Here is a 57,671-nt window from a genome sequence, read left to right on the forward strand (position 1 = left end):
ATTTCTCATAATTCTTCCTTTTTTTCATTGGTGATAATCACTGTGTTACAACTTGGGTAATACATACTGAAAACCATCAAAGCCAGTTGCCTGTTTATATTGGTATGTGGCAACCGGCTGATACGACATTACAACATCAATCCATCAATCTTGTACATACCAAATTGTCTTGGTTTGTACATATTGTTGTAAAGCTTCTAAACCTTTGTCGCGACCACCAAAACCCGATTGCTTAAAGCCGCCAAATGGGGTAGTGATGTCGCCTTCGGAGAAGCCATTGATGGACACGGTACCGGCACGAATGGCACGGCTAACACGTTGGGCACGCTTCAAATTCTCAGTATACAAAGACGCTGCCAAACCATAAGAACTGTCGTTGGCCAAAGCCACTGCTTGTTCTTCTGATTCAAACGTGGTCACGGCCAAAATCGGGCCAAACACCTCTTGTTGGAACAAAGTCATGTCAGCAGTGACATTGTCGAAGATGGTCGGCTCGATGTACCAGCCGCTGCCCAATTCGCTGTGAATTTTGCCGCCTTGTACCAACACGCCGCCTTCTTTTTCGGTGGTGGCGATAAAGCCTTTCACCTTCTCAAAATGCGGGCCTTCAACCATAGGACCTATCACCACATCTTCGTCACGCGGATCGCCCAATTTCCAAGTCGAAATACCGGCTTTGACTTTCTCCAGCAAGGCGTCTTTGACGCTGGCGTCAACGATTAAGCGTGAACCGCAAGAGCAGTTTTCCGACATGTTCCAGAACGCTGCGTTCAAGATGTGCGGTACGGCTGCGTCCAAATCGGCATCGGCAAACACCACTTGTGGGCTCTTACCGCCACACTCCAACACGATTTCTTTCAAATTGCTTTCGGCAGCGTATTTCAAGAAGTAGCGACCCACTTCGGTAGAACCGGTGAACGACACCATGTCCACGTCCATGTGGCGACCCAAGGCTTCACCGACTTTTTCGCCCAAGCCACACACCAAGCTCAACGCGCCTTGTGGTACGCCCGCTTCGTAAGCCAACTCGACCAAACGGTAAGCCGACAAAGACGTCAATTCCGCTGGTTTAACTACCACTGAGTTACCCATGATCAACGCTGGCGCGACTTTCCACGCAAACATTTGCGCAGGGAAATTCCAAGGCAAGACCACACCAACCACGCCTATCGCTTCTTCTACCACCAAGCCCAAGGCAGATGAACCTGTCGGTGCCACTTTGCCAAACACTTTGTCGGCCGCTTCGGCATACCAATGGAAGGTTTCGATGGTAGCAGGCAAGTCGGTGTTCAAACATTCTGAAATCGGTTTGCCGGCATCGATGCAATCCAAAGCCGCCAATTCTTCGATGTTCTCTTGCATCAACACCGCCCAACGTTGCATCACTGCCTTGCGCTCAGCCGGTGACAAATCTGACCATTCACCGCTGTTAAAAGTGCTGCGTGCCACGGCCACGGCGGCATCAATGTCAGCCGCTTCGCCATCGGCAATATAGCCAATCAATGAATTGTCGATAGGCGTGCGGTTTTCCAATTTATTGCCACTGTCAGTGCGGCCTGTAATCAAGTTACCGGCCCACAATTCAGCTTTAGCAGCTTTGGCAAACACGTCTTGAATTTGACCCATGTTTCGCTCCTTACGCTTGTGCCAACAAATTCAAGAATTCGGCTTTGTCAGCGTCGTTCAAGTTCGCCAATGGCGTGCGCACACCGCCGACTTTTACCGTGCCTTTAACACAGCCCAATTTGGCTTTTTGGTTGTAATCGCCCGATTCCATAGAATGAATCACAGGGTAAATTTTGCTCATCAAGGCTTTGGCTTGCGTCCAGTCACCTGCTTGGGTGGCATCGTAAATCGCCACTTGTTCGGCTGGGAACACGTTGGCCGCGCCAGCAATCCACGCACCCGCACCCCAGAAGAAGTAATCTACAGGTTGGTCATCACAACCGCACACCACGGTAAAGTCAGCAAAGTCGGCCTGTAACATAGACAAGGCGCGGCTGAAGTCGCCACTGCTTTCTTTGATGCCGACGATTTTCGGGTGTTTCGCCAATTCGGCCACGGTATCAAATTCGATGCTGATGCCGGTGCGTGCTGGGAAGTTGTACATCACGATAGGCAAATCGGTGGCTTCAGCGACCTTGTTGTAATGCGCAATCACGCCTTCTTGGCTAGGCAAGCTGTATGGCGGCGGTGCCAACATCAGGCTTTCGTAACCCAACTCAGCGGCGCGTTGCGCTTTTTTGGCCGAGCCTTCGGTAGACAAATCGTTGATGCCGGCCATCAAAGCCACTTTGCCTTTGGCAACGTCAGCCACGGTAGACAACACCAACTCACGTTCTGCATCGCTGAATGTGTAATACTCGCCTGTGGTGCCACACACCACCAAGCCGTGCACGCCGCTGTCGATTAAGGTTTGGGTCAAGGTTTTCAAAGTGGCCACATCGATTTGGTTGTCAGCGTCAAACGGTGTCACCATAGGCACGTAAATACCGCGAATACTCATAATTTTATCCTTTATTGGTTTGTGTGTTGTTTTAGAAACGGTTTAATCGGTATGGACGCAAGTCCATGCTCGGCGCGGCATTGGCAAACAATGAGCGCATCAATTCTGCGGTGATGGCAGCATGGGTCAAGCCCAAGTGTTGGTGGCCAAAGGCCAAAAACACGCTGCCAAAGCGGTCTATTACTGGCAAAGAATCGGCGATGGTCGGTCTGAAACCCATCCACTCGCCGGCCTCTGCCGCATTCAAATGGTGTTTTAACATCGGATTGGCCAATTGCAACAAATTGCGCGCACGTTCCATATTTGGAGCGGCCTGTAAACCGGCATATTCCACCGTACCGGCCAAACGCAAGCCGCCATCCATGGGCGTCATGATAAAGCGGCGGTCGGCGCTGGAAACCGGTATGCTCAAGCGCCCTTGTTCTTGCGGCAACATATAGTGGTAGCCGCGCTCGGTATCCAAAGGCACGCTCACACCGGTCAATTCTTCCACCAAGGCTTTGGCATGCGCACCCATCGCCACCACCACTTTGTCGGCGTGTTTTTCACCTTGGCTGGTGTGCAATACCACTTGCGTGCCTTGTTGTTTGGCATGCAACACGGCGCAGTTTTCAATGATTTCGCCACCGGCCGCTTGAAACTCGGCCGCCAGCTTGTTCATTACCGCCATCAAATCGGTCACATGGCCGGTGTCTGGGAAAAACAGCCCACCAATTTGATTGTTGGCCAAAGCCGGCTCACGCTCTTGTAACGCCGCGCCATCCAATAGCGTATTTTCGACACCCAAGCCATTGAGCTTGAGACCATGGTTTTGCAAGGCTTGCAAACTGGCGTCCTTCTCGCACACCAATAAAGAGCCTTGCACATGCACCCATTGCTGCAAACCAAAGCCGTCAACCAGATTGGCCCATGCTGGCAAACAAGCACGGTTCAATTGCATCAAGGCTTGGTGGATGCGCTCAAACGCGGCTGGGCGCATGTTCAGCGCCATGCGGCCCATCCACGGCAATAATTTCGGCAAATAATGCCAGTCTATGCGCAGCGGCCCCAATGGGTCGAGCAACATGCGCGGCAAGTGTTTGAATACCGCAGGGTCGGCCACCGGATACACTTGCTCAGTGGCCAAGTGGCCAGCATTGCCATACGATGCGCCCGCGCCTAGGTGCTTGGCTTCAAGCAAGGTCACTTGCAAGCCATCGCGCTGCAATACCGCCGCAATGCTCAAACCGATGATGCCACCGCCGATGACGGTAATGCGGCCTGTACTCATGCGGAAATGCCCCATTGGAATGGGTCTTGGTTGTCCAAAATCACCGTGGTTTCGGCGCTGATGTAAGCGCTGCCGCGGATGGTAGGACGCACGGTATTCTCGTCCAAGCGTTTGAACGAGCCGGTGAATTGGCTGCCTATCACGCTGGCTTGTTGCCATGTGTCGCCTTCTTGCAGCTTGCCATCGGCGGCCAAACACGCCAGTTTGGCGCTGGTGCCGGTGCCGCAAGGCGAACGGTCGTATTGCTTGCCTGGGCAGAGCACAAAGCTTTGGCTGTCGGCAAAATCACAGTCTTGGAACAATTCGATGTGGTCGATGTCACCACCGTTTTCGCCAGTGATGTTTTGCGCAATCAAGGCCTGACGGATGCGCCAAGTGATGTCGGTCAAGGCTTCAACATTGGCCACATTGATGTCGACAAAGTGTTGGCTGACCAAGAAGAACCAGTTACCGCCCCAAGCGATGTCGCCCACCACCGTGCCCAAACCGTCGACTTGCACCGCTACTTTTTCACGGTAACGGTAAGCCGGCACATTGTCTATGCTGACACTGCCGTCTTCGTGCAGCGTGCACACCACGTCGCCCACCGGCGTTTCAATGCGGTGCACGCCGGCGCCGATTTTGCCTTGGTAAGCCAAAGAGGCAATCAAACCGATGGTGCCATGGCCGCACATGTTCAAATAGCCGGTATTGTTAAAGAAAATCACCCCAGCAGCGGCAGTGGCGCTGACCGGTTCACACAACAGCGCGCCCACCAACACATCATTGCCACGCGGCTCCAAAATCACGCCACGACGGTAATGGTCGTATTGGTTTTTGAGGACGTCCAAACGCGCCGCCATATCGCCCGTACCCAAATCTGGGAAACCGGCATAAACCATGCGCGTTGGCTCACCGCCAGTGTGTGAGTCGATGATGTGAATTTTTTGGTAGCGTTCTGACATGATGAAGTGCTTTCTTAAAGATAGGCATAGCTTGAATCATATTGACTGCGCTGTCTTGATGAGTTTTGGCAAAGTGATGCAGAAAACGGCATAATGGCCGCACAAAGTGTTTTTTATGCGGATGGCACCATGTCGGAATTGAAACCGTTGTATGACGGATTGCTGCAACAGCGGCCTGTAAACCTCGCTACCTTGGTGGCGAATCTGGCCGTGGTTTTGCCAGTTTTGGATGTGATGGACAAAGTGGTGTTTTTTATCAAAGACACCGATGCGCGCTATGTGTTGGTCAATCACAGCTTGGTACAGCGTTTGGGCTGCAAACGCGCCGAAGACTTGCTCGGCCAAACCTCGGCGCAAATGTTTGCCGCCGCGCAAGGCAATGTTTACATCGAACAAGACTTGCAGGTCTTGCAACAAGGCGTGAGCATTACCGACAAACTGGAATTGCACGTGTATAACCACGGCGAACTTGGTTGGTGTTTGACTTACAAACACCCGATTTATGATGTTACAGGCCGCATCATCGGCTTGATGGGCGTGTCGCTGGACTTGGCTTCAGACGAATTGAACCAAACCAAGGCCAGCCACAAATTTGGCAAAATCGAAACCCACATCCGTGAGCATTTGAGCGAAGACATCCGCGTGCAAACCTTGGCCGATTTAATCGGCATGAGCGTGTCGCAATTGGAACGGCGTCTGAAAAAAAACTTCCACATGACACCAAAGCAATTGATACAAAAAATCCGCCTCGAGCAAGCGGTGCAATTATTACAGGCCGACCACGCCATCGCCGACATCGCGCTGGCCTGCGGCTATACCGACCACAGCGCCTTCACGCGCCAATTCAAGCAAATGACTGGCATTTCACCAAGCCAGTTTAAACAAACACTGCAAGCGCGTTCGGTTTGAACACTGTGCAAGACCCTGCGGCATATTCACTTGCCGCTTACAGCTCAGCTTGCAGCGCAGAACTTAACCTAATGGTTCACCCAACAGCCACTGGGCAAGGTATTCAGTTTAAGGCACGGCGTTTGGCTTAGCTCTGCCCTCATCCATCCGCTTGCACAAATCCGTTTAGTTTGCAGCGCGGTATTTGACCTAACAGCACATTCTACAGCCGCATAACAGTATGCTTGGCTTAAGGCACAGCATTTAACCTAACGACACCCTCATCCCGCTTGTACCAATCCGCTTAGTTTGCAACGCAGTACTTAACCGAACGACACAGCCAACCGCTATTTTCCAGTGTGTTCGGTTTAAGCTATGGCTAAGTCTCGCGATACATGCACCAACGTTTGCAAGTGCTCTCTATTTGCAGCGTACAATAGCAAAGGTGAGTGACGGCTAAGTCTGTCATCACCCACACAGCCACGGATGGTTCCGACGCAAGACTGACCCAAGGAGCGCCCTATGCACCACAGCATAAAAGTATTGCTGGCATTGCCATTGATTCTAAGCCTCAACGCCTGCGTGTTTGACCTCGCCGCTGCCAAAGCCATTTGGCGCAACCCCGATGGCAGCGCCATCACCGATTGCCAAGGCGAACCGATACACATGCAGCGCCGCAAACACTACCAAGGCTACGCTCACACCGACAGCCACGGCATGACCCACATCCAATGCCCTGAAGCCAATCAGGTCAAAATCAAGTTTCAACAGCAAAGTTAAATGCTTACAGGCCACATTAAGCGGCCTGTAAGTCTGTACCTGCGCTCAAAGCCACCGCAAAATTGTTAATAATCAATTAGGAATTACATTGCCATTTTCTTGCGATTTATGGGGTAATCTGCTTCTTTCTAAGTGCTTAATCCATATTCTTAATAACATCTCTCCAATAAATGTCCAATTGCCAATATTTGATTCAAATGAATCCATATGAATCAGCTGAAATTCCTTATTTTGGATATTCCATTACAGCTCAAAATCAGTTATCTTTCAAAAATAAATCAATTAAAACCAACAAACTGGAGCCAAAATGCCAAATACGGAATCAAGAGGTTATTATCCTGGATTTGGGCAGGAAACATTACCCAACAGCTCTGATTACAATATTTTCTTTGAACATGAATATTATGAAGGTCAAATCTCAATTAAGGAGAGATTTGATTTAAAAGATGTGACTTTTGCCAAGGTCAATCAAGACTTGGTCATCACTCGTACTGATTCCTACAATGGCAACACCGACACTTTAACCATTACCGACTATTGGACTATCAATGGCAGTGTCAGCGCAGGTAAATTATTGTCTTTAACTGTCGGGCAACAAGACATCAATTATGATCCCAGACGCACCATTACTTTTAATGAATTCATTTTCTTAGCCACTGGACAAAACACCTACCAAGGCGGTGATGCAAATGAAGTCATCATTGGCAATACTGGCAACGATACCATTTATGGCAATATCGGCATTGATGCTTTATTTGGCGGGGATGGAGATGATGTGCTGTACGGCGGCTACGGTAATGACAATCTGTTTGGTGGTGCTGGAAACGACATTTTATACGGAGGCTATGGTCAAGATTTTATGTATGGTGGTACTGGCAATGACACCATTTATATGGGACCTGATGCCGACAAAATTGTTTATGGCGATGAAGGTGATGACATTATTTATGGTAATGCCAATGGTACTGGGAAAATTTTCTTCGCACAGAACCATGGTAATGACACCGTTTATAATGCATTACAAAGCACCTCAAACACAAATAAAAATACCTTAATGCTAAAAACATTCAATTTGGGATGAAGCCAAATTCACCAAAGCAGGTGATGATTTGATCATCAACTCTTATGGCAGTAATGGCGAACAAGTGACCATCAAGGCATTTTTCAGTGATACTGCTGCAGGTAAAACTGTAATGCTACAATTTAACAATCGCCTCTATAATACCTACTCAGCAATGAATGCGGGCTATATCAAACTCAGCTTAGATGGAACCTCTGGGGCTGAGATTTTGACTGGTACATCGTACGCAGACATCATTCATGCTGGTGCAGGTAATGATACGGTCTCTGCGGGCGCGAGAAACGATATTGTCTATGGTGAAGCAGGAAACGATGTTATTAATGGACAAGATGGTAATGATGAGTTGTATGGCGGTGAAGGCAACGACACCTTAAACGGTCAAAATGGCACTGACTTACTTTATGGTGAAGCTGGCAATGATGTCTTAGATGGTGGTACCGGTGCTGACAGCCTGTACGGTGGTGAAGGCAACGATACCTACGTATTCAACGCAAGTAACGGTGCAGATACGGTGATAGACACAGATGATACCATCGCCATTGATACCTTAAAGTTCACCAATATCGCCAGCAGCAGTGTCACTTTAAGCCGTTCTGGTTCTGATTTGCTCATTTCAGGTTATGGCAGCAGTACCGATACTGTATTGGTAACAGGTTTCTTTGATTACAATTTGTCTGCACACCGTAAGCAGTTTCAATTCAGTGACAAAACCATTACTTTGACCGACTTACAATCCAATCCTAGCTTTTTCCCATCCATAGAAGGCAGAAATGATCAGCCAGATGTATTACATGGCAGTAAATTGGCCGACACCCTCAATGGCTACGGAGGCGATGACACCATTTATGCTTATGATGGCAATGACGTACTTAATGGCGGCATAGGCAATGATACCTTGTTTGGTGGCAACGGCAACGATACTTTGAATGGCAATGCCGGCAATGACACCTTCAATGGTGGCGCGGGTAACGATATATTGTATGGTGGCACGGTAGATGACGCGGATACTTACCTGTTTTATACCGGCTTCGGTACCGATACCGTAATAGACAGCGATGATGTGAACAATATTGATACCTTACGATTCGTCAATATTGCTTACAATAGCAATTATTTTTCTCGCTCAGGCAATGATTTAATCATAGCGGGTTATGGCAGCAGCACTGACAAGGTCATCGTCAAAGATTATTTCAACATCAACACCTCCAGCTCCAATAAACGCTTTCAATTCAGCGACCAAACCATCAACGCAGCCGACTTACAAACAGGTAATATTGCCTTTAACTTAACTGGCGATGCCAATGCCAATACCCTCTATGGCAGCAAACTGGCCGATCATATTGACGGTTTGGCAGGCAATGATACTTTGTATGGCTACAATGGCAATGACACCTTACAAGGTGGTTTAGGTAATGATTTGCTCAATGGTGGAGTAGGCAATGATACACTGTATGGCGGAACGGGTAACGATGCTGACACTTATGTATTGGGCTTAGGTCATGGTCACGACACCATTATAGATACCGATGACACCTCTGCTGCCGACACCTTGAAAATCACCAATATCGCAAGCACTTCTGCCGTGTTTACACGCATAGGAAATGATTTACAAATTACTGGCTATGGCAGTACCGACTCCGTCACCATCCAACAATATTTCGATAAAAATGTCTTTGCTTATAATAAGCAATTCCAATTCAGCGATAAAACCTTGGATTTAAGCCATATGCAATCTGGTAGCTTGCGCTTTACATTAAATGGCACTGACTTGGCTGACACACTTCATGGCAGCCAAGTAGCTGATACTATTAATGGTATTACTGGAAATGATACTTTATATGGCTACGATGGCAATGATGTACTTGCTGGTGGCGCCGGCAATGACACATTATTAGGTGGCAATGGTAATGATGGCTTAAATGGCAATGCCGGCAATGATGTGTTAAACGGCGGTATGGGTAACGATATCCTTTACGGTGGAACTGGAGATGATGCCGATACCTATCTGTTCTACAAAGGTTTCGGCGCTGATACTGTAATTGATACAGATGACATCAATGCTGCCGATACCTTACGCTTCATTAACATCAGCTCATCCTCTGTGACCTACACAAAAGTGGGCAATGATTTGGTGGTTTCAGGTTATGGTAGTAGTGCAGATAAAGTCACAGTAAAACAGTTTTACGATGCTACTGTGAATCAAAACAAATTGTTTCAGTTTAGCGATAAAACCATGACCTCCACTGAAATTGATGCCGCATTACAAACACAAGCAACTGCATTGATTAACTCTATCAGTACTTTAACGACAACTACCAGTGTCCAAAGTGCTAATAGCCTAAATAACAATCCTTCAAGCATCAATCTGGCTGCTGCTGCCTGATTGTAAATAAAGCTCATCTTACAGGCCGCATCAAGCGGCCTGTAAGTTAAAAAACCATCCCCATCAAATCACAGCCATGCCACACCGCTGCAAAAACTCAAATATGCCATCGTAGCTTTGCTGAGGCCGTGTGGCATCGCTGCCATCCACTTCCGGCACATAAATCACCATGCCTTGTCTAGCCCGGGTTAACAATACCCGATATGCATTGATGAGGTATTTTTGTTTCCACTCATCGTGTATGTGTTGCCAAGCCGTGCCACTGAATTGCTGATATTGCCAACCTTGTCGATAACACAAATTGATGTCCCAAGCCACGCAGCAATAATCAATTTCCAAGCCTTGCACATCAAATTCAGTCGCCACATCTTCTATGTAAAAACACGAGCGCACATCATCGGCAGCATTCAAAAACCAACTTAAGGTATCGAGCTTGTTTTTAACATCTATGGCCTCCGGCCTTAAACGTCGCCCACCCGAACTGGCCACCAAACCATAGCGCTCCGAACCCCGTGCTTGCTCACGCAACCACTGTTTCGCTGTGGCCAAATTGCGGGTCAGATACAGTTGAAACCCAGCGGCCACAATGTCCCTAGCCAAACGGCTGGCCGCCACATGATCGGCATCTAATACCTTCTGTACATACTCAGACACTGCCTCGCTGCGAAACGAACGCACCGATACGGCCAGGTGCAAATCGGTTTCTTGATGGGCATGGTGTTGTAACCACCTCTTTTGCGCCAAGTCTTGCAAATACACGGCTTGCTCGGCGATTTGATCGGAATAATACACTTGCCAATCTGGAAAATGTGTTTGTAAGGCCGACAACCATTCAGAAATGCCCGCCTCACCTTTATTGATTTCCTGCCCGCCACCGATTAAACACACCACCACACACCAATCTTTGTGTCGGTTCATCACCTCAATCAAAAACTCAGGTTCAGATTGATTGAAATCGGTTTTGCCTTTTTTCTTACTCATAAACGCCGAGGCTTGTTCTTGATTCCAGGCACGCTGTGCCTCATCAAACACCACCACTTTTTCCAACGGCATGGCCGCATTGTCCACATATTTATCGTGAAAATGGTGGATGTTTTGGATAAAAGCCTGGGTGCGCGGTTTGACCTTGGTTTTGGTCAACACGATTCCTTGCTCTTTGGCCGTGGCCACCGTGTCTCTGACCAAAGCCTCGCGCAACACCTCTACCAATGGCCCATTGCCCGATAAAAATACCGCATGTTCATCGGCATCGGCCTGTAAACGCTCATTGGCAATGTTCAAACCCGCCAGCGTTTTCCCAGCGCCTGGCACACCGGTTAAAAAGCAAATCGCTTTGTGGTGTAGTCGTTTGGCTTGCTCGATGATTAGGCTGATTTTGGCGCTGGTAACAGCCAAATTGATCGCCCCAGCATCATGGCGGGTAATGTCGGCAACCTGATGCGCTCGATACAAAGCGCGCCGCTTCGATAATGGTCGGCGTCGGTTTGTAAGCCGATTCAGCCCAAGCATGGCTCTCAAATGCGGCCTCTGCCTCACAGTGTGCCGCCACTTGTTGCAACACCGCCCCCAAATTGTCTTGGTTACAGCAAACACAGTCGTGCAATTGCGCCACACTGCCCCAATTCAGCTCTTGCGCCGGCGCTTGGCTGCACACCAAAACCGGTACCACCCGCTTGCCATGACTGCCCGCATGAAAATTGAGCAAATCCAAACAGTAATCGATGACTTGGGTTTTGGCATGTTGTGGGTAGTTTTGGGCGCCAATCTTAAATTCCAACACCACAATCGCATTGGGCAATAACACGATATTGTCCACCCGCTTGCCCATTCTTGGGATGGCAAATTCGAAATACAGCTGCGCATCTGGCAATGCCTGCAATTGTTGTTGCAAGATGTTGATTTGCGCCACCCAAGCATTGCGCTGTAATTCATTCAAATCAAAGCCATGTTTTTGCACCAACTCGCCCAATACGGCCTGTGGTTTCGTGCTTAAAAATGTGGCCACACCATCGTGATAATAACTGCGTTGCATTGTTGCCTCTGATTCACAGTCTAACTGTATCTGAAAAATCCTTACAGGCCGCATTAAGCGGCCTGTAAACCTCATGTAAATGGCTTACTTTAATGACATACACTGATTGTAACCCACCATGCTATTGATGCTTCAAAAAGCAAATTATAATGACGGCACTGTTTTTTAAGCCCAACCTGCACCATGAATAGCTTATTTCCTCGTTGCAAACGGTGGGCATTTGCCCTCAAACGCGATGCGGTGACTTTGTACTTGTGTGCCCGCCATAAGCGCACACCCGCATTGGCAAGGCTGCTGGCCATGTTAGTGGCGGCCTATGCCTTATCGCCCATTGATTTGATACCCGATTTCATCCCAATACTCGGTTTTGTCGATGATGTGATTTTGATTCCATTGGGTGTGTGGCTGGTGTTGCGCCTCATTCCGGCCGAACTCATCGCCGAACAGCGCTTGCGCGCCAGCCAACTGTTACAGCGCCCGCGCAGCAAGCTGGCTGCCGGCATCATCATAGCCATTTGGCTGTGTTTCGGTGTGACATTGATGGTGTGTCTGTTCCAATAGGCGCGCTGACAATTGCCGATAATTTTTACTCTGAATGCTTATCCACTGTCATTTAGTCCACCGTTGATAACACAAACCTATATAAACTTACAGGCCGCATATAGCGGCCTGTAAACTTTTAAAACACGGTCACAATCACATCTCGCGTTGTGGTACCAATAAGCTGCGGTTGCCATTGTGCTCAGGTGCGGACAGCACGCCGGCGGCTTCCATTTGATCGACCAAACGCGCGGCGCGGTTGTAGCCGATGCGCATTTGCCGTTGCACTGCTGAAATCGAGGTTTTGCCGCTGGAGACGACAAATTTCACCGCTTGGTCGTACAAGGCATCTTGTTCGTCGCCGCTGTTGCCGCCACCCATGCCGCTGCCAGCATCGTCCAAGCCACCGTGGCTTAAGATGTCATCGACATAGTCTGGCTCGCCGAATTGTTTCAAATACTCAACCACATTGTGCACTTCATCATCGGCAACAAACGCACCATGAATGCGGCGCGGATAGCCTGTGCCCGGTGGCAAGAACAGCATATCGCCTTGACCCAGCAAGTTCTCAGCACCCATTTGATCCAAAATGGTGCGCGAATCGATTTTGCTCGACACTTGGAAAGCGATGCGCGTTGGGATATTGGCCTTAATCAAACCAGTAATCACGTCTACCGATGGGCGTTGCGTCGCCAAAATCAAATGGATGCCGGCAGCACGCGCTTTTTGTGCCAAACGCGCAATCAATTCTTCGATTTTCTTGCCTGCCGTCATCATCAAATCGGCAAACTCGTCCACCACCACCACAATAAACGGCAATTTTTCCAACAAATCAGGCTCTTCTGGAGTGATGCTGAATGGGTTAACAATGCTTTGGCCACGTGCCTTGGCTTCGGCGATTTTTTGGTTATAGCCAGCCAAATTGCGCACACCCATGTGGCTCATCAAGCGGTAGCGTTTTTCCATCTCATTCACGCACCAATTGAGCGCATTGGCGGCGAGTTTCATGTCAGTCACCACAGGCGCGAGCAGATGCGGAATGCCTTCATAAATCGACAATTCCAACATCTTCGGATCAATCATGATCATGCGCACTTCTTCAGGCGTGGCTTTGAACAGCATGGACAGAATCATCGCGTTCACACCGACCGATTTGCCCGAGCCAGTCGTACCGGCCACGAGCAAATGCGGCGCCTTGGCCAAATCGGTGACGACAGGGTTGCCGGAAATGTCTTGACCCAAGGCCAAGGTCAGTTTTGATTTGGATTCTTGGAATACCGGAGCTTGGAACACGGACGACAAGCGTATCATTTGGCGCTTCGGATTCGGCAATTCCAAGCCCATGCAAGTCTTGCCAGGGATGGTTTCGACCACGCGGATGGAAGCGAAGCCGAGCGAGCGCGCCAAGTCTTTTTCCAAATTCACCACTTGCGAGCCGCGCACACCAGTGGCCGGCTCGATTTCATAACGGGTAATCACTGGGCCAGCGTAAGCATCGGTGACTTTGACATTGACCTTAAACTCGGCCAACTTTTCCTCGATGATGATGCCATTGTTAATCAATACCTCATCATCAGGACGCAAATCGGTATCGTCTATCGGCGCTTGCAACAATTGCAAATTCGGCAATACCACGCTGTCAAAATCTGGGCTAGACAAGCGCACTGGTGCTGCTGTCGCCAGAATCGGCGCTGTGGTTGGCGCAGGCGTGGCGACTACCGCTGGTTGAACCGGCGCAGACACTGCAGACACTGTTGCTGCAACGGCAACTTGGTCTGCGGGCAGACTTACCGGTTCGGGCAGCGGCGTTTCCATATCAAAAAAATCGAAATCGTTTTCGACTTCAGGGAAAACCGGCAATTCAGCATCCATGGTAATCGGTTGCGACCAACCACGGCTGCTGTACACATTGTTGGTGGGTGCGGTCTCTGCTTCAGGCTCCAACTCCAAATGCACGGCTTCCGGTTCTAGCTGTAACTCCACTGGCTCGACCAGTTCCAAATGGGTACTGGCAACTGGGGCAGTCATGCTGGCAGAAGATTGCAAAGCAGCGGCAGCAGTAGCGGCCTGTAAGGCATTCAAAGTCGGTGAAACGGGGGTATTGCTGCTGGCGTCAACCACTGCGGCAGTGGCCGCGGCGGCTTGTGCCAATTCCGGATGTTGGAATGGGGTGAAACGGGTAGAAATCGGCTGTGCTGGCGGCAAACTCTCAGGTTTGACCTTAAAACCGTGCTCGCTGCCGATGCGCGCCGTTGGTGGTATCACGCTTTCGCGTACCACGGGACGCGGTTTGAGCTGGCGCTGATTGCGGTTCACTGGCGAATCGGTTTTGGCCAAATTGGCCAAAACTTCGTCTTCGGCGATGACATCATTGCCCGCTGCCATTTCGGCGGCGCTGGCAACGCCACTGCGGCGTCTGGCCAAACGTTGGCGCAACAAATTGGCGCGGATGTCTTCGTCTTCTATCAAACGCTCTTGGCTTTGTTGGCCTACCATCGCTTTTAATAAGGCATCGTCATCGGCATGGCGGCTGGTCACTGCGGGCAAACTCGCCACTGCTTCACCAAACTCATTGACGGTTTCCAAGCCATTGTCGGTCAAGACGATGGTTTGGCGAGTGGGTTTGGCTTTGGGCAAGACTTGTTTGGTGGCGACACTGGGCAACTCTATCACTTCCAATACCGCTTTGTTCGCAGGCACACGCGGTACGTAGCTGCCGGTATCCAATTGAATGGTTTCCAGTTCAGGCCGCTCTAGGGTAATGCCAGATACTTTATTGGGCACCGGCGCATCTGAACCCGTCGACAAAGCCTCTTTGTTGGCATGAATGCCCACACGGCGCGCATACTCAGATTGGCGCGGTGCCCAATTCAATTCGATGACTTCCAAATGCTCAGGCGGCTGCTCATGACGCACGGGCTGCTCGGGCAGCTCTATCACTTCCAAATCGTCGTCATGGCCGTGTTGGTGCGCGTATGCATGCGCACTGCCCTCGTTTTTAATCGCCTTAATCACATGCGCCACATCGTCTGCATCGATGATTTGGCTTTCGAGTACCGGTGTTTGGCTGTCTTCTTTAATCGCGCGTATCACATGGGCCACATCGCCCAATTCTATCGTTTTCTTAGCCACAACCGGTGCAGCTGACTCATCGGCATAAGCATCGTCTTGCAACACGGTTTCTTGGCGACGCAATGGGCGCAAGCGTTCGCGTCTGTGCTCGATTTCCGCCAAGGTGATTTCTTGTGGCAAGTGTTCGTCGTCATCCCAATTGGGTAAACGCTCGTCTTCTTCCCATTCGCGCTCGTCGACGCTGTCTGGCATTAAGGCATAACCTTGTTGCACCGCCTCGTTTCGGGTTTCGATGTGCCATTTGCCTTGTTGCTGTTGCAATTGGCGCTCTAAGTTGGCTTCTACCGACTGGCTGTCAGCACTGGGTTCAAGAGACAATTTACTGGCATTGGCTTGCTCTTGCTGTTGAATTGCGGCCAAGACCTCACTGCGTTTGTTCGGTTTCGGTGCCATTTCGCGCACACGGCTGCTCACTTGCTGCCATTTTTGGCGCAAAGACACCGTCGGTTTGCTGGTGGTTTCGACTGGCTCGGTAGTGATTGGCTCAGGAGCAGATGAATCGTTTGTCGCTTCTAGCGCGGTTGCAGTGGCTCTGGCGACAGCCGCTTCGGCTTCTTCTAAAGCCAATTGCTCAGCGGCGGCTTTTTTGGCCGCTTGTTGACTTAAGGTAGCGATGGGTTCAGTAAGTGTGGGTGTGGCATCAATGTGTGACTCGGCCATGGCTTTTACAGGCCGCTTTTGACGCCCGAATAAATTGGCGCTGACGTTTTTAGTTGTCATGGCAGTGTCATCGACAGACAGTGTCGATTCAGCGACACTTATCTCGCTATCGGGTACCGAAACAGACTTGCTGTCAGCATTTTTTTTATCGCTGTGCTGTTCATGACGGGACAAATAACGGTATTCCAATTGCCACTCAGCACGGCGTTTGCTCTCCCTTACCAGCAAAAACGCAATGAAAACAAGCAATATTAATAAGACGAACCAAAACATATGCAATATAAGTGTTATTTTTGTAAGTAAGTAAGCTCATTGTACCTGTTTTCAACGCACATGCTACAAAAAAGCCCCATCGTTTGATGGGGCTGGATGTAAAAATCAGCAGGCTGACTAAATGTTCACTTGTTCAGCAACGGTTTCATATTTTTCAATTTGATTGAAATTCATGTAGCGGTACACTTCTGCACCTTTTTCGTTGATGATGGCCACGTTTTGGAAATACTCTTCTACGGTTGGGATGTGACCCAATTTAGAAGCAATCGCTGCCAATTCAGCCGAGCTCAAGTACACATAAGTGTTTTTGCCCAAACGGTTCGGGAAGTTACGGGTTGAGGTAGACACCACAGTCGCACCTTCGCGCACTTGTGCTTGGTTACCCATGCACAATGAGCAACCTGGCATTTCCATGCGCGCACCAGCGCGACCCAAAATACCGTAGTAGCCTTCGTCAGACAATTGTTCCGCGTCCATTTTGGTTGGAGGAGCCACCCACAAACGCACTGGAATATCGGCTTTACCTTCTAACAATTTACCGGCAGCACGGAAGTGACCGATGTTGGTCATGCAAGAACCGATGAACACTTCATCAATTTTGGTGCCGGCAACGTCTGACAAGATTTTCACGTCATCAGGGTCGTTAGGGCAAGCCAAGATCGGCTCTTTCACATCGTCCATGTTGATTTCGATGACTGCAGCGTATTCAGCATCGGCATCGGCTTCCAACAATTGTGGATTGGCCAACCATTTTTCCATGCTTTCGATACGACGCGCCAAAGTACGGGCATCGGCGTAACCGTCGGCAATCATGTTTTTCATCAACACGACGTTAGATTGCATGTATTCAATAATCGGTTCTTTGTTCAATTTCACCGTACAACCTGCGGCAGAACGCTCAGCAGAAGCATCGGTCAATTCAAACGCTTGTTCCACTTTCAAATCAGGCAAGCCTTCGATTTCCAAAATGCGGCCTGAGAAAATGTTTTTCTTACCGGCTTTGGCCACAGTCAACAAACCTGCTTTGATGGCATACAAAGGAATCGCATTCACCAAGTCACGCAAAGTCACGCCTGGTTGCAACGTACCAGAGAAACGCACCAATACAGATTCAGGCATGTCCAAAGGCATCACACCAGTGGCAGCAGCAAACGCTACCAAACCAGAACCGGCTGGGAAGGAAATACCGATAGGGAAACGGGTGTGCGAGTCGCCACCAGTACCAACAGTATCAGGCATCAACAAACGGTTTAACCATGAGTGAATCACGCCATCACCTGGACGCAAAGCCACACCGCCACGAGTAGAAATGAACTCAGGCAATTCTTTGTGGGTTTTCACGTCAACCGGTTTAGGGTAAGCGGCGGTGTGACAGAATGATTGCATCACCAAGTCAGCCGAGAAGCCCAAGCAAGCCAAGTCTTTCAATTCGTCACGGGTCATAGGACCAGTGGTGTCTTGCGAGCCAACAGTGGTCATCTTAGGTTCACAGTAAGTACCAGGGCGCACGCCTTGACCTTCTTGTAAGCCACAAGCGCGACCGACCATTTTTTGCGCCAAAGTGAAACCAGCATTGGTAGCAGCAGGTGCTTGTGGCAAGCGGAACGCTTCAGAAGCAGGCAAGCCCAAGGCTTCGCGTGCTTTACCAGTCAAACCACGACCAATAATCAAGTTAATACGGCCACCGGCTTGTACTTCATCAAACAAAACTTGAGATTTCAATTCGAAGTTGGCAATGGTTTCGCCGTTTTTAACGATTTTGCCTTCGTATGGGAAGATGTCTACCACATCGCCCATGTTCAAGTTAGACACGTCTACTTCGATAGGCAAAGCGCCTGAGTCTTCTTGAGTATTGAAGAAAATTGGTGCAATTTTGCCACCCAAGCACACGCCACCAAAGCGTTTGTTAGGAACAAAAGGAATGTCTTCACCTGTGTGCCAAATCACTGAGTTGGTCGCAGATTTACGGCTAGAACCGGTACCTACCACGTCACCGACGTAAGCCACCAAATTGCCTTTGGCTTTCAATTCTTCCAACAATTTGATTGGGCCCACAGAACCTGGTTGATCAGGGGTGATGCCATCGCGTGGGTTTTTCAACATCGCCAATGCGTGCAATGGAATGTCAGGACGGCTCCAAGCATCAGGTGCTGGAGACAAATCGTCGGTATTGGTTTCACCGGTCACTTTGAACACGGTCACGGTGATTTTGTCTTGTACTTTAGGACGTGAAGTGAACCATTCGGCATTGGCCCAAGATTCCATCACTTCTTTGGCATAAGCATTGCCATTGTCCATTTTGGTTTTTACATCATGGAAAGCATCAAACATCAACAAAGTGTGTTTCAGGCCTTCGGCTGCAGTGGCAGCCAATTTGTCGTCATCCAACAATTCAACCAAAGCGGAAATATTGTAACCACCCAACATGGTACCCAATAATTTGGTTGCCAATTCAGCGCTTACCAATGGGCTTTGAGCAGTGCCTTCAGCGACAGCAGCCAAGAAAGACGCTTTGACTTTCGCAGCATCATCAACGCCAGGAGGAACGCGGTGGGTCAACAAGTCCACCAAAAATTCACCCTCACCAGCTGGTGGGTTTTTTAAGAGTTCAACCAATTCAGCAGTTTGCTGAGCTGACAAAGGCAGAGGAACGGTTCCTAAAGCGGCGCGCTCCGCCACGTGGGCACGGTAGCTATCCAAAAAAGACATCAGAAGTTTCCTTTTGTTTAAATATAAACGGTTCTTATTCGTATTCTATGCTGTTGCGTAACAACACATAGATTTTAAATCAATTTCACCGGATAATAAACCGCTTTTCGCGCATAACAGCCTCAGGCTATGAGCCCGGTTTAAATAGATTAAAACCAATGGCTTTATCTTGCTGATTTTTGGTGGATTCTGCAGATATTCACCTCACACCTTAAAATGCGGCCTGTAAATGAAATCATATGATTTGTAGCAGTGCAAAACATGGCACCACCTTTATCCTCCTCGCTTATACCCTCCCATCTAGGACAAACAACTCACCTTTACCCACTTGTTGTCGCCCTCTTGTTTCAGCGCCATTTGCCTCCATGTGTACACTGTCCGATAATAGCCATCCACGCAATGAGCCTCGCAGCATGAACCCTCCTGAACAAATGTGGCAGCAAGCCGAAAAAGTCACCCAAGTGTACAAACTCTTGGCCAACACCCACCGCCTGATGATTTTGTGTGTGTTATTGGAACAAGAGGAATTGTGTGTGGGCGCTTTGAACCAACACATCCCGTTGAATGCCTCCCCCTTGTCGCAACATTTGAAATTGCTGCGCGACGAAGGTTGGCTGGCCACGCGCAAACAAGGCCAAACCGTGTATTACCGCATCGCCGACGACAATATCGCGCAAATGATTGCCTTGGCCAAAAAACTCTATTGCGATTTACCGGCTTAAAGCCATAGTCCACGCTTATCTCTGTTTATCCCTGATAGCGCCTTGTTTACAGGCCGCTTAATCCCTCGTTCACTGCGGCAAATGCGGCCTGTAAAGCGCCGTCCCAGCAGATAATTTGTGAATAAATCCGCGAAAAGATTGCTAAATCATGCAATTGATATGACAATTGACGTAAGTTAACACACCACGCCGTTAGCTTTTGTTCAGGTTTACTTAGGATCTTACTCACATGCAAAAAATCTTGACCTCTTTGATGACTCTTTCCGTTTCAGCCGTTTTGTTAAGCGCTTGTGGCGGCAATTCTAACCAAGCGCCAGCCGGTGACAAACCAGCTGAAGGCAGCGCCCCTGCTGCTGCTAACCAAACTGTGCCAAGCAAAATCGTCATTGGTTTGGACGATAACTTCCCTCCTATGGGCTTTCGCGATGACAAAAACGAATTGGTGGGTTTTGACATCGACATGGCCAAAGCCGCTGCCAAACACATGGGCGTAGAAGTGGAATTCAAACCGATAGACTGGGCAGCCAAAGAATCAGAATTGAAATCAAAACGCGTCGACTTGTTGTGGAACGGCTTGACCATCACCGAAGAGCGCAAACAAAACATCTTGTTCTCTAACCCATACATGGAAAACCACCAAATCATCGTGGTGTCTGCCGGCTCACCAATCAAAGTGAAAACCGACTTGAATGGCAAAATCGTCGGTGTACAAGATGGCAGCAGCGCCATCCCTGCCGTTGAAGCCGATGCGGTATCAAAATCGTTTAAAGAAATGAAAAAATACGGTGACAACGTCACTGCATTGATGGATTTGAGCACCAAACGCATAGACGCGGTGGTGGTAGACGAAGTGGTGGGTCGCTATTATGTGGCGAAAAAACCGACCGAATACGTTGTTTTGGAAGACAATTTCGGCACTGAAGAATACGGCGTGGGCATGCGCAAAGAAGACCAAGCCTTGCACGACAAATTGCAAGGCGCATTGGTAGCGATGAAAGCTGACGGTACTTCTGCTAAAATCGCCAACCAATGGTTTGGTAAAGACATCATCAAATAAGGCGATGTCGCGTTTTTGATTCAATAAACGCTGTCTGAAACATCCTTCAGACAGCGTTGTTGTTTTACAGGACGCTTTTAATTAGGTACACACATGGATTATTTAATACAAATGCTTCCGCCCCTGTGGGAAGGCGCACAAATGACTTTGAAGTTGTTTGTGATTACCTTGCTGCTGTCGATTCCACTGGGGCTGATTTTGGCGCTGTTGCGTCTGTCTGGCATCAAGGCTTTTGATGTCTTGGTCAATGGCTATATTTGGCTGATGCGCGGCACGCCGCTGATGCTGCAAATGCTGTTCGTTTATTTCGCCCTGCCCGCTGTCGGCATTTACTTTGAAGACTTCACCGCGGCGGTGGTGGCGTTTGCCTTGAATTATGCCGCCTACTTTGCCGAAATTTTCCGCGGTGGCATCTTGGCCATCGGCCGCGGCCAATACGAAGCGGCCAAGACTTTGGGCATGTCGTATCCACAAACCATGCGCCGCATCGTGCTGCCGCAAATGTGGAAAAAAATTCTGCCGCCCTTATCGAATGAAACCATCACCTTGGTCAAAGACACCTCGTTGGTGTATGTGTTGGCCTTGAATGACTTGCTGCGCGCCACCCGCAATATTGTGCAACGCGACTTCAATGTCACCCCGTTTATTACTGCCGCTGCATTCTACTTAATCATGACTTTGATTTTGACGTGGATGTTCCAATACATGGAGAAACGCTATGCCGTCTATGAAGACTGATTTGATGATAGACGCCCAGCACATCCGCAAATCGTTTGGCGCGTTGGAAGTGTTGAAAGACGTGAGTTTGCAAGTGCGTCCATCAGAAGTGGTGGCGATTATTGGTTCGTCAGGCTCAGGCAAATCAACACTGCTGCGCTGCTTGAATCATTTGGAAACCGTCAATGGCGGCAGCATCACCATCGAAGGCCAAACCTTGGTCAGCAGCGATGACGCTGGCCATGCGCATTACCCCAGCGACAAAGAAGTGAAAGCCATTTGCAGCAAAATGGGCATGGTGTTCCAGCAATTCAATTTGTTCCCGCACATGACGGTGATACAGAACATCATTGAAGCGCCGATGACGGTGAAAAAAATGCGCAAAGAGCAAATCCTGCCTTTAGCGCACGAATTGCTCGCCAAAGTAGGCTTGGCCGAGAAACACGATTTTTACCCCTCGCAATTGTCCGGCGGTCAAAAACAGCGTGTCGCCATTGCCCGCGCCTTGGCAATGCAACCGGACATCATGTTGTTTGACGAACCGACCTCGGCGCTCGACCCTGAGCTCACCGGCGAAGTGTTGAAAACCATGCAAAAACTGGCCGAAGACAATATGACCATGGTGGTGGTCACACATGAAATGGGTTTTGCGCGCGAAGTGGCCGACAAAGTCTATTTCATGGACGGCGGGGTGATGGTAGAAGGCGGCGAGGCCAAAGCCTTCTTCGACAATCCGCAACACCCACGCACCAAGGCGTTTTTAAGCAATATGTTGAAGTAAGTCAACACCCACATCTTGCGGTTTTCCTAAGCTACAAGCGGCCTGTAAGCATTTACAGGCCGCTTATGTTATCTTCACAGCATTACCTACCACATCATTGCTAAGGGGACGGCATTGGATACGCTGTTGGATTTTGTCTTGAGCCGCTGGCTGGGCGTGCCCTTATTGTTCGCCATCGGTTTTTGGCTGCGCCGCGAAGGCTTATACCGCATCGGCTATGAACGTTTGCACGATGAACGCCCGCATTACATCAAAGACCGCGACATTTGGCTGTTGTGGCGCAGGCTTGGGCGTTTCAACCACAACATCGGTTGGTGGTACAGCCGCGTATTGGGCCCTTATTTTATGCTGATGGCGCTGGTGGCGTTTGTGTTATTGTGGATATTGCGCTGGGAATTAACCTCTTGGTTTGACGAGCAAAGACAGCAACTGTTTCCGATTGCCTTACTGGTGGTATTGGCATGGGTGTTATGCCACTGCGCCACCCCGATACAAGAGCCATTTAGCGGCCAGCGCATACCGGCCATGGGCTTAGACATCGAGCATTACAAAGACACGGTGTATACGCTGTACCAGCGCATAGAAGTACAACACGATTATTGGCAACTCGGTGATAAGGCCAACGACCAGTTTCATTTGGACTGGCTGCGTTTCGCGCCCCGTTTGATGGTAGTAGGCGCCATCATCTGGTACAGCATCATGGTGTCGTGGGCAGCGATGGCGCTGCTTCTCACCTTACAAACCAACCTTTTCGGCTAAGCCTTTGCTGTACACAACAAGCGGCCTGTAAACCCAAGCAAGTGTTTACAGGCCGCATGATTTACTGCTTCATGTCGTTTATTTCAATTGCTTTATGTCCCTCGCTTTGGCATCACTTGCCTGATTGCCCAGAGCCCACACCTTGCACCACCGCACCGCCAATGATTTGTACCGGCAAAGTCACCACATCGACCACCAGAGCCAAGGGCTGCAACAGCTGTTGTTGCCATGAAGCGGCGCTGGCATTGGGATTTTTTTCACTGCGCAACACCACTTTGAACGTATGCGGCTGTGGCAAGCGGTGCACGGTTTTGCCACTGAATTTGGCGGCGCTAATGGGCAAGTATTCAACATTGATGCCGACCGAGCAATCGTAAACACCGGCGCTGACCAGTTCATTGCAATAAAAGCCCAAGTCTTGCAATGACTGGCGCTCTCGCGGCGTGACTTGCGACAAGGGTTTGCGGTAGTTCAAACGCACTTGCTCAAACCATTGCTGTTGCTGCGGCCGCGCTGCCATCAACACCGCGCCCAAACCATCGCGTGAGTATTGTCCATTGAGGCGCACATAGCGCATGTCGACGCTTTGCCAGAGCTGATTCAGAAAACCGGCGGGCTTGCCTTGCGGCAGCATCAAATAACTGTGCGCCTTGCCCACCAATACCCATGCATCGGCATATTCGGGCAGCGGCGTTTTTGGGCGAGCCACTGCCAGCAAGGTGCCTTCTAACAACACTTGGTATTGGTAATCGGCAGCGACATCACCGCCATTCATGTCATGCCGTACATATAGACTGGCGCAGCCGCTCAAGGCGCAGGCCAGCAAGATAAGCAGCAGCTTCGCGGTGTGTTTCATCGCCTTCCTTTGCGGCTTGTGGCTCAGTGACGACCAGCCTACCCACGGGTTTAAATACACAGATTAAACCACAAACCCTGTAACACAAGCGGCCTGTAAATGGTTTGTCGCATTTATAGGCCGCATTTCACAACATTATTTTACCAACATCAGAAGTTGTTCGGGTCTTCCAAGCGTCTGACTTTGGCGGCCAATTCGGCATCGTTGATTTCCACCACGCCATCGCCGTCAACATCGGTGACTTCCTCAGGCTCGGTTGCCAAACACTCAGGGTTGTAGACAATGATGTTTTCCTTGCCATTGGCGTCTTCAGTCACCACGTATTGCAAGCCGCTGCGGTTCATTTTGTGGCACAGCCGTTGGTACCAACCGGAAAAGCCGGTCTTAGGCTCGTCTGGGTTGTAGTAAAACGCGTTCATCACCCCTGGCAAACCCAAGCCACACACCAAGCCCGACAGCAGCACGCAAATAAAGGTGTAACCAATCAAGATGTCGCTGTGGTGCGCCAATTGCGGCATGTTCGCCACCGCCAAAATCAAGGCCAGCGAGATGCCGCCACGCACCCCGCCCCATGACAAGATGGTCAAACTGCCGTGATAGCTTTTGCTTTTGACATTGCGAAATGGGATAAACGCCAAGAAGTTGGCGGCAAAGCGGCAAATGTGCAAAATCACAAACGCCACCACGCCACCGATGAGCAAGCTGGCGTGAAAATCAATGATGAACAATTCCATGCCAATTAAGGTGAACAAGAAGGAGTTGATGATGCCTTCCACCGTGTGCCAAAAGTGATTGACCTCGCTCACCTCTTGCTCGGACAATATCTCTTGCCAACGGTTGCCCACCATCAAGCCACCGATGACACAGGCAATCGGGCCAGACGCATGCGCATACAAAGCGACCAAATACGAGCCTGTGGCCAAGAACGCGGTCGATAAAATCAGCGATTCCATCTCGTGTTTGCCCTTGAGCATGCGCAATACCAACCAGCCAAATGCCCAACCAATCAACACCGCCACCGCAATTTCATAGCCCAAATTGGCCAAAGCCGCGCCAACGGTAAAGTCTTTGCCCTTAATCACCCCCAAAATTGCCATGAATAAGGCGATACACACCGCATCGTTGAACAGCGATTCGCCTTCGAGCTTCACCATCAAATGGTGCGGCGCTTTCACCGAGCTGAGCACGCCTTTGATGCCGATGGGGTCGGTCGCACCCAAAGCCGCGCCAAGCAACAACAACACCAAGATGCCCACTTTGTGACCCGTGGCAACTTGGTAGCCATACAAGGCCAAACCAAAGAAAATGGCGCACAAAATCAAGGCGATGCTGGCCAAAATGGCGATTGGTTTGAAATACGCTCTTAAATCGGTGATTTTGAATTTGAGTGCCGATGAGGTCAGAATGAAACAAATCACCCCATTGATCAGAAAATCATAGAAATTGAAGGTGCGCACCGCTTTTTCAATTTCATCAATATTGATGTGGATGTAATCGTTGTGGCCAAACAGACTCACTGCCCATTGCAACAAGAACACGAAAATGGCCGACACGATGGGCACACCGATGGCCGCAGGCAGACCCAAGGCCCGTTTATTGAACAAGGTGGTGGCAATCGACAAGGCGAATACCACCGTAAAGACTTGTAAGAAGGAATAACTTCCCATGTGTTTGGCCCCTTATTGTGTATTTTTTGTGACGATGTTATCAGGCATATTCTGATCAACAGCGTGAGTATTTTACTCGAAACTGCGCCTAACAATCATTACCATCTAACCAATTAATGTGTCAGTTTAGGTTATTTTGGCTGTTTTATGCTGCAATTTTACGGTTTTTATCGGTATGCACATCTAAAATCCATTTAACTGCAACAAACTGTCCAACACTGTACACCAAGTCACCACAACAATGCGGCCTGTAAACTCTTACAGGCCGCATCTTCATGCCAAACCAGCTGTTTAACGCTCAAATTTCTGCATGTAGAGGCCGCAACAAGCCACACTCAACGCCGCCAAGAACAACACATAATACATCGCACCGATGTCGCTGTAGCGGCTGAGCCACTGCACCACCGGTAAGGTCAAACCACCGATGATGGCGTAAGAGACATTGTAAGAAAACGAGATGCCGGTAAAACGCACCGGCGCAGGATACATGCGCACCATCAACATCGGCACCACCCCAACCGCACCGGCAGCCAAACCCAAACTCGCATAGGCAATGAAGATGGCATTGGCACTCCACGCGCCTAAGGCGTTGTAATACACCAGCGCGCACACAAACACGGCGATGCTGCCAAAAATCATGGTTTTGCCACCGCCCCATTTGTCGGCCAACCAGCCAAACAACACGCAGCCTACCACTTGCATCACGATGCCTGTTGATTGCAACACAAACGCATCGGCACGGTCATAGCCAAAAGTGCCGATCAGCAATTGCGGCATCGACAGCAATACCACCACCACGCACGCGGTCAAAAACCAAGTGAACAACATGCCCAATACCACCGCCACACGGTGCTCTTGCAATACCGCCTTCACGGGCAAGCCTTGGTACAACTGCTTGCGCTCTTGCATCGCCTTGAACACCGGCGTTTCTTTCAAATACGAGCGCAAATACATGGTGATAAAGCCCAAGAAGCCGCCGATGACAAATGGAATGCGCCACGCCCAATCGTGGATTTCGGCTTCGCTGAACATTTTGGCGATGGCCAAAGACATCAGCGCCCCCAATAAAATCCCGAACGACAAACCGGCCGTCAGCGTGCCATTGGCAAAGCCAACGTGTTTGGGTGGCACGTGTTCAGACACAAACGTCCATGCCGCCGGGATTTCACCGCCGATGGCGATGCCTTGGATAATGCGCATCAATAATAGTAATAAGGGCGCAGCATAACCTATGGTGGCGAATGTCGGCATCAAGCCTATGCACAAAGTCGGCACCGCCATTAAGAAGATGGACAAGGCAAACAAGCGTTTGCGGCCTATCAAATCACCAAAATGCGCCATCACCAAACCACCCAAGGGACGGAAGAAATAGCCAGCGGCAAAAATGCCATAAGTATTGAGCATGGCCCAAAATGGACTCAAATCGCTGGGGAAGAACATTTCGGAAATGATTTTGGCGTAAAACACATAAATCACAAAATCGTAAAATTCCAGTGCACCGCCAAGTGAAGAGAGCGATAAAGTGCGGTAATCGTCGCGATTGAGCCAGCGATTGCCATGCACATCATCGTATTGTTGGATTTTTGGTTCTGTCATATTCTGCTTTTTATATTATGGATAAACACTGATTGCACTATGAACATGCGCATCATTCATTTATTCGGTTAGATTTATGAATAACACAGCAATATTATTTCAATAAATTAATTTATAATTAAAAAATTGAAATAATATATTAATACAATCAAAAAATATGTCAATCCATGATACAGCCAGCATTTACTAGAATACATGCACTTAGATATTGACATTTAGTTACGATAGAAACAAAATACCAATTACATAGATGGACGAGCTTATCCACATTGCCCATAAATTAAGCATGGACGTAAGTGACTGAAAGCTAAGCCATATCAAATGTTATCAACACCCTTATGCACATATTCTGTGTATGAATCCTTGTCGCTGTTATTTACAGGCCGCCTCAAACCATTTGCGATACGCACTGCCCAGTAATGCAAACAGCGCACACAAAGCACTCAAATACAGCCACGCCCCCCAGCTGATGTGAGCATTCAGCCATGCCACCAAAGGCAAAGACAGCCCGCCGAGCAAAGCCGACGACAAATTGTAAGTGGCGGCCATGCCGCTTAAGCGTATCGGCGCCGGAAAGCGCACCACCATCTTGCCCAAACACGCGCCACTGCCAGCACACAGCGCCATCAGCGCATAGGCCAGCGCCAACACCGCCACAGGCAATGCGTGCAAACCAAAATAAAACACCGCCGCCGCCAACACCATCACGCTAGCCCCGACCCAAGCACTGCGGCTGATGCCGTATTTGTCCGCCAAACGCCCAAAGGCGATGCAACCAAATGCTTGCAAGGCAATGCCAGCCACTTGCCAAGCCGTTGCTTGCACCGGGCTCAAACCCAATTGTTGTTGCAACAATTTCGGCATCGCCAACAACACCACCGCCACACTGGCGAGCAAAAACCAATTGATGCCCATGCCGATGATGAGCAAGCGCTTGTGCGAGCGCCACACTTCGGCCAAAGGCAAACCTTGGTAGAGCAAACGGCGCTGTTTGATGGCCATGAATATCGGCGTTTCCTGCAGGTGTTTGCGCATCCACACCGCCAGCAAACCCAATACCCCGCCCAACACAAATGGCAAACGCCATGCGCCCGCTTGCACAGTGTCGCTGCTGAATGCGGCCTGTAAACCCATCACCGACAGCGAGCCCAATAAAATGCCCATGGACAAGCCCGCAGTGAGCAAGCCATTGGCCAAACCGACTTGGTTGACCGGCACTTGCTCAGACACATACGTCCACGCCGCCGGCACTTCGCCGCCTATGGCCACCGCTTGTACCACCCGACACAACAACAGCAACAAGGGCGCGGCGATGCCGATTTGCGCATATGTCGGCAACAATCCCATGGCCAGCGTCGGCAAGGCCATCAACAACAGCGACCACGTGAACATGCGTTTGCGCCCCAACCTGTCGCCCAAATGTGCCATGACCAAGCCGCCTACAGGCCGCATCACATAACCGATGGCAAAAATGGCATAGGTATAGACCAAGGCCCAAGCCTCGCCCAAACTGGCAGGAAAAAACAAATGGCTCAATATCGGCGCCATCAAGGCAAAAATCATGAAATCGTAAAATTCCAAGGCACCGCCCAAAGACGACAGCGCCAAAACCTTGCTGTCTTGCCAAGCCAAGCCGCGCCGTACCGGCAAAACATCGGCAGTCATGCTGTGTTGCTTCATTGTGGTTTCCATGTGTGATGTGTGTGGATAAAAAAATGGCTGCCTGCAGGTGCAGACAGCCAGAGGGAAAAATGAATTATTTTTTGCGCATCGGCGGCAAATCGGTACAAACGCCCAAAGCCACTTCCGCTGCCATGCCTATGGATTCGCCCAAGGTCGGGTGCGGATGGATGGTTTTGCCGATGTCTTCGGCATCACAACCCATTTCGATGGCCAAGCAGATTTCGCCTATCATGTCGCCTGCGTGTGTGCCGACGATGCCACCACCGATAATCAAGCCGGTTTCGGCATCGAAGATCAACTTGGTAAAGCCTTCATCGCGGCCATTGGCAATGGCACGGCCTGAAGCAGCCCATGGGAACACCGATTTGGTGATTTTGATGCCATCGCGTTTGGCGATTTCTTCGGTCACGCCCACCCAAGCCACTTCAGGATCGGTGTAAGCCACGCCCGGAATCACGCGCGCATCAAAGAAGGCTTTGTGACCGGCACAGTTTTCTGCCGCCACATGGCCTTCGTGCACGGCTTTGTGCGCGAGCATTGGTTGACCGACGATGTCGCCGATGGCATAAATATGCGGCACATTGGTGCGCTGTTGTTTGTCGACTTCGATAAAGCCGCGCTCAGTCACCGCCACACCGGCTTTGTCCGCGCCGATTAACAAACCATTCGGTTGACGGCCAGCCGCCACCAACACCAAATCATAGCGTTGTGGTTCGGTCGGTGCTTTTGCGCCTTCAAACGTCACATAAATGCCGTCTTCTTTCGCTTCCACGCCCACGGTTTTGGTGTTCAGCATGATGTTGTCAAAGCGGTATTCATTCATTTTTTGCCACACTTTGACCAAATCACGGTCGGCGCCTTGCATCAAGCCGTCCATCATTTCCACCACATCCAAGCGTGCGCCCAAAGTGCTGTATACCGTGCCCATTTCCAAACCGATGATGCCACCGCCGATGATCAGCATTTTTTCTGGCACGCCTTTGAGTTCCAAAGCACCGGTCGAATCGACGATGCGTGGGTCTTCAGGAATGAACGGCAATTTGGTCACGCGGCTACCGGCAGCGATGATGGCATTTTTGAAGGCCACGGTTTTTTTGTTGCCAGTTTCTTCTGAACCTGTGCCCGTGGTTTCGGCCACTTCAAAGTGGTTGGCCGACACAAATTGCGCATTGCCACGAATCACGTCCACTTTGCGCGCCTTGGCCATGCCGGCCAAACCACCAGTAAGCTTGCCTATGACTTTTTCTTTGTAGCCACGCAACATGTCGATGTCGATTTCAGGCTCGGCAAACTTGATGCCATTGGCAGCCAAGTGTTTCACTTCATCTATCACCGCCGCATTGTGCAGCAAGGCTTTCGATGGGATACAGCCGACGTTCAAACACACACCGCCCAAAGTGGCGTAGCGCTCAATAATCGCCGTTTTCAAACCTTGGTCGGCCGCAGCAAACGCCGCCGAATAGCCACCAGGGCCACCGCCCAATACCACCACATCGTACTCAGCATCGGCCGAACCAGCGAAACTCGCCGCTTGCGGCGCTGCTGCAGCGGCTTTAGGCGCTTCGGTCGTGGCAGGCGCAGCAACGGGTGCTGCTTCAGCTTTAGGCGCATCGCCGGCAGCGGCTTCCACCACCACAATCACGCCGCCTTCAGAAATCTTGTCGCCCACAGCCACTTTCACTTCTTTGACCACGCCGGCGCTTTCCGCTGGCACATCCATGGTGGCTTTGTCGGTTTCTAAGGTGATTAAGGTGTCGTCTACCGCCACGGTATCGCCCACTTTCACCGCCACATCAATGATGTCTACATTGTCATGTCCACCGATATCGGGAACTTTTAATTCGATTAGAGCCATAATTACCTCTATTAATTTTTATTCAATCGTTTGGCACTCAAATACAATTCGACTGCTCTTACCACGCTTGTAATAAGTGTGTAGCAACTGTTCAAATTGCGGCTTACTGAATTCTTTCATGCGATTGGTTAGCAATTGCTTGCTGGTTTGCCGATACTTTTTATTCAACAAACGTTGCGATTCATTTGTCTTATAAGTTTGTGTAAGGTAATAATATTTGTAACCAGTGTAAAAATGCAAAGTCACTGAAGCATAGGCTTCTTTATTGATTTCAGTGACATCATCCCACAACAAACAATAGGAACAGGGACGATGCAGCGTTTCAACCCACATTCCCTCTCGGGTCAGGCAAAGACGTTTAGGGGCAGTTAAAATCAGAGTAAAGACCGCCCACAACATTCCATATAAAAACGTTCCCCAAAATAACAGAAAGCAGAATGCCAACAAACCTATCCAATTGGCTTTCATGATACTTTGAGTAACAGTCCAAATATGAAAAATGGTCATCACCAAAGGAATCATCGCCCCTGACATCAAAAATACAAAGCCAAATCCCAAACCCCAATAATGTGTCTGAGAATATTCAATAATGGTTGCTTGGCTTGTATCAAGATTCATGTCGATTCTTCATCCCTATGCCATGTTCACTGTGTGACATGCAGTTATATACTGTTTACAACCTCATTTTCTTAATGTTTGATTTAGCAACTCTAAGCGGCCTGTAAACATTTACAGGCCGCTTTTGAGTCTTACAAAATCACGCGACGGAAATCGGCCAATAACTGCGCCAAGTACACAGTAAAGCGCATGCCTGCGGCACCGTCGATGACGCGGTGGTCAAACGACAATGACAATGGACACATCAAGCGCGGCGTGAACTCTTTGCCGTTCCACACCGGTTTGATTTGTGATTTGCACACGCCCAAGATGGCCACTTCTGGTGCGTTCACAATCGGTGTGAAGCCAGTGCCACCGATGCCGCCCAATGAAGAAATGGTAAAGCAAGCGCCTTGCATTTCTTGTGGTTTGAGCTTGCCATCGCGGGCTTTTTTCGACAATTCGGCCAATTCCAAGGAAATTTCTTTCAAGCCTTTTTTGTCGGCGTCTTTAATCACTGGCACCACCAAACCATTCGGCGTGTCGGCGGCAAAACCGATGTTGAAGTATTTTTTCAACACCAAATTGTCGCCGTCCAAAGACGAATTGAATTCAGGGAATTTCTTCAAAGCCACCACAGAGGCTTTGATGATGAAGGCCAACGGCGATACTTTCACGCCCTCGCGTTCCCATTCTTTGTTAATGGTTTTGCGGAATTCTTCCAATTCGGTCATGTCCGCGTCTTCGTTGACGGTCACATGCGGAATCATCACCCAGTTGCGCGACAGATTTTGGCCCGAAATTTTCTTGATGCGGCTCAATGGCTGTACTTCGATTTCACCAAATTTGCTGAAATCGACTTTTGGCCATGGCAACAAGTCCAAACCACCGCCCAATGAAGCGCCTGCTGTGGCAGCAGGCACGTTGCCCGATTGCATCAAGCCTTTGACGAAGGATTTGATGTCGTCTTTGGTCACGCGGCCTTTAGAGCCAGAACCTTTTACCTTGATCAAGTCCACACCCAATTCGCGCGCGAATTTGCGTGTCGATGGGCCAGCGTGCGCCTTAGAGAAGCCTGCTTCGTCTATGGCAGCCGTCGATTGCAAGATGGTGCTGGAAGCGGCCACCGGTGGCGAAGATTCTTTCACTGCTGGCGCAGGCGCTTGAGTAGCAGCAGGCGCGGGTGCGGCGGCAGCTTGAGCCGGTGCAGCGGCTGGCGCGGCAGCGCCACCTTCTACGGTGATGATGACTGTACCTTGGCTGACTTTGTCACCCACTTTGATGTTGACCGCAGTGACTTTACCGGCTGCCGTCGAAGGCACATCCATGGTGGCTTTGTCGGTTTCCAAGGTAATCAAGGTGTCGTCTACGGCCACAGTGTCGCCCACTTTGACTGCCACATCAATCACATCCACATCGCTGTTGTCGCCAATGTCTGGTACTTCCACAGACACGCTGCCACCAGCGGCAGCAGGCGCCGCTTCAGCAACCGGGGCGGCAGCGGCAGGCGCGGCTACTGGAGCGGCTTCGGCTTCGGCTGCGGGTGCAGCCGCGGCAGCACCTGATTCGACGGTAACGATGACTGTGCCTTCAGACACTTTATCACCAACACTGATTTTCACTTCTTTGACCACACCTGCGACATCAGCAGGCACATCCATGGTGGCTTTGTCGGTTTCTAAGGTGATTAAGGTATCGTCTACGGCAACCGTGTCACCCACTTTTACCGCAACATCAATCACATCCACATTATCATGACCGCCAATGTCCGGTACTTTGATTTCTACGATTTGACTCATCGTGTATTCCTTTGAACGTTTATCTCAATATGAGGCGGCCTGTAAACTTTACAGGCCGCACGTTAAAACTGTTAGCGCAACCAGCTTGGCAACACGTCTGCATCGATGCCATATTTCTCTATGGCCAATGCCACTTGTTCTTTACCGATTTTGCCCTCGTTGGCCAAGCCATTCAAAGCAGCCACCACCACGTGGAAGCGGTCTACTTCAAAGAAGCGGCGCAAGTTGGCGCGCGAATCTGAGCGACCGAAACCATCGGTGCCCAAAACGGTGTAATCGGCTTTGATACCAGCGCGCACACGGTCGGCAAACGAGCGGATGTAGTCGGTAGAGGCAATCACTGGACCTTCACGGCCTTCCAATTGGGCGGTAATGAATGGCACCTTTTGGTCGCCAGTTGGGTGCAAACGGTTATAGCGCAACACTTCTTGCAAATCGCGGTTCACCAAGTTGAATGAGGTCACGCTCCAGATGTCGGCATCAATGTTGAAGTCTTGTTTCAACAATTCGGCACCGCGGATGACTTCTTCCAAAATCACGCCCGAACCCATCAACTGCACTTTGTGGTGGCCAGTGCCATCGGCTTCTTGCAACAAATACATACCGCGCAAGATGTCTTCTTTGACATTGGCACGCTCAGGCAAGGCTGGGTGTTTGTAGTTTTCGTTCATCACGGTCAAGTAGTAGAACACGTCTTCTTGCTCAACAAACATGCGACGCAAACCGTCTTGAATGATGACAGCCACTTCGTAAGCATAGGTTGGATCGTAAGAGATGCAGTTAGGAATCAAGTCGGCCTGAATTTGGCTGTGACCGTCTTCGTGTTGCAAACCTTCGCCGTTCAAAGTGGTGCGACCGGCAGTACCGCCCAACAAGAAGCCTTTGGCGCGCAAGTCACCCGCAGCCCAAGCCAAATCGCCCACGCGTTGGAAACCAAACATAGAGTAGTAAATGTAGAACGGAATCATGGTGAAGTGGCTGTTGGCATAACTGGTTGCCGCCGCAATCCATGAGCTCATCGCGCCTGGTTCGTTAATGCCTTCTTGCAACATTTGACCCGATTCTGATTCTTTGTAGAACATCAATTGGTCAGCGTCTTGTGGCGTGTATTTTTGGCCTTTAGGGTTCCAAATACCGTATTGGCGGAACATGCCTTCCATACCGAAAGTACGGCTTTCATCTGGCACAATCGGCACAATGCGTTTGCCGATTTGTTTGTCTTTAAGCAAAGTGCCCAAGATGCGCACGAATGCCATGGTGGTAGAGAATTCGCGGTCGCCAGAAGCTTTCAATTGTGCTTCAAATGCATCCAACGATGGAATTTCCAAAGCGGTATGGTTAGGTGTGCGGCTAGGCAAGTAACCATTCAAAGATTTGCGACGCTCATGCAAATACTTCATTTCTGGGCTGTCTTCGGCCGGTTTGTAATAAGGCACGTTGCCTGATTCCAACTCAGCATCGCTCACAGGAATGCCAAAGCGGTCGCGGAATTTTTTCAGTGAGTCCAAGTCCATTTTTTTGGCTTGGTGGGCAATGTTTTGACCTTCACCAGCCGCGCCCATACCATAACCTTTAATGGTTTTGGCCAAAATCACCGTAGGACGGCCATTGGCATTGGTGGTGGCTTCATGGTAAGCGGCATACACTTTGTGTGGGTCGTGACCACCACGGTTCAAGGCCCAGATTTCTTCGTCTGACCAGTTGGCAACCATGGCTTTCAATTCAGGGTAAGCACCGAAGAAGTGGTCGCGCACATAGGCGCCATCTTTGGATTTGAAGGTTTGGTAATCGCCGTCCAAACATTCGGCCATGCGTTGTTTGAGCAAATTGTCTTTGTCTTGCGCCAACAATGGGTCCCAACGGCCGCCCCAAATCACTTTCAACACATTCCAGCCTGAGCCACGGAAATCGCCTTCCAATTCTTGGATGATTTTGCCGTTACCGCGCACAGGGCCGTCCAAGCGTTGCAAGTTACAGTTGATGACGAACACCAAATTGTCCAAACCTTCGCGGGCGGCCAAAGAAATCGCACCCAAGCTCTCAGGTTCATCCATCTCGCCGTCGCCACAGAACACCCAAACCTTACGGCCTTTGGTGCGGGCCAAACCACGAGATTCCAAGTATTTCAAGAAACGTGCTTGGTAAATACCCATCAATGGGCCCAAACCCATAGACACGGTTGGGAATTGCCAGAAATCAGGCGCCAACCAAGGGTGTGGGTATGAAGGCAAGCCTTCGCCGTCCACTTCTTGACGGAAGTTGTCCAATTGGTCTTCGCTCAAACGACCTTCTAAGAATGCACGCGCGTACACGCCCGGTGCAGAGTGGCCTTGGACGAACACCAAATCGCCATCTTCGTTTTCGTTACCGGCTTTCCAGAAATGGTTAAAACCGACATCGTATAAGGTTGCTGCTGATTGGTAAGAGGCAATATGACCGCCCAATTCCAAGTCTTTCTTGCCGGCACGCAACACAATGGCAGCGGCATTCCAGCGTATCATCGAGCGCAAACGGTGTTCCAACTCATGATTGCCTGGAGATTTTTGTTCTTTGCCCACAGGAATGGTATTGATGTAAGCGGTAGTCGCGCTAAAAGGCAAGTGCACACCGGTTCTTCGGACTTCGCGTACCAAGCGTTGCAAGATGTAATGCGCACGCTCAGGACCTTCACTTTGTAAAACCGATGCTAATGAATCCAACCACTCTTGGGTTTCGATTGGATCAATGTCTTTGAATTGCTCAGCCATATTATTATCCTTCAGCACTCAAATGTTCATAAAACAACATTATTAAACAAAACTACCCAAACTATTCACTTTTGAAACCAGTCTGATTCGTTTGTGCTCAACTAATTTGCAGAAAATTGAATACAGTATGTGCTTGTTTTGCGGGCAACGGGCTGAAGACATTAAGGTATCTGCTGGCTTTGTTGCGCCGCAACATACTGTATTTTCGGAATTATCGTATCAGCAAATCTCAGACTGAGCAATTGTTAGCCGTGACATATCTCATATTTTTTCATCATTAATGTAAACCGTTTGAAAACGGTTTTTTGAGACTATTAGAAAGAAAACGAACAAAATGAATCATGTATCATTTATTATCATCGAAATAATATAAATTATCTATTTCGCAAAAAACAAGCAGCCTGTACACTTACAGGCCGCATTTTAGGGAAAAAACCCTGCTCAAATATGTGCGAATTTCTTCGTATTATTCGCTTTCTTCTTTCCAAACCCGTTTCAATAAGATGAGGACGGCGCCGTCATTATTGCCATTGGGCTCGGTATAGGCCAGCACATCAGGGTGTTGCATCAACCAGCGGCGCACCGTGTTCTTCAAAACCGGCGCAAAACCCCGCGAGCCCAAACCGCTGCCATGAATGATTTCACCGCAAACGCCGTACTGACGTATGTATTCGATGAACTCGTTCAACACCTCTTGTGCTTCCTCTTGGGAATAACCGTGCAAATCCAAAGTGGAGATGATGCGCAGCTTGCCCGATAACAACTTATCAATGTCTTTGCGACCTTGGCCGCCTTTACTGTATTGCTTGGGCGGTGTGTCATCGGCCTCTTGGCTGACATAGAAATAATGGTCTTTATCGCCCTCTTCCAAGCGCTGTTGGCGCAAACGCGGCGGGGTTTTGTCCACATAACGTGGTGCTCGATTTTGCTGTTTTAAGGGTTTGACTGCGCCCATTTCCTTGGCAAAATCCACTTCTTCTGCCGCCACTTGCGCCGCTTCTTGTTCGCGTTGTTTTTGCTCGGCCTGCGCCGCTTGCGCTTGCTTGCCCAAGCCTTTTAACAATTGTTTAAAGTCTTCCATCTTACTGTCTTGTTCTGTCTGTGTGTTTTGCCGCTTATAATGCCACCATCGCCACGCCAATTCAAATCTGTACTGCTGCTATGCTGCTGCTTTGGCGTTGTCTAAGTGTTCTTCAGCATATTTGCATGAGCCCTTAACATACGTTAGCTTGAAAACCATATGCACATCGTTACAGCCATAATACACAAGCGGCCTGTAAACCACATAAATCATGTTTGTGGTTTACAGGCCGCATCTATTATCGTGCTTAACCGACGCGTCTGGCAGGCGGCGCCATCTCGGTCAAAGCGATGCTTTGCATGCCAGCATGGGTTTTGATGGTCACCCACATCGGCGTACCTAAATTGGGGTAAGACCAATATTGGTGCGGCACGCCGCCCAACACAAACTCGCCCACATAGGCCAAATCCTTGGCCGTGAACGCACTGGCGTGTTCACCCAATTTCAATTGCAAATATTCCAATAACCAAGCGATATCGCTTTCATGTTCGTCCATCTTCTCTCTCCTCTATAATTCACATTTCATTATCGTTATGTTGCTTACTCTCGGTACTGCTAATCTTGTGTCTACAAAATGGCATACTCCCCTGCGAAGTAAGCATATTCCATTCCAATAAACACCGTGGCGGTCGCCCATACAAAAACACCGCAATTCGGATGATTTGCGGTGTGATCAACACGGTTAAGCTCAAACAAATTCAAATCTATGATGCAGGCTTGGCTTTTTTAAACTTGCCACGACGCGATTTCTTTACAAAGCCATGGCGAATTTGCTCTAAATGCTCTTGCTCATCCACAGCTTCTAAAGGTGCCATAGACAATCTGGCCCAATACGTCATGTCTTTGCTGATTGTGTCTGTTAAACACGATAAGGTGTTGTCTACCATTTCAGCCAACATTTGTTGCTGATTTTCAGATTGATAATCCCAAAAATCAATTTCATCAAACCTGCCAATCACTTCTTTGAGTCTAAGACTGAGATACGGCGATGCCAAAACGGCATCAGAAAAAACGGGACGGCCCAAAGACCAAATGCCCGCCTCAGGATGAATCACACCTTGTTGCATGCCATACAGTATGCCCAAGGCCAACGAAGCCAGATAAAACTCGGCTTCGCGGTTGTCGGTTTCGATTTGCATATTGTTAAAGATAAGGCCTGACGTGACCTAAGGTTACAAGCCCTACTCTACGCTGGTTTTCTCGGCAGATTCAATCTTTTCTTGTTTATTGTCTGCCACTTGTGTCACAAAATCGTCATCTTCAACTTCTACTGCAAGCACATCTGCACTGCTCACAGCTTCAGCAGGCACATGCAAGCGGCCTGTAAGCATGTCCCACGCCAAGCGCATGCGCGCAAAACGCTCGCGCACATGCACACGCCAACCACCTTCCACATCGCGGGCATTGTAAGCATGGGCATTGACCTTCAAATGCCGCGCCAACATCAGCGAGCGTTGGTTGTGAAACGGCTGCGAAATGATGAGCCAATCGTCCATCAAACCTTGGCTTTGCGCATACAACACGCTGTCTATGGTGCGTGCGCCGCCCTTGTCCATGATGATTTGCGTCGCCGGCACGCCGTATTTTTGCAAATCCGAACGCATGGCTTCAGGTTCGCTGTAATCCACGCCATTGTCCGAGCCAGAAACCACGATGACATCAATTTTATTTTGCTGATACAGCAAGGCCGCCGCCTCAATGCGGTACTTATAATAGTGATTGATGGCACCATTGGCCAACACCGGCCCCGTCCCCAACACCAATCCATAGCGGTGGTGAGGCACGGCATCGACATCGTCATAGATGTCGCGGCGTGCGCGCCAAGTCACCCAACTGTCCCACGCCGCCACGCTGCCAACAGCCACAATGCCCGTACCCAATAATGCTTTAACAATCAGTCTCATCTTTGTGTGTCCGTTTTCCATTATTTATGCAGTATATTCCTACCATCTATTTGACGCTTTTATGTTTACAGGCCGCTGTGTTGTCATCCCTCATTTTGTCCAACATAGTCTGTCCTCATCGTCGCAAAATTAACCAATAGCATCATGACTTGGCAGCACTTCATTCCTCACCATCACATGCAAATAAACCAGCCCCAATGCGACCCAAAAATACCTTATATATAGTCAAAATTTGGCGTTGATTTGAGAGCGGTTATCTGCTCCTTGTTTGGACGACTGTTAATCCATTCATGGATGTCAAAACCGCCGCTGTTTTTGGTCCGTAAAACTTGCAATCACTTGCTATAGCTTGCTTTCAGCCATGTGCACAAAACCGATTGTAAACTCAAATCCAAAGTCACCGCAAAGTCGCTCATGCTGCAGCGCAGTATAAAAATGGCATAAAAAATATTTTCAAATCCCCCCCTTGCCAAGTCTCAGACGGCATGGGATAGTAGAAAAACACATATATGCCGTGTTTGGTAAGCAAGATGCACCGTATCTTGTAATCCAGCGTTTTTGAAGACCCACGGCGTAGAGGAAAAACAATCTTAGGAGCGCTGAATGCGTAGACCTGTCATTGGCATCCCTTGCGATGTCAAATTCGTCGGCCGCGCCGACTTTCATGCAGTAGGTGAAAAATACATTGCCGCAGTACAAGGTGCCGTAGGCGATGTGGTGTTACTCCCAGCTTGGGGCGATATGGACATACTCAAACGTCTGTTGCCCGGCTTGGATGGCATATTCTTAACCGGTTCTTTGTCTAACGTGAAGCCCAGCCGCTATGGCAGCGAATTGGCCGACCCCAATACCTTATTGGACGAAAAGCGTGACAACACCACCTTGCCATTGATTGAACATGTATTGGAAATCGGCATGCCTTTGTTTGGCGTGTGCCGTGGCTTCCAAGAAATGAACGTAGCCTTGGGCGGTACTTTGTACCAGAAAGTCCAAGAAGTAGCGGGCATGATGGACCACCGCGAACCGGGTGACACCATAGACTCCAACATCTTGTACGCCGATGCCCACACCATCAGTTTGGCCGAAGGCAGTTTGCTACAGCAATGGATGGGCGGCGCCAGCGAAACCATGGTCAATTCTTTGCACCAACAAGGCGTCAAAGACTTGGCTCCACGTTTAACGGCGGAAGCACACGCACCCGATGGCTTGATTGAGGCCTTCCGCGTCACCGACGCCAAAACCTTTGCCTATGCTGTGCAATGGCATCCGGAATGGCTGTACACCGAAAAAGCCGCTTCCATCGCCTTGTTCAAAGCCTTTCACGACGCTTGCGTTGAGTATGCCACGGCGACGGCTGGCCGCTAACGATTTTGTAACCCAAAAGCCTGTAAACAGGCCTTGATTCAAAGGAATCACGCTAATGTAAACCAAGGACGACTTATGTACGACCAAATATTTGATTGGCTCAAAGAAAACCGCATTACTGAAGTTGAATGTATTTTGCCTGACATCACCGGTGTCGCTCGCGGCAAAATCCTCCCCAAAGACAAATTCATCTCCGAACCTGAAATGCGCTTACCCGAAGCGGTATTGCTGCAAACAGTCACCGGTGAATTCCCTGCTGATGAAATGCTGGACTTAACCGACCCTGACATGGAATTGCGCCCAGACCCAGACAGTTTGCGCGTGGTGCCTTGGGCGGTCGATCCGACAGCACAATTGATTTTTGATTGCTTCACACCCGATGGTGCACCAGTGGAAACCGCCCCGCGCAATGTGTTGCGCCGCGTGTTGAAACTGTATGAAGAAATGGGCTACACGCCTGTGGTAGCGCCCGAGATGGAGTTTTACCTCATCTCGCCCAACCCAGACCCAGACATCCCCTTGATTCCACCTGTAGGTCGTACAGGCCGCTCTGAATTTGGTCGCCGCTCGTTTTCGATAGACGCCGTAAATGAATTCGACCCCTTGTTTGAAGAAATCTACGACTATTGCCACGCGCAAAACTTAGAAGTAGATACCTTGATTCATGAGGTGGGCGCGGCACAAATGGAGATTAACTTCTTACATGGCGATGCTTTGGACTTGGCCGACCAAGTGTTCTTGTTCAAGCGCACCGTGCGTGAAGCGGCATTCCACCACAAAATGTACGCCACGTTTATGGCCAAACCGATGGAAGGTGAGCCGGGCAGCGCCATGCACATCCACCAAAGTTTGACCGACAACAAAACCGGCAAGAATGCGTTCAGCAATGACGATGGTTCACCATCAGAATTGTTCTTCTACTTCATCGCTGGCTTGCAAAAATACCTGCCAGAAGCGATGCCGTTTTTTGCGCCTTATGTGAACTCATTCCGTCGCTTGACCAAATACACGGCAGCGCCGACCAATGTGGAATGGGGTTACGACAACCGCACTGTAGGCTTGCGTGTACCGCGTTCTAGCCCCGCTGGTCGCCGTGTGGAAAACCGCTTACCGGGCGTGGATTGCAATCCGTATTTGGTATTGGCCTGTTCTTTGGCCTGTGGCTTATTGGGCATACAGCAAAAATTGCAGCCGACAGCACCAATGACCACCAATGCCTACGAATTGCCGTTCCAATTCCCAGTCACGCCTGAGGAATCCATCGAACGCTTGCGCGAATGCACCGACATTCAAGAAGTATTGGGCAAACGCTTTGTCGACATGTACATCAGCGTCAAAGAAAGCGAAATTTCCGAATACTTCCGTGTCATCAGCCCATGGGAACGCAAGTTCTTGCTGTTACACGTATAAAACCAGATGCACAGACATCAAGCATCAGACAAAACAGATTGATTTAAGGAAGAGAATATGACTCAAACAGCAGCTTCAGTTCAAGACATGGCCCACCACTTACACCCTTTTTCTGACAACAAACAGTTGAAAGAAAGCGGCGTTCGCGTGATTGAAAAAGCCGATGGCATTTACATTTACGACAACCAAGGCAATAAAATTATCGATGGCATGGCCGGTTTGTGGTGTGTGAACATCGGCTACGGTCGCAAAGAGTTGGGTGACATCGCCAAAAACCAAATGGACGAATTGGCTTATTACAACACCTTCTTCAAAACCTCGCATCCAGCGGTGATTAACCTGTCGGCCAAATTGGCCGAAGTGGCACCAGCTGGCTTTAACCATGTGTTTTACACCGGTTCAGGTTCTGAATCGGTAGACTCAATGATGCGCATGGTGCGCCATTACTGGGCATCGGTAGGCAAACCATCTAAAACCATCTTGATTGGTCGTTGGAACGGCTACCACGGCTCTACCATCGGTGGTGCCAGCATGGGCGGCATGAAAGGCATGCACGCACAAGGCGGCTTGCCTATCCCTGGCATTGAGCACATCGAACAGCCTTGGTATTACGGTTTGCACAACGAAGGCGAAACCCCTGAAGAATTTGGTCTGCGCGCTGCCAACTGGTTGGAAGAGCGCATCATTGAAGTGGGTGCCGACAATGTAGCCGCTTTCGTCGGTGAGCCGATTCAAGGCGCGGGTGGCGTCATCATTCCTCCGTCTACTTACTGGCCACGCATCCAAGAAATCTGCCAAAAATACAATATCTTGTTGGTAGCCGATGAAGTGATTTGTGGTTTCGGCCGTACAGGTTCTTGGTTTGGTCATGAAACCTTGGGTTTCAAACCGGACATTTTCACCACGGCCAAAGGCTTGTCTTCTGGCTACTTGCCTATCGGCGCGGTATTCGTCGGCGACAAAGTGGTCGAAGGCATTTTGCAAGGCGGCGAATTCAACCACGGCTTTACTTACGCAGGTCACCCTGTGTCTGCCGCAGTGGCCTTGAAAAACGTGCAAATTTTGCAAGACGAAAAAATCATCCAAAACGTCCACGATGTGACTGGCCCTTACATGCAGCAAAAATGGCGTGAGATGTTGGCACAATTCAAATACGTTGACGATGTGCGCGGTGTTGGCTTGATTCAAGGCTTTACCTTGGTGAAAAACAAAGCCACACGTGAAATGTTCCCGAACGAAGGCGAAACTGGCACGGCTTTGCGCGACATCTTCTTCCGCAACAACTTGATCATGCGCGCTTGTGGCGACCACATCGTGGCTTCGCCTCCATTGACCATCACCAAAGAAGAAATTGATTTGATGTTGGCCACAGCTGAGAAATGCATCCAAGAATTTGAAGCGAACATGGATGCCAAATTGGGCGCCTAAGCCTCGCTAAGTCTTAATAAGCGGCCTGTAAATGTTTACAGGCCGCTTTTGTGTTTGAACTGCGCACTATCTGCAACAAGGTGTGTGCTATCTGGATTTCATAAGCCGAATAAACACACTCACTTACCTGAACATTTTCTGTGTTTGCGCAAGTGAACTCTAAGTTACTTACTGAATCACAATACTTTTCCAGCTTACATTGTTAAAATACGCACTTAAAATTTTATGCACTTTATTTGGTTTTGGTAGCCCATCATGCCCAATACATTGGATTTAAACCGCCACGTTCCCGCTTTGGTCGCCTTCATAGACAACAAACTCTCTGCCCATGGCGCCAAAATATACAAAGAGCTTTTCAACACCTCTTTGACCGAGTTTCGCATCTTGTCGATGCTGGCGGTCGAGCCCAACATCAATGCCCAACGCATCATCGAATTCATCGGTTTAGACAAGGCCGGCGTCAGCCGCACCATCAAGCAATTGCATGAAAAAAACCTGCTCACCGTCGTGCCCGATCCACACGATTTGCGCGCCAATAATTTGTGCCTCACCGACAGCGGCCTCGCCTTGCACGACCAAATCGCCACCGTGTCCAAAGCGCGCGAACAACGGCTGTTGTCCGATTTCAATCACATGGAAATTGAAAACCTGATTTACCTATTGAACAAATTGCACCAAGGTCTGGAACATCTTTAGCATGTGCGCCTGAGCGATTGCAATAGCCTGTTCCATCCATTACTCACACACATAGAATAAAGCGGCCTGTAAACCCAGTATTGGAGTTTACAGGCCGCTTTATTCATGCTCTCAACCTCACAAGCGCATCGCTTCCAGCGCGGCCCATGCCTGCATCAAATCCGCTTCACAGGCTATCTGTTCCATGTCTATTCCTGTTTGCCTCTGAACGGCCAACAAGATGTCCTTGCGGGTTTTACCCAATTGATTCGCCACATGGTTCACACACGAGCGCGCATGCGATGTTCGGTGTGCCAATAACAACTGTTCATTCATCACTTTGCGCTTATGGGAGGAAAACGACATCTTGGCCTCGCTGGTTAACAACGATTTCTAATGCACAGTGCGACTGTTGCCATGCCATGTCCATCGCCCATGTCTTAACTCATGACTTTTTCGGTCGCCGCCAAATAAACCCATCCAACACATAATGCGTCAATTGCGGCAAGGCCAGCAGTGGCACGGCCAGCCACAGCCAATGGGTATCGAGCAGAAATTCATCGCTCAAGTGTTCGCCCCACACCGCCAATTCCCACAGCGTTTCTTCCAGCACCGCCAAACCCAATAACACCGCCACATACACGACCAAGCCTTGCCATGAACACAACTTGCCTAACAAGGTGAATTCACGTGCTTTGCCGCTGATGTCGGTGAAATACACCAAAGCCATATAGGGCACGCCATGCGACACCACATTCAATAAGGTGAAAATCAGCGGATGGTTGAAATAGACGATGCCCACATACCAAGACACATACGTTCCCAGCACAATGAGGTTCTTGGGTAAGTTAAAAATGCGGCCTGTTAACCATTGCCACATTACCCACGCAAGATACACCGCCATAATGGCAAGATACGCAACCGTCAGCACGGGCAATACCGCCAGACTGAACACGCGCACAAACTCATTGTCGACAAACCACACAAATTGCCTATCGGCGCTGATCATCCAATACAGCATCGGGTATAAGGTGGCGCTGTAGATGGCCACGGCATCAATCGCCGTGCCCAGTCTGGTTTTGGTTTCAAAACGCGCATACAGGCGCAGCAAGCCCCATTGCTGCCGAATAAAATGAAACACTGCCACATAGGCCAGCACCGACCAAAACACCGCACTGCCAGCTTGATACAGCAACACACTCGCCAACAAACACAGCAGCGGTATTGCCAACAACAGCCGCCGCTGCCGCGCCCATGCCTGAGGCAACAAATAACTGCGAAAAATCGACGCATACACATGCGCCACATCAATCATCACGATCAAAATCAGCCACGTCCACCACGCATAGCGCATTTCTAATGCAGCCAATTGCGAGTTAAACAGCAGCGCTATGGCCACCACCACAAACGGCGGCAACAGCAACCACAAGTCTTTGCGTGCAGAAGCCACCCATGGCTGCGTTACAGCCGCAGTGTTTGTCGCGGCATGCAGTGCTGGTTGGACTTGATGTAGCGGCATGGCTGTTGGCTCCTTAAAACGGCATCTCAATAACAATATGGGTGTCGCCTTATTCCTGAGTCACTGCGGCGAGCACAGCCTGACAGCGCGAGATGGACAAGAGGTCAGCTGGCTGCCATTCATCAACAGCAGCCATTTTAGAGTAACTCAGTGTGACAGCAAGTGCTTGCGCCTGCCCTGACCCAGCTTAAGTCTTGGCATGAAAGCGCGCAGCAAACAGCGTTAAGCCTTATTTAAGCGGCCTGTAAAACCATTTAAGCCTGTCTTTGGCGCTTTTTGGCCTTCAGCCAACAACGCACCGCCTTCATTTTGCCCGACACTTTTTCTTTGATGGAAAAGAACGGTACCCACGACAAACCGGTTTTCCATGGGCTGGGATAACCATGGAAACACACCAAGATGGCATCTTTGGGCGGTACGCCCGTGCCTTTGCCGCTGGCCAAGGCCGCGTCATAGCCCAACATGGTTGGGGTAGCGATGTCGAGTTTGTAACTGTAAATGCGATTGGGCAGTTCTTGTTGCCATTCTTTCGGTGTGGTAATGCCACTGAGAAAACCTTGGTCGCCCCATTTTTCTGGCACCACGCATTCGTCCATGTGTTGTTGCGGGTTGGCCATAAAGCTGTCCCACACATATTGTTTAATCGAACACGGAATGTACATCAGCGAGGAATTGCATTGGTTTTTGTAAGCCAAGCCCGACAACATGGTGAATTCTTGTGCTTGCAGCAAGGGCGTGATGTCACCAGTGATAACGATGTCGATATCGAAATACAGCAAGTCTTGCTTGCCCAAGACCGGATGGTCGGGATTGAACAATTCGATTTTCGACCACCAGCCAGGAAAATCGTGCAACAACGGCGCGGTTTTGACCCCATCTATGTGAGTGGCATCGGTCAAACACACAGATTCATGGGCTCCAAACTGCTTGTGTATCCACTGTGCATGTTGGGTAGTGAATTTTTTGCTTTGCTTTAACACGGTTACGATCAGCGCCACACAGCCTCTTTTCGGGAATAAAATTGCACAGCCAACATCATGACAGGCAATGAAATAAACAATTGCATTAATTTTACCCGAATCTCATTTTTTACTCTATGTTCGCCCCCAAATGTTTACAGGCCGCTGTAGCGGCCTGTAAACATGAGTGCTTAATGATGGTTATGAATGTTGACGCATTGCTTAGCGCAACACACTCGCATCCACTTGCTCGATTTGGGTTTTGCCACACAAAGCCATGGTGGTATCAAGTTCTTTTTGCAAGATTTGCAACACGCGGGTGACACCGTCTTCGCCATACGCGCCCAAGCCATAATTGTACGCACGACCAATGAGCACGCCTTTGGCGCCCAAGGCCAAGGCTTTGAGGATGTCTTGGCCTGAACGTATGCCGCTGTCCAGCCACACCTCAGTGTTTTGCCCCACCGCCGCCACGATTTCTGGCAATACCGAAATCGTCGACGGTGCGCCGTCCAATTGGCGTCCACCGTGATTCGACACCACAATGGCATCGGCACCTGCCACCACCGCGGCGCGCGCATCGTCCACTTCCATGATGCCTTTGATGACCAATTTGCCGCCCCATTGTTGTTTCACCCACGCCACATCGTCCCACGACAATTGCGGGTCGAACTGCTCCGCTGTCCACACCGACAAAGAACCAGTATCGCTGATGCCGCTGACGTGACCGACGATATTACCCAATTGATGGCGCTTGGTTTGCGACATTTGGTAACACCATGTTGGTTTGGTCAACAGATTCAACACGGTTTTGACAGTCGGTTTCGGCGGCGTTGACAAGCCATTTTTGATGTCTTTGTGGCGTTGGCCCATGATTTGCAAATCGGCGGTCAAAATCAAGGCCGAGCAACCGACTTTTTTGGCTCGGTCTATCAAACGCTGCATAAATTCGCGGTCGCGCATCATATACAGCTGAAACCACAACGGCCGACTGGCACAAGGCGCGACGTCTTCCAATGAACACACGCTCATGGTCGACAAGATAAACGGCACCCCATAACGCGTGGCGGCGCGCGCGGCCAACATCTCACCATCGGCGTGTTGCATGCCAGCCAAACCAGTCGGTGCCAAAGCCACTGGCAAGACCACTTGTTCGCCAAGCATGGTGGTTTGCTGTGAGCGCCCACTCATGTCGACCAACACTTTTTGGCGCAATAACAGTGTTTGGAAATCGGCCTCGTTGCGGTGGTAAGTGCCTTCGGTATACGAACCTGAGTCGACATAATCGACAAACATTTTCGGCACACGGCGGCGGTAAACGCGGCGCATGTCGGCGATACAGGTAATGTGATTGAGATTTTTCATATTCTTCTTGAGTGTCGTTAATTCATTAAAAAAGCGGCCTGTAAGCCATTACAGTACGCTTTTTTAAGGCATTTGTTAATGTGTGCTCAATACCCACACTCACACACTCTACCAAAGATTATGGGCACACCTGCCACCATTTTTAATGAAGATGGCAGCAACACCCATATTCTTGGCAATAAATCACGCAAATTCAGCCGCTACCGCAACTTTAATTTTCTCAGCCAAGGCTTTGATTTTGTCCATATCGCCCATTTCGGCCGCGTGTTTGCCCAAGTGGTGGATGTGGGTAGGGATCAAATGAAAATGCACGTGTGGCACGGTTTGGCCAGCTGCTTCGCCGCTCAATTGCATCAACACGATGCCTTCCACATTCAGCGCCGCTTTCAAGCCGCGCGCCACTTTTTGCACCGCTTGTATGGTGGTGGCAGCAGCATCTGCAGGCAAATCAAGCAAAGTCACCGCCGGTGTTTTCGGAATCACCAGCACATGGCCGTCGGCCTGCGGCATGATGTCCATAAACGCCAGCACATTCTCGTCTTCATGCACTTTAAAAGCGGGAATCTCACCGCGCAAAATCTTGGCAAAAATATTGTCGTTATCGTAAGCCATGTTCTTCCTTTTCAATTCAAAACAATTGGTGCCGCCACCATAGCAAGGCTAAGCCACAGCGGCAAGCCTAAACAAGATGAATTCCGTTTTATGCGGCCTGTAAACCGAATTGATGACTTCATAAACCTGAATGTAAACACCGAGTTTGGATAAGAAGCAGCTGATGTTTTCTATCACAACTAACAGTGGTTTGTGTCTCTGTATCAGCATTGGCAGGCCGCATACACAAGATACTTACTCATCCATTTGCTGATTCAACACAATCATAATTGAATGGATTAGCGCCACTGTCATCACGCATGCGCACACTTTGTAACCTGCAAGTGTCGCAGCAATACACCCTAGCACCGTCGCATCATATATTTTCAGTGACTGAGCAAACCACCGTTCCCAAGTATCAATAAGCGGCCTGTAAAGATTAAAAAACATTTACAGGCCGCTTAAAACTTAGCTGATGACTTAATCTAAAGCAAACGATGCGCAGCAACACACCGCGAAACGCAATACCCTTTCAGCCCTTGTGACCCAATACAATAGCCACAAACAGCGCACTCACGCCAAAAAAAACAGCCAGCATCACAGCTGGCTGTTTTCTATCTAGTAAGCTACTAAGGCTTATTTCAATTCAATCACGCTCTCGCCGAACATGGCAGCAGCAGTGCGCAACATTTGGCAGCTAAAGCCCCATTCGTTGTCGTACCAAGCCAAGACTTTGACCATATTGCCGTTAGACACTTTGGTCAAGGTTGAGTCGAAAGTAGAACCTTCGGTGGTGTGGTTGAAGTCGGTAGACACCAAAGGCAAGGTGTTGTAACCCAATACGTGTTTCATGCTGCCTTCTGCGGCGGCTTTCACAATCGCATTCACTTCATCCACAGAAGTATCGCGGCCGGCTTCAAACGTCAAGTCGACCAAAGACACGTTGATGGTCGGTACGCGCACGGCAAAACCGTCCAATTTGCCATTCAAAGCTGGCAATACCAAGCCCACGGCTTTGGCAGCGCCGGTTTTGGTCGGAATCATGTTTTCAGTGGCAGAACGGGCGCGGCGCAAGTCTTTGTGACGCACATCGGTCAACACTTGGTCGTTGGTGAAGGCGTGGATGGTGGTCATCAAGCCTTTTTCAATCACCAAAGCGTCGTTCAAGGCTTTGGCCACTGGTGCCAAGCAGTTGGTGGTGCAAGACGCGTTAGACACGACAGTCATTTCTGGTTTCAACACATCGTGGTTCACGCCGTAAACAATGGTTGCGTCCACATCGGCGCCACCAGGGGCAGAAATCAATACTTTTTTCGCGCCAGCATCAATGTGCGCTTGGCATTTTTCTTTGGTGGTGAACGCGCCAGTGCATTCCAATACCAAGTCTACCGCCAAGTCTTTCCATGGCAATTCGGCTGGATTGCGGGTAGAGAAAAATGGAATCACATCGCCATTGATGACCAAGGCATTGTCTTGATGAGACACTTCTGCACCGAAGCGACCATGGACGGTATCAAATTTGGTCAAGTGTGCATTGGTCGCCAAGTCGCCAGAAGCATTCACGCCCACCACTTCAAAAACATTGCGCAAATTGTAATCGTAAATGGCACGTAAAACTTGACGGCCGATGCGGCCATAACCGTTGATAGCGACTTTAATGGTCATTAGAAGCGTCCTTATGAAATTAGTATGATAAAACGCCGGCGATTATACCAAAATCGTCGGCGTTTGAGGGTCAAATTGCTTAAATTGCTGCAATAAACAAGGCCACAATGCACAACAAACCGCAGACCCATGCCACAGAGCGGAAGCTGGGCATGTCTTTGATGTATAAAAATATATAAATCAAGCGACTGAGCACAAACAAAGTTGCCCACAGGTTGATGGCCGTTTGCGACGCCTCGCCCGTGGCATGGGCTATGATGACGGCGGCAGCAAACGCTGGAAAAATCTCAAACGAATTTTTCTGCGCCGCATCGGCCCGCTTGGCTTCGCCTTGGGTGCTGTGCAAGAAATCTCGCGGATAATGGTTGTCGTTGCCGCTGAAGCCGCCGACTTTTTTGGAATAATACGCACACAGCCATGGTAAGAACATGGCGATGACCACACACCAATACGCTAAAGTCATATTTATTTCCTTGATTTAAAAGGGTTTCAGGCCGCTTTGCCTTGGCACAAATCCAATAACAATTGCTCGGTGGTTTGCCATGCCACACCCGCCTCTGCGCCTTTGATTTGTCTGTCTATGGCCGCACAAGTTTGCAAAGCCGCCAAGGTGTTTTTCACACCGATGCGGCGCAAAGCACGCTCGGCCCAGAAGTATTTATCGCCCCACAAACGCAGATTGCGGCGTATGGTTTGCTCGCCCTCGCCTTGCGCTTGCATCGCTTTCAAACGCAGCAAAGCGCGCAAATCCTCGCTCACTGCCCACAACAACAACACCGGCTCATCACCCTCGGCCTGTAAACTCGCACACAAGTGCAATACGCGCTGCGCATTGCCCAGCATCCACGACTGCGCCAAGTCAAACACATCAAAGCGCGCCACATCGGCCACCGCTTGCTGTGCTTGTTGCAGGTTGATTTGCCCGCCATCAGGATGGAGCAAGGCCAGCTTGTCGATTTCTTGCTTGGCGGCGAGCAAATTGCCTTCCACGCGTTCGGCCAAGACATCCAAAGCATCGCGATCTATCTGCAAACCTTGTTGCTGCAAACGCCCCGCAATCCACTGCGGCAATTGCTTGGCGCCCACTTCTTTGCATTCCAGCGCCGATGCGGCCTGTAACCATGCTTGAAACCACTTGCTCTTTTGCTGGGTTTTGTCCATGCCTGGCAACACCAATACCGTCACCGTATCGGGTGAAAACTGAGCAGCAGCCTGTAACAAGGCTTCGCCACCCTCTTTGCCCGGTTTGCCCGTCGGAATGTGAATTTCAATCAGCTTGCGCTCAGCAAACAAGCCCATGGACTGCGCCGCTTCTTTGAGCAAAGACCAATCGAAATGCCCTTCCACTTGCAATACTTGCTTGTCGAAATACTCTTGCGCTCGTGCCGCTGCCCGCAGCGCGTCCACCGCTTCGATGCGCAGCAAATCTTCCTCGCCATACACCAAATACGCCGCGGCCAACGGCTGCTTTAAGGCTTTAAACCAAGCAACGTCTTGCATCAATGGCATTATTGGCGCGCCTTCAAATCCGCCGCATTCATCATTGCAATGCGCAAAATCAATTGCGCCGCCGCATCATTGCGCATGTCGCTCCACAAACGCGCCTCTTCGTCTTCTTTACCCAAGACTTCGTTATCGGAATAATCCATGAAGCGGCGTACTTGTACGTGCAAAGGTTCAGAGACTTTCATGCCTTGGTGCTCCACCTGCACCACCACATCCAAAGTCATCAAATACTCGGTCACCGAGCCTTCCAAATTGATGGATTGGGTGCGCTTGTCACCATTGACACTCAACACACGCAAAATGGCTTCCGATTGGGCGGCATCGACCACTTCCACATTTTGACGGCGTTTCAATTCGTATTTCAACGCGTTTTTCATGCTGCTTGCGTCTTCGATGGCCCAACGGTGATAAGGCAAAAGAGTGTCGGTTAAGCCGGTGCCACGCAGTTGAAAACCGCAAGCGCTTAATAACAACAGACAACTGAGCCACAGCCATTTTTTCATGCGTTTGTCCTTTTTAAGCCAATTTGGCTTTCATCAATTCTTGCACTTGCGCAGGGTTGGCCTTGCCGCGGCTGGCCTTCATCACCTGACCGACCAAGGCATTCAAGGCTTTTTCCTTACCGGCTTTGAATTCTTCTACCGATTTTGGATTGGCCGCCAACACTTCTTCGATCATTTTCTCGATGGCGCCCGTGTCATTGATTTGTTGCAAACCATCGCGCTCAATGATGGCTTCGGCACTCAAATCACTGCCCCACAAGGCTTCAAACACTTTTTTCGCCAATTTGCTCGACAAAGTACCGTCGCTGATTTTTTTCACCAAACCGGCCAAACGTTCGGCTGAAATCGGTGATTCGGCCAAGGTCAGTTCTTCACGGTTCAGACTGGCTGCCAATTCACCATTCATCCAGTTCGCCACCAACTTGCCTTCGCCCGACAATTTGGCTGCGGTTTCAAAATAATCGGCCGACAGTTTCGATGTGGTCAACAAACGCGCATCGTAATCGGTAATCGCATATTCAGCCACGAAGCGCTCGGCCATTTCGGCGGGCAATTCTGGCATCGCCGCTTTCACGCGCGCCAATTGCTCATCGGAAATGATGACAGGCAACAAGTCTGGATCAGGGAAATAGCGGTAATCGTGCGCATCTTCTTTCGAGCGCATGGCACGGGTTTCGCCTTTGTCTGGGTCCCACAAACGCGTTTGTTGGATGACTTTGCCACCGTCTTCAATCAATTCGATTTGGCGTTCTACTTCGTAATTGATGGCCGCTTCCAAGAAACGGAAGGAGTTCAGGTTTTTGATTTCACAACGGGTACCAAATGCTTCTTGACCGACAGGACGCACTGACACGTTGGCATCGATGCGGAACGAGCCTTCGGCCATATTGCCGTCACAAATTTCCAACCACGTTACCAAGTCGTGCATGGCTTTGGCATAAGCCACCGCCTCTTGCGCATTGCGCATTTCGGGTTCAGACACCACTTCCAACAAAGGCGTGCCGGCACGGTTTAAGTCGATGCCAGTAAAGCCTTGCACCGCATCGTGTACCGATTTGCCTGCGTCTTCTTCCATGTGCGCACGCGTCACATTGATGGTTTTGACTTCATCGCCAACCACGATGTCCAATTTACCGAATTCCACAATCGGGTAATCCATTTGGCTGATTTGGTAGCCTTTGGGCAAATCAGGATAAAAATAGTTTTTGCGGTCAAAAATATTGGTTTGATTGATGGTGGCTTTCAAAGCCAAGCCCAATTTAATGCCTTTTTCAATCACCGCACGGTTCATCACCGGCAAAGCACCCGGCATGGCCAAATCCACCACCGAAGTGTGGGTATTGGCATCGGCACCAAACGCAGTAGACGCGCCGCTGAAAATTTTCGATTGCGTGTTCATTTGGACATGGATTTCCAGTCCAATTACGGTTTCCCAAGTCATGTTCTTACTCTCTTATGCTGTTTACAGGCGGCCTGTAAACTTGGTATTGCTAAAAATTAATCTGCTGCAACCACTTGCTGTGCAAGCTGTTGTATAAACATTCCTGTGCCCGAACCGGTGACCACCAATGCCCGCTGTGCACGTGTTAAGCCCACGTACAACACCCGTGCATCGGCGCTGATGCGGTCGGCGCTTTTGCCCATTTGCCCCACGCCCATTACCACCACATGCGAAAATTCCAATCCTTTAGAGGAATGCAAAGTCATGATGGCAATGCTGTCGTCTTGTGGCTGATAGGCTTTTTTACTGCGGCCATCCCATAACAATTGGGTAGCGATATGGTGTTCATCTAAGGCCTGCGCCACTTGCTTCGCCTGCTCTTTGGTATAGCTTAAAATTGCTATTTTATTCAAAGCCACACCTTTGCTTTGCCAAGCCTGTATGCACTTCACTGCTTTCATGGCCTCGGCTTGAAAGTCTGCCACTTGATACACCACAGGCACAGGACCTGAAATGCCTGCTGCTTCAGGTGCAATCAAAGGTATGTGGTCTTCATCTTGCACATCTTGGTTTTGCCAATAGCCACTGGCAAACGCAGCGGCAAACGCCAAAATTTCGCGGCTATTACGGTAATTCAAGCGCAAAATCGACGTACGCCCTTGCGCCTTAATGCCCACACTGGACAAGGAGAAATCCAAACCGCCACGACGGTAAATCGCTTGCGCATCGTCGTAAAGCAATAGCAAAGACTCCTCTTCACCATCCAACATTTGCGTCACCACTTGCAACCAAGCGGCCTCAAAATCATGGCCTTCATCTATCAAGATGGCACCATACTGCTGCTGCGGAATGCGGCCATCGGCAACGGCTTGTATCAAAGTCGCCACTTGGCGTTCAAAAACCTGCGCTTCGCCTGCTTGTGTGGCGATGTCATGGTGGCGCAACTGCTCCGCACACCAATCATGAAAATGCAAAGCCTGAACCTTGTCACCCAAGCCTTTGTGCACCATCATGGCGCGCAATTTGGCTGCCAAAGTAACATTAAAACACAAGACCAATATCGGCTTATCCATGCTCACAGCCAAATGCTGACAACGGTAAGCCAAAATCAAGGTTTTGCCTGAGCCTGCCACACCGTGTATCACCCGATGGCCACTGCCCAAATTGCGAGCCAGTTGTTCTTGTTGCATGTCCATCACTTTAATCAGGTCAGGAATGTCCACAATTTTACTGTCTGTAACTGAGTCTAACGTGTTTACAGGCCGCTTATTGGCGTCTGCTGCGGCTTCTTCCTGTGGCTCCGTATCAAACAATTGCCCTTGCAAAGCCACCGTATCAATGCGAATTTCCGGAAACAAATGCCAGCGAACTCGGTCAATTTCGCTCGCACTCAAGGCCTCGCCAAACTGATAAGGAAACATGCCCCACAATTGCTCTTGTATGGTTTCTGCATCCACATCGGCCTGTAAATCTTCTTGGTACAAGACCAAATGGTCAGGCAGCAAGACATCGCGCTTGTCAGTTGGAACAATTTTATGAATATTGGCGCGCTTAATATTGGTAAATACCACGCCAAACCCATAGGCAAATTTAATTTTGCCAGGTTGACTGCCTTCTACCTGTTGCAAAGCCTTGTCTTGGCTCATCGCATTAATGGCTGCAAACCCACATTGTCTGACTTGCTCCAATGGGTGTGCTTCGGTTTTTAAGCCAGTTTTGGTTAGCCGTGTCACATCATTGGGATTAAGGTTTTTAAATTCCTCAAGCTTCCAATCCTTAACCTCCAAAAACAGCAAACCACGGCGCGGATGCAAAATCACAAAATCAGGATAACGGCGTTTCTTACCCACGGGAATGTCATACCAGACCATGCACGCATCGTCCAACTGTGTGCGCAAAATTTCGGCCACGCGTTTTTCGCCTGCCGTCATTTTGTGTTTCACTTGGTTAAAACTGGGTATGAAAATCGCCATTGACCACTTCCCCTGACTGTTATTTGTTTTTATGCGTTTGACGACGCCATTGCCACACTGCTGCTGCCAATAAAGCCAACTCCAAAGCAAACGACCAATGGAGGATAAAATTCAATTGCCACGGTGAGTAGCGGTTGGTGACGACAAACATGGCATACAGTTCATCATGCCATGGTTTGAGCCAGCCTATGTCGCCGACCACGCTGTCCAACACCATGTGCGACATGCCCGCCAAGCCCAATAACACGGCATAAGCAGTCCAAGGTTTGCGCCACACGCCCCAAGCCGCTCCTGCCACCATGCTCACCAGCAGCCACACAATGGGCCAATGGGTAACATACACATGGTGGTGGAACTGCCGCTTGTCCACCCAGTAGAACCACAACATGTCCACATCGGGTAAGGCGCCAAACACCGCACCGCTCAGATACCAGCGCTGCCATGACACCGTTGCCGGTTTCATGCGGATGAATAAAGCGGCCAGTAACAAGCCTGTGGGCGCGTGCGCAATCAGCATGGATTAAGCCGGGGTGCGGGTATGCCAGTCGCTGTTCAATTGCAGTTGGTGCGCCACGTTCAGCAATTTGGCTTCGGCAAAATAATTGCCAAACAATTGCATGCCTATAGGCAAACCGTCTTGGCTAAAGCCAGCCGGCACGCTGATGCCCGGCAAACCGGCCAAATTCAATGAGGTGGTGAAAATATCGCTCAAGTACATTTGCACAGGGTCGGCGCTGTGGCTGCCGATGGCAGGTGCGGCGGTCGGTGCAGCGGGTGCCAAAATCACATCACATTGCTCAAATGCGGCCTGAAAGTCGTTAGACACCAAGCGGCGCAATTGCTGGGCTTTAACGTAATACGCATCGTAATAACCGTGTGACAACACATAAGTGCCAATCATGATGCGGCGTTTCACCTCTTCGCCAAAGCCTTCGGCACGGTTTTTACTGTAAAAATCGTCCAAGCTGCTGAAGCTGTCGGTACGATGACCGTAGCGCACGCCATCAAAACGTGACAAGTTGGCAGAGGCCTCGGCCGAAGCAATCACATAATAAGCCGGAATCACAAATTCGGTTTGTGGCAAGCTAATATCAACCATCACTGCGCCCAATGATTTGAGCAAGGCAATGGTGTTTTGTACCGTAGCAGTCACATCGGCGCTCAGGCCGCCTTCTAAGTATTCCTTAGGCAAACCGACGCGCAAACCGGTCAAAGGCTGGTTCAAATCGCGCAGATAGTCTTCTACCGGACGTTCCAAACTGGTGGAATCGCGTTCATCAAAGCCGGCCATGGTATTGAGCAATAAGGCACAATCTTCGGCGGTTTGGGCAATCGGGCCGGCTTGGTCTAAGCTTGACGCATATGTCACCATGCCGAAACGGCTGATGATGCCATAAGTCGGTTTGATGCCGGTGACGCCGCAATGGGCTGCCGGTTGGCGAATTGAACCACCGGTGTCAGAACCCAAAGCCGCTGGTGCCAAACGCGCGGCCACGGCAGCCGCCACACCGCCACTGGAACCACCGGGTACATGCTTGTGATTCCATGGATTGCGGGTAATGCCAAAATAAGAGCTTTCGCTGGTAGAGCCCATGGCGAATTCGTCCATGTTCACCTTGCCCAAAGTCACCATGCCTTTGTTGCGCAGGTTTTGCACCACGTGGGCGGTATAAGGGGCGACAAAGTTTTCCAACATTTTCGAGCCGCAAGAAGTGACCCAGCCGTCTTGGCAGAAATTGTCTTTGTAGGCGATGGGCACACCGGTGAGCAAACTGCTCATGCCGCTTTGCAAACGTTCGTCTGCCAATTGGGCTTCGTGTAAAGTTTTGTCAGCATCTAAGTGCACATAGGCATTGATGGCGGCATTTTCATTGTGGATGTGTTGCAAATAATCTTGTGCCAACTCAGTGGCAGAAACCTGTTTGCTTTGGAGCAAATCACTGCATGCTTTAACGCTTAATTGTTTCATGTATGTCTTTCACGCGTTTAATCTAAAACCTTAGGCACCAAATACAAGCCGTCCTGTACCAATGGCGCACATTCTTGATAATGCTCACGTTGATTTTCTGCACTCACGCTATCATCACGCAAACGCAAAGCCAATTCATGCGGATGACGCATGGGTTGTACCCCTTCTGTGGGTATCTTTTGCATTTTTGCAATCATGTCAAACACGTTGTTTAATTGATTCTGAGTGGCTTCAAGCTCGGCGTCGCTTAAGGCGAGACGGGACAGTCTTGCGATTTTTTGTA

General features: G+C 49.7%; 48 protein-coding genes (1 of these 48 only partly in view). 14 read left to right on the forward strand and 34 right to left on the reverse strand.

All coding sequences use genetic code 11. The features are described 5' to 3' along the window. Positions 1–144: 144 nt before the first annotated feature. From BN3003_RS15890 to BN3003_RS15905, 4 genes are read right to left on the reverse strand one after another with little or no spacing between them, the layout of a single operon-like run. Positions 145–1,626, reverse strand: a complete 1,482-nt coding sequence (locus BN3003_RS15890; protein WP_058357598.1) for an aldehyde dehydrogenase — start codon at positions 1,624–1,626, stop codon at positions 145–147. Positions 1,627–1,636: 10 nt separating this feature from the next. Next, entirely contained in the window at positions 1,637–2,506 is an 870-nt protein-coding gene (locus BN3003_RS15895; protein ID WP_058357599.1) for a dihydrodipicolinate synthase family protein, read from the reverse strand. A 31-nt stretch (positions 2,507–2,537) separates the two neighbouring features. Next, a complete protein-coding gene (locus BN3003_RS15900) occupies positions 2,538–3,776 on the reverse strand; it encodes an NAD(P)/FAD-dependent oxidoreductase (protein WP_058357600.1) in 1,239 nt (412 codons plus the stop codon). Then, on the reverse strand, positions 3,773–4,720 hold the full coding sequence (locus tag BN3003_RS15905; RefSeq protein WP_058357601.1) for a 4-hydroxyproline epimerase: 948 nt from the start codon (positions 4,718–4,720) through the stop codon (positions 3,773–3,775). Before BN3003_RS15905 ends, BN3003_RS15900 begins: the two co-directional genes overlap by 4 nt. A gap of 129 nt (positions 4,721–4,849) precedes the next feature. Between BN3003_RS15905 and BN3003_RS15910 the strand changes: the two genes are divergently transcribed. The 4 genes from BN3003_RS15910 (at position 4,850) to BN3003_RS15925 (ending at position 9,852) form a co-directional block, all read left to right on the forward strand. Further along, positions 4,850–5,629, forward strand: a complete 780-nt coding sequence (locus tag BN3003_RS15910) for an AraC family transcriptional regulator (RefSeq protein WP_058358091.1) — start codon at positions 4,850–4,852, stop codon at positions 5,627–5,629. 501 nt (positions 5,630–6,130) lie between these two features. Next, on the forward strand, positions 6,131–6,388 hold the full coding sequence (locus BN3003_RS15915) for a hypothetical protein (RefSeq protein ID WP_058357602.1): 258 nt from the start codon (positions 6,131–6,133) through the stop codon (positions 6,386–6,388). A gap of 307 nt (positions 6,389–6,695) precedes the next feature. After that, positions 6,696–7,469 (forward strand): calcium-binding protein, encoded by a 774-nt coding sequence (locus tag BN3003_RS15920; RefSeq protein WP_082625703.1) that lies wholly within the window; start codon positions 6,696–6,698, stop codon positions 7,467–7,469. Between the two features lie 28 nt (positions 7,470–7,497). Then, a complete protein-coding gene (locus tag BN3003_RS15925) occupies positions 7,498–9,852 on the forward strand; it encodes a calcium-binding protein (RefSeq protein WP_058357604.1) in 2,355 nt (784 codons plus the stop codon). Between the two features lie 63 nt (positions 9,853–9,915). On the opposite strand, the gene BN3003_RS15930 is transcribed toward BN3003_RS15925, so the two are convergent. Next, the gene (locus BN3003_RS15930; protein WP_199822605.1) at positions 9,916–11,247 is read right to left on the reverse strand and encodes a DUF2075 domain-containing protein; all 1,332 of its coding nucleotides are present in this window, start codon (positions 11,245–11,247) and stop codon (positions 9,916–9,918) included. 16 nt (positions 11,248–11,263) lie between these two features. Further along, positions 11,264–11,884, reverse strand: coding sequence for a hypothetical protein (locus BN3003_RS19010; protein ID WP_199822606.1), 621 nt, complete (start codon positions 11,882–11,884; stop codon positions 11,264–11,266). 183 nt (positions 11,885–12,067) lie between these two features. Here BN3003_RS19010 and BN3003_RS15935 point away from each other — a divergent pair, with 183 nt between their 5' ends. Next, positions 12,068–12,445: a YkvA family protein gene (locus BN3003_RS15935; RefSeq protein WP_058357605.1), complete on the forward strand. Its 378-nt coding sequence runs from the start codon at positions 12,068–12,070 to the stop codon at positions 12,443–12,445. 135 nt (positions 12,446–12,580) lie between these two features. Here the strand turns inward: BN3003_RS15935 and BN3003_RS19155 are convergent, their stop codons facing one another. Together BN3003_RS19155 and acnB are read right to left on the reverse strand one after the other, a co-directional pair. After that, positions 12,581–16,276 (reverse strand): DNA translocase FtsK, encoded by a 3,696-nt coding sequence (locus tag BN3003_RS19155; RefSeq protein WP_234333104.1) that lies wholly within the window; start codon positions 16,274–16,276, stop codon positions 12,581–12,583. Positions 16,277–16,606: 330 nt separating this feature from the next. Further along, positions 16,607–19,198 carry a bifunctional aconitate hydratase 2/2-methylisocitrate dehydratase gene (acnB, locus tag BN3003_RS15945; RefSeq protein WP_058357606.1) on the reverse strand — a complete coding sequence of 864 codons (2,592 nt, stop codon included), beginning with the start codon at positions 19,196–19,198 and terminating at the stop codon, positions 16,607–16,609. Positions 19,199–19,611: 413 nt separating this feature from the next. Between acnB and BN3003_RS18925 the strand changes: the two genes are divergently transcribed. From BN3003_RS18925 to BN3003_RS15970, 5 genes are all read left to right on the forward strand, one after another. Then, on the forward strand, positions 19,612–19,920 hold the full coding sequence (locus BN3003_RS18925; RefSeq protein ID WP_058357607.1) for an ArsR/SmtB family transcription factor: 309 nt from the start codon (positions 19,612–19,614) through the stop codon (positions 19,918–19,920). A gap of 229 nt (positions 19,921–20,149) precedes the next feature. After that, positions 20,150–20,977: an amino acid ABC transporter substrate-binding protein gene (locus BN3003_RS15955; RefSeq protein WP_058357608.1), complete on the forward strand. Its 828-nt coding sequence runs from the start codon at positions 20,150–20,152 to the stop codon at positions 20,975–20,977. 111 nt (positions 20,978–21,088) lie between these two features. Further along, positions 21,089–21,715: an amino acid ABC transporter permease gene (locus tag BN3003_RS15960; RefSeq protein ID WP_267886158.1), complete on the forward strand. Its 627-nt coding sequence runs from the start codon at positions 21,089–21,091 to the stop codon at positions 21,713–21,715. 4 nt (positions 21,716–21,719) lie between these two features. After that, the gene (locus BN3003_RS15965) at positions 21,720–22,475 is read left to right on the forward strand and encodes an amino acid ABC transporter ATP-binding protein (RefSeq protein ID WP_058358092.1); all 756 of its coding nucleotides are present in this window, start codon (positions 21,720–21,722) and stop codon (positions 22,473–22,475) included. A 114-nt stretch (positions 22,476–22,589) separates the two neighbouring features. Continuing rightward, positions 22,590–23,234, forward strand: coding sequence for a hypothetical protein (locus tag BN3003_RS15970; protein WP_058357610.1), 645 nt, complete (start codon positions 22,590–22,592; stop codon positions 23,232–23,234). A gap of 112 nt (positions 23,235–23,346) precedes the next feature. Here the strand turns inward: BN3003_RS15970 and BN3003_RS15975 are convergent, their stop codons facing one another. From BN3003_RS15975 to BN3003_RS16030, 12 genes are all read right to left on the reverse strand, one after another. Next, complete coding sequence (locus BN3003_RS15975; RefSeq protein ID WP_058357611.1) at positions 23,347–24,090, reverse strand: hypothetical protein; 744 nt, start codon at positions 24,088–24,090, stop codon at positions 23,347–23,349. 149 nt (positions 24,091–24,239) lie between these two features. After that, positions 24,240–25,757: a cation:proton antiporter gene (locus BN3003_RS15980; RefSeq protein ID WP_058357612.1), complete on the reverse strand. Its 1,518-nt coding sequence runs from the start codon at positions 25,755–25,757 to the stop codon at positions 24,240–24,242. A 291-nt stretch (positions 25,758–26,048) separates the two neighbouring features. Further along, positions 26,049–27,353 (reverse strand): MFS transporter, encoded by a 1,305-nt coding sequence (locus BN3003_RS15985; protein WP_058357613.1) that lies wholly within the window; start codon positions 27,351–27,353, stop codon positions 26,049–26,051. A 372-nt stretch (positions 27,354–27,725) separates the two neighbouring features. After that, positions 27,726–29,033: an MFS transporter gene (locus BN3003_RS15990; protein ID WP_058357614.1), complete on the reverse strand. Its 1,308-nt coding sequence runs from the start codon at positions 29,031–29,033 to the stop codon at positions 27,726–27,728. 76 nt (positions 29,034–29,109) lie between these two features. Further along, positions 29,110–30,891 (reverse strand): dihydrolipoyl dehydrogenase, encoded by a 1,782-nt coding sequence (gene lpdA / locus BN3003_RS15995; RefSeq protein ID WP_058357615.1) that lies wholly within the window; start codon positions 30,889–30,891, stop codon positions 29,110–29,112. An 18-nt stretch (positions 30,892–30,909) separates the two neighbouring features. Next, positions 30,910–31,509, reverse strand: a complete 600-nt coding sequence (locus BN3003_RS18930; protein WP_147645457.1) for a hypothetical protein — start codon at positions 31,507–31,509, stop codon at positions 30,910–30,912. Between the two features lie 131 nt (positions 31,510–31,640). Beyond that, a complete protein-coding gene (aceF, locus tag BN3003_RS16005; RefSeq protein WP_058357617.1) occupies positions 31,641–33,287 on the reverse strand; it encodes a dihydrolipoyllysine-residue acetyltransferase in 1,647 nt (548 codons plus the stop codon). A gap of 71 nt (positions 33,288–33,358) precedes the next feature. Then, positions 33,359–36,034 (reverse strand): pyruvate dehydrogenase (acetyl-transferring), homodimeric type, encoded by a 2,676-nt coding sequence (aceE, locus tag BN3003_RS16010; RefSeq protein WP_058357618.1) that lies wholly within the window; start codon positions 36,032–36,034, stop codon positions 33,359–33,361. A 466-nt stretch (positions 36,035–36,500) separates the two neighbouring features. Beyond that, positions 36,501–37,115, reverse strand: coding sequence for a Smr/MutS family protein (locus BN3003_RS16015; RefSeq protein WP_058357619.1), 615 nt, complete (start codon positions 37,113–37,115; stop codon positions 36,501–36,503). 247 nt (positions 37,116–37,362) lie between these two features. Further along, a complete protein-coding gene (locus tag BN3003_RS16020) occupies positions 37,363–37,611 on the reverse strand; it encodes a hypothetical protein (protein WP_058357620.1) in 249 nt (82 codons plus the stop codon). Positions 37,612–37,819: 208 nt separating this feature from the next. Further along, on the reverse strand, positions 37,820–38,254 hold the full coding sequence (locus tag BN3003_RS19015) for a hypothetical protein (RefSeq protein ID WP_187119865.1): 435 nt from the start codon (positions 38,252–38,254) through the stop codon (positions 37,820–37,822). 42 nt (positions 38,255–38,296) lie between these two features. Continuing rightward, complete coding sequence (locus BN3003_RS16030) at positions 38,297–39,019, reverse strand: SanA/YdcF family protein (protein ID WP_058357621.1); 723 nt, start codon at positions 39,017–39,019, stop codon at positions 38,297–38,299. A gap of 603 nt (positions 39,020–39,622) precedes the next feature. Between BN3003_RS16030 and BN3003_RS16035 the strand changes: the two genes are divergently transcribed. The 4 genes from BN3003_RS16035 (at position 39,623) to BN3003_RS16050 (ending at position 43,918) form a co-directional block, all read left to right on the forward strand. Further along, the gene (locus tag BN3003_RS16035; RefSeq protein ID WP_058357622.1) at positions 39,623–40,384 is read left to right on the forward strand and encodes a gamma-glutamyl-gamma-aminobutyrate hydrolase family protein; all 762 of its coding nucleotides are present in this window, start codon (positions 39,623–39,625) and stop codon (positions 40,382–40,384) included. A 75-nt stretch (positions 40,385–40,459) separates the two neighbouring features. After that, on the forward strand, positions 40,460–41,794 hold the full coding sequence (locus BN3003_RS16040; RefSeq protein ID WP_058357623.1) for a glutamine synthetase family protein: 1,335 nt from the start codon (positions 40,460–40,462) through the stop codon (positions 41,792–41,794). A 57-nt stretch (positions 41,795–41,851) separates the two neighbouring features. After that, positions 41,852–43,222 carry an aspartate aminotransferase family protein gene (locus BN3003_RS16045; RefSeq protein WP_058357624.1) on the forward strand — a complete coding sequence of 457 codons (1,371 nt, stop codon included), beginning with the start codon at positions 41,852–41,854 and terminating at the stop codon, positions 43,220–43,222. 255 nt (positions 43,223–43,477) lie between these two features. Then, positions 43,478–43,918, forward strand: coding sequence for a MarR family winged helix-turn-helix transcriptional regulator (locus BN3003_RS16050; protein ID WP_058357625.1), 441 nt, complete (start codon positions 43,478–43,480; stop codon positions 43,916–43,918). A gap of 117 nt (positions 43,919–44,035) precedes the next feature. Here the strand turns inward: BN3003_RS16050 and BN3003_RS16055 are convergent, their stop codons facing one another. The 14 genes from BN3003_RS16055 to gatC all read right to left on the reverse strand — a co-directional run. After that, positions 44,036–44,233 carry a hypothetical protein gene (locus tag BN3003_RS16055; RefSeq protein WP_058357626.1) on the reverse strand — a complete coding sequence of 66 codons (198 nt, stop codon included), beginning with the start codon at positions 44,231–44,233 and terminating at the stop codon, positions 44,036–44,038. A gap of 109 nt (positions 44,234–44,342) precedes the next feature. Then, a complete protein-coding gene (locus BN3003_RS16060; protein ID WP_058357627.1) occupies positions 44,343–45,416 on the reverse strand; it encodes a hypothetical protein in 1,074 nt (357 codons plus the stop codon). A gap of 254 nt (positions 45,417–45,670) precedes the next feature. Further along, complete coding sequence (locus tag BN3003_RS16065) at positions 45,671–46,414, reverse strand: hypothetical protein (RefSeq protein WP_234333109.1); 744 nt, start codon at positions 46,412–46,414, stop codon at positions 45,671–45,673. Between the two features lie 183 nt (positions 46,415–46,597). Further along, a complete protein-coding gene (locus BN3003_RS16070) occupies positions 46,598–47,740 on the reverse strand; it encodes an alpha-hydroxy acid oxidase (RefSeq protein WP_058357628.1) in 1,143 nt (380 codons plus the stop codon). A 183-nt stretch (positions 47,741–47,923) separates the two neighbouring features. After that, complete coding sequence (locus tag BN3003_RS16075; protein WP_058357629.1) at positions 47,924–48,352, reverse strand: HIT family protein; 429 nt, start codon at positions 48,350–48,352, stop codon at positions 47,924–47,926. A gap of 615 nt (positions 48,353–48,967) precedes the next feature. Then, positions 48,968–49,996, reverse strand: coding sequence for a type I glyceraldehyde-3-phosphate dehydrogenase (gene gap / locus BN3003_RS16085; RefSeq protein WP_058357631.1), 1,029 nt, complete (start codon positions 49,994–49,996; stop codon positions 48,968–48,970). 79 nt (positions 49,997–50,075) lie between these two features. Next, positions 50,076–50,459 carry an MAPEG family protein gene (locus tag BN3003_RS16090; protein WP_058357632.1) on the reverse strand — a complete coding sequence of 128 codons (384 nt, stop codon included), beginning with the start codon at positions 50,457–50,459 and terminating at the stop codon, positions 50,076–50,078. 26 nt (positions 50,460–50,485) lie between these two features. Beyond that, complete coding sequence (gene holA, locus BN3003_RS16095) at positions 50,486–51,496, reverse strand: DNA polymerase III subunit delta (protein WP_108721564.1); 1,011 nt, start codon at positions 51,494–51,496, stop codon at positions 50,486–50,488. An 8-nt stretch (positions 51,497–51,504) separates the two neighbouring features. Next, positions 51,505–52,005, reverse strand: a complete 501-nt coding sequence (locus BN3003_RS16100) for an LPS-assembly lipoprotein LptE (RefSeq protein ID WP_058357634.1) — start codon at positions 52,003–52,005, stop codon at positions 51,505–51,507. Between the two features lie 13 nt (positions 52,006–52,018). Further along, positions 52,019–53,446 carry an Asp-tRNA(Asn)/Glu-tRNA(Gln) amidotransferase subunit GatB gene (gene gatB / locus BN3003_RS16105; RefSeq protein WP_058357635.1) on the reverse strand — a complete coding sequence of 476 codons (1,428 nt, stop codon included), beginning with the start codon at positions 53,444–53,446 and terminating at the stop codon, positions 52,019–52,021. Positions 53,447–53,502: 56 nt separating this feature from the next. Beyond that, complete coding sequence (locus BN3003_RS16110; protein WP_058357636.1) at positions 53,503–55,419, reverse strand: 3'-5' exonuclease; 1,917 nt, start codon at positions 55,417–55,419, stop codon at positions 53,503–53,505. Positions 55,420–55,438: 19 nt separating this feature from the next. Continuing rightward, positions 55,439–55,936: a metal-dependent hydrolase gene (locus tag BN3003_RS16115; protein WP_058357637.1), complete on the reverse strand. Its 498-nt coding sequence runs from the start codon at positions 55,934–55,936 to the stop codon at positions 55,439–55,441. Between the two features lie 3 nt (positions 55,937–55,939). Then, entirely contained in the window at positions 55,940–57,388 is a 1,449-nt protein-coding gene (gene gatA / locus BN3003_RS16120) for an Asp-tRNA(Asn)/Glu-tRNA(Gln) amidotransferase subunit GatA (protein WP_058357638.1), read from the reverse strand. A 17-nt stretch (positions 57,389–57,405) separates the two neighbouring features. After that, positions 57,406–57,671 carry the 3' portion of an Asp-tRNA(Asn)/Glu-tRNA(Gln) amidotransferase subunit GatC gene (gatC, locus tag BN3003_RS16125; RefSeq protein ID WP_058357639.1) on the reverse strand. 22 nt of this gene lie beyond the right edge of the window, so only the last 266 of its 288 coding nucleotides appear in the window; its start codon lies off the right edge, out of view; the stop codon is at positions 57,406–57,408.

Origin of the sequence: Vitreoscilla massiliensis, assembly GCF_001457815.1 — a bacterium.
GTDB lineage: Bacteria > Pseudomonadota > Gammaproteobacteria > Burkholderiales > Neisseriaceae > Vitreoscilla > Vitreoscilla massiliensis.

Bases quoted from the DNA above. Each gene is read 5' to 3' on its own strand.
- BN3003_RS15890 (WP_058357598.1), bottom strand. From the start codon at position 1,626: ATGGGTCAAATTCAAGACGTGTTTGCCAAAGCTGCTAAAGCTGAATTG.
- BN3003_RS15895 (WP_058357599.1), bottom strand. From the start codon at position 2,506: ATGAGTATTCGCGGTATTTACGTGCCTATGGTGACACCGTTTGACGCT.
- BN3003_RS15900 (WP_058357600.1), bottom strand. From the start codon at position 3,776: ATGAGTACAGGCCGCATTACCGTCATCGGCGGTGGCATCATCGGTTTG.
- BN3003_RS15905 (WP_058357601.1), bottom strand. From the start codon at position 4,720: ATGTCAGAACGCTACCAAAAAATTCACATCATCGACTCACACACTGGC.
- BN3003_RS15910 (WP_058358091.1), top strand. From the start codon at position 4,850: ATGTCGGAATTGAAACCGTTGTATGACGGATTGCTGCAACAGCGGCCT.
- BN3003_RS15915 (WP_058357602.1), top strand. From the start codon at position 6,131: ATGCACCACAGCATAAAAGTATTGCTGGCATTGCCATTGATTCTAAGC.
- BN3003_RS15920 (WP_082625703.1), top strand. From the start codon at position 6,696: ATGCCAAATACGGAATCAAGAGGTTATTATCCTGGATTTGGGCAGGAA.
- BN3003_RS19010 (WP_199822606.1), bottom strand. From the start codon at position 11,884: ATGCAACGCAGTTATTATCACGATGGTGTGGCCACATTTTTAAGCACG.
- BN3003_RS15935 (WP_058357605.1), top strand. From the start codon at position 12,068: ATGAATAGCTTATTTCCTCGTTGCAAACGGTGGGCATTTGCCCTCAAA.
- BN3003_RS19155 (WP_234333104.1), bottom strand. From the start codon at position 16,276: ATGACAACTAAAAACGTCAGCGCCAATTTATTCGGGCGTCAAAAGCGG.
- acnB (WP_058357606.1), bottom strand. From the start codon at position 19,198: ATGTCTTTTTTGGATAGCTACCGTGCCCACGTGGCGGAGCGCGCCGCT.
- BN3003_RS18925 (WP_058357607.1), top strand. From the start codon at position 19,612: ATGAACCCTCCTGAACAAATGTGGCAGCAAGCCGAAAAAGTCACCCAA.
- BN3003_RS15955 (WP_058357608.1), top strand. From the start codon at position 20,150: ATGCAAAAAATCTTGACCTCTTTGATGACTCTTTCCGTTTCAGCCGTT.
- BN3003_RS15960 (WP_267886158.1), top strand. From the start codon at position 21,089: ATGCTTCCGCCCCTGTGGGAAGGCGCACAAATGACTTTGAAGTTGTTT.
- BN3003_RS15965 (WP_058358092.1), top strand. From the start codon at position 21,720: ATGATAGACGCCCAGCACATCCGCAAATCGTTTGGCGCGTTGGAAGTG.
- BN3003_RS15975 (WP_058357611.1), bottom strand. From the start codon at position 24,090: ATGAAACACACCGCGAAGCTGCTGCTTATCTTGCTGGCCTGCGCCTTG.
- BN3003_RS15980 (WP_058357612.1), bottom strand. From the start codon at position 25,757: ATGGGAAGTTATTCCTTCTTACAAGTCTTTACGGTGGTATTCGCCTTG.
- BN3003_RS15985 (WP_058357613.1), bottom strand. From the start codon at position 27,353: ATGACAGAACCAAAAATCCAACAATACGATGATGTGCATGGCAATCGC.
- BN3003_RS15990 (WP_058357614.1), bottom strand. From the start codon at position 29,033: ATGAAGCAACACAGCATGACTGCCGATGTTTTGCCGGTACGGCGCGGC.
- lpdA (WP_058357615.1), bottom strand. From the start codon at position 30,891: ATGGCTCTAATCGAATTAAAAGTTCCCGATATCGGTGGACATGACAAT.
- BN3003_RS18930 (WP_147645457.1), bottom strand. From the start codon at position 31,509: ATGAATCTTGATACAAGCCAAGCAACCATTATTGAATATTCTCAGACA.
- aceF (WP_058357617.1), bottom strand. From the start codon at position 33,287: ATGAGTCAAATCGTAGAAATCAAAGTACCGGACATTGGCGGTCATGAT.
- aceE (WP_058357618.1), bottom strand. From the start codon at position 36,034: ATGGCTGAGCAATTCAAAGACATTGATCCAATCGAAACCCAAGAGTGG.
- BN3003_RS16015 (WP_058357619.1), bottom strand. From the start codon at position 37,115: ATGGAAGACTTTAAACAATTGTTAAAAGGCTTGGGCAAGCAAGCGCAA.
- BN3003_RS16020 (WP_058357620.1), bottom strand. From the start codon at position 37,611: ATGGACGAACATGAAAGCGATATCGCTTGGTTATTGGAATATTTGCAA.
- BN3003_RS19015 (WP_187119865.1), bottom strand. From the start codon at position 38,254: ATGCAAATCGAAACCGACAACCGCGAAGCCGAGTTTTATCTGGCTTCG.
- BN3003_RS16030 (WP_058357621.1), bottom strand. From the start codon at position 39,019: ATGAGACTGATTGTTAAAGCATTATTGGGTACGGGCATTGTGGCTGTT.
- BN3003_RS16035 (WP_058357622.1), top strand. From the start codon at position 39,623: ATGCGTAGACCTGTCATTGGCATCCCTTGCGATGTCAAATTCGTCGGC.
- BN3003_RS16040 (WP_058357623.1), top strand. From the start codon at position 40,460: ATGTACGACCAAATATTTGATTGGCTCAAAGAAAACCGCATTACTGAA.
- BN3003_RS16045 (WP_058357624.1), top strand. From the start codon at position 41,852: ATGACTCAAACAGCAGCTTCAGTTCAAGACATGGCCCACCACTTACAC.
- BN3003_RS16050 (WP_058357625.1), top strand. From the start codon at position 43,478: ATGCCCAATACATTGGATTTAAACCGCCACGTTCCCGCTTTGGTCGCC.
- BN3003_RS16055 (WP_058357626.1), bottom strand. From the start codon at position 44,233: ATGAATGAACAGTTGTTATTGGCACACCGAACATCGCATGCGCGCTCG.
- BN3003_RS16060 (WP_058357627.1), bottom strand. From the start codon at position 45,416: ATGCCGCTACATCAAGTCCAACCAGCACTGCATGCCGCGACAAACACT.
- BN3003_RS16070 (WP_058357628.1), bottom strand. From the start codon at position 47,740: ATGAAAAATCTCAATCACATTACCTGTATCGCCGACATGCGCCGCGTT.
- BN3003_RS16075 (WP_058357629.1), bottom strand. From the start codon at position 48,352: ATGGCTTACGATAACGACAATATTTTTGCCAAGATTTTGCGCGGTGAG.
- gap (WP_058357631.1), bottom strand. From the start codon at position 49,996: ATGACCATTAAAGTCGCTATCAACGGTTATGGCCGCATCGGCCGTCAA.
- BN3003_RS16090 (WP_058357632.1), bottom strand. From the start codon at position 50,459: ATGACTTTAGCGTATTGGTGTGTGGTCATCGCCATGTTCTTACCATGG.
- holA (WP_108721564.1), bottom strand. From the start codon at position 51,496: ATGCAAGACGTTGCTTGGTTTAAAGCCTTAAAGCAGCCGTTGGCCGCG.
- BN3003_RS16100 (WP_058357634.1), bottom strand. From the start codon at position 52,005: ATGAAAAAATGGCTGTGGCTCAGTTGTCTGTTGTTATTAAGCGCTTGC.
- gatB (WP_058357635.1), bottom strand. From the start codon at position 53,446: ATGACTTGGGAAACCGTAATTGGACTGGAAATCCATGTCCAAATGAAC.
- BN3003_RS16110 (WP_058357636.1), bottom strand. From the start codon at position 55,419: ATGGCGATTTTCATACCCAGTTTTAACCAAGTGAAACACAAAATGACG.
- BN3003_RS16115 (WP_058357637.1), bottom strand. From the start codon at position 55,936: ATGCTGATTGCGCACGCGCCCACAGGCTTGTTACTGGCCGCTTTATTC.
- gatA (WP_058357638.1), bottom strand. From the start codon at position 57,388: ATGAAACAATTAAGCGTTAAAGCATGCAGTGATTTGCTCCAAAGCAAA.